Annotated in this window: 20 protein-coding genes (2 of these 20 running past the window's edge); 7 read left to right on the top strand and 13 right to left on the bottom strand. The window is 58.1% G+C overall.

What is annotated here, in order from left to right; genetic code table 11:
• A protein-coding gene (locus JK621_RS11215; RefSeq protein ID WP_212559856.1) for an MFS transporter crosses the window boundary here: on the top strand, positions 1 to 372 show its end. Its footprint begins 819 nt before the window's first position; 372 of the gene's 1,191 nt are visible here — the last part of the coding sequence; its start codon lies off the left edge, out of view; its stop codon occupies positions 370 to 372.
• A gap of 68 nt (positions 373 to 440) precedes the next feature.
• The gene (locus tag JK621_RS11210; protein ID WP_212559855.1) at positions 441 to 1,394 is read left to right on the top strand and encodes a bifunctional helix-turn-helix transcriptional regulator/GNAT family N-acetyltransferase; all 954 of its coding nucleotides are present in this window, start codon (positions 441 to 443) and stop codon (positions 1,392 to 1,394) included.
• Here JK621_RS11210 and JK621_RS11205 read toward each other — a convergent pair.
• Positions 1,375 to 1,743, bottom strand: coding sequence for a winged helix-turn-helix transcriptional regulator (locus tag JK621_RS11205; protein WP_212559854.1), 369 nt, complete (start codon positions 1,741 to 1,743; stop codon positions 1,375 to 1,377). The two genes, JK621_RS11210 and JK621_RS11205, sit on opposite strands and share 20 nt — an antisense overlap.
• A gap of 105 nt (positions 1,744 to 1,848) precedes the next feature.
• On the opposite strand from JK621_RS11205, the gene JK621_RS11200 reads away from it, so the two are divergent.
• Entirely contained in the window at positions 1,849 to 2,403 is a 555-nt protein-coding gene (locus JK621_RS11200; RefSeq protein WP_212559853.1) for an NAD(P)H-dependent oxidoreductase, read from the top strand.
• A gap of 43 nt (positions 2,404 to 2,446) precedes the next feature.
• Here the strand turns inward: JK621_RS11200 and JK621_RS11195 are convergent, their stop codons facing one another.
• Positions 2,447 to 3,232 (bottom strand): NAD(P)H-dependent oxidoreductase, encoded by a 786-nt coding sequence (locus tag JK621_RS11195; protein ID WP_212559852.1) that lies wholly within the window; start codon positions 3,230 to 3,232, stop codon positions 2,447 to 2,449.
• 84 nt (positions 3,233 to 3,316) lie between these two features.
• Here JK621_RS11195 and JK621_RS11190 point away from each other — a divergent pair, with 84 nt between their 5' ends.
• From JK621_RS11190 to JK621_RS11175, 4 genes are all read left to right on the top strand, one after another.
• The gene (locus JK621_RS11190) at positions 3,317 to 4,213 is read left to right on the top strand and encodes a LysR family transcriptional regulator (RefSeq protein WP_212559851.1); all 897 of its coding nucleotides are present in this window, start codon (positions 3,317 to 3,319) and stop codon (positions 4,211 to 4,213) included.
• A 134-nt stretch (positions 4,214 to 4,347) separates the two neighbouring features.
• Positions 4,348 to 5,298 carry a 2-hydroxyacid dehydrogenase gene (locus tag JK621_RS11185; RefSeq protein ID WP_212559850.1) on the top strand — a complete coding sequence of 317 codons (951 nt, stop codon included), beginning with the start codon at positions 4,348 to 4,350 and terminating at the stop codon, positions 5,296 to 5,298.
• A gap of 95 nt (positions 5,299 to 5,393) precedes the next feature.
• On the top strand, positions 5,394 to 6,101 hold the full coding sequence (locus tag JK621_RS11180; protein WP_212559849.1) for a GNAT family N-acetyltransferase: 708 nt from the start codon (positions 5,394 to 5,396) through the stop codon (positions 6,099 to 6,101).
• Positions 6,102 to 6,232: 131 nt separating this feature from the next.
• The gene (locus JK621_RS11175; protein ID WP_212559848.1) at positions 6,233 to 6,841 is read left to right on the top strand and encodes a class I SAM-dependent DNA methyltransferase; all 609 of its coding nucleotides are present in this window, start codon (positions 6,233 to 6,235) and stop codon (positions 6,839 to 6,841) included.
• A gap of 583 nt (positions 6,842 to 7,424) precedes the next feature.
• Here JK621_RS11175 and fabD (JK621_RS11170) read toward each other — a convergent pair.
• The 11 genes from fabD (JK621_RS11170) to JK621_RS11120 form a co-directional block, all read right to left on the bottom strand.
• Positions 7,425 to 8,561 carry an ACP S-malonyltransferase gene (gene fabD / locus JK621_RS11170; protein ID WP_212559847.1) on the bottom strand — a complete coding sequence of 379 codons (1,137 nt, stop codon included), beginning with the start codon at positions 8,559 to 8,561 and terminating at the stop codon, positions 7,425 to 7,427.
• A 44-nt stretch (positions 8,562 to 8,605) separates the two neighbouring features.
• Positions 8,606 to 10,480 carry an ACP S-malonyltransferase gene (gene fabD, locus JK621_RS11165; protein ID WP_212559846.1) on the bottom strand — a complete coding sequence of 625 codons (1,875 nt, stop codon included), beginning with the start codon at positions 10,478 to 10,480 and terminating at the stop codon, positions 8,606 to 8,608.
• Between the two features lie 18 nt (positions 10,481 to 10,498).
• Entirely contained in the window at positions 10,499 to 11,947 is a 1,449-nt protein-coding gene (locus tag JK621_RS11160) for a PfaD family polyunsaturated fatty acid/polyketide biosynthesis protein (RefSeq protein WP_212559845.1), read from the bottom strand.
• A 40-nt stretch (positions 11,948 to 11,987) separates the two neighbouring features.
• The gene (locus tag JK621_RS11155) at positions 11,988 to 12,818 is read right to left on the bottom strand and encodes a hypothetical protein (RefSeq protein ID WP_212559844.1); all 831 of its coding nucleotides are present in this window, start codon (positions 12,816 to 12,818) and stop codon (positions 11,988 to 11,990) included.
• 69 nt (positions 12,819 to 12,887) lie between these two features.
• Entirely contained in the window at positions 12,888 to 28,916 is a 16,029-nt protein-coding gene (locus JK621_RS11150) for an SDR family NAD(P)-dependent oxidoreductase (RefSeq protein WP_212559843.1), read from the bottom strand.
• A complete protein-coding gene (locus JK621_RS11145; RefSeq protein WP_212559842.1) occupies positions 28,909 to 35,691 on the bottom strand; it encodes a type I polyketide synthase in 6,783 nt (2,260 codons plus the stop codon). Before JK621_RS11145 ends, JK621_RS11150 begins: the two co-directional genes overlap by 8 nt.
• A 123-nt stretch (positions 35,692 to 35,814) precedes the next feature.
• Positions 35,815 to 36,174: a hypothetical protein gene (locus JK621_RS11140; RefSeq protein WP_004944605.1), complete on the bottom strand. Its 360-nt coding sequence runs from the start codon at positions 36,172 to 36,174 to the stop codon at positions 35,815 to 35,817.
• Positions 36,171 to 37,340: a cupin-like domain-containing protein gene (locus JK621_RS11135; RefSeq protein ID WP_212559841.1), complete on the bottom strand. Its 1,170-nt coding sequence runs from the start codon at positions 37,338 to 37,340 to the stop codon at positions 36,171 to 36,173. Before JK621_RS11135 ends, JK621_RS11140 begins: the two co-directional genes overlap by 4 nt.
• A 24-nt stretch (positions 37,341 to 37,364) precedes the next feature.
• A complete protein-coding gene (locus JK621_RS11130) occupies positions 37,365 to 37,634 on the bottom strand; it encodes an acyl carrier protein (protein ID WP_212559840.1) in 270 nt (89 codons plus the stop codon).
• 45 nt (positions 37,635 to 37,679) lie between these two features.
• The gene (locus JK621_RS11125; RefSeq protein WP_212559839.1) at positions 37,680 to 57,476 is read right to left on the bottom strand and encodes an SDR family NAD(P)-dependent oxidoreductase; all 19,797 of its coding nucleotides are present in this window, start codon (positions 57,474 to 57,476) and stop codon (positions 37,680 to 37,682) included.
• Positions 57,469 to 57,671: the final stretch of a MupA/Atu3671 family FMN-dependent luciferase-like monooxygenase gene (locus tag JK621_RS11120; protein ID WP_212559838.1), read on the bottom strand. Its footprint extends 931 nt past the window's final position; only the last 203 of its 1,134 coding nucleotides appear in the window; its start codon lies beyond the right edge, outside the window; the stop codon is at positions 57,469 to 57,471. The genes JK621_RS11125 and JK621_RS11120 overlap by 8 nt, the downstream gene beginning before the upstream one ends.

Below are 57,671 nucleotides of genomic sequence, written 5' to 3'. Positions count from 1 at the left end.
AATCATCTGTATCGGCTGCTGGTTTGGTTGCCGGTCGGCCTGGCGGTGATGACCTTAGGCATGGTCGGAGCAGGCCACGTGTTTGCCGCTGTTGCGGTCATGATGGCCGGATGGGGCATGCTGAATGCGGCCATTCCGGTGTGCTGGTCTACCTGGCTCGCCAGAGAGATTAATGACGAACCGGAAAGCGGCGGTGGCCTGATGGTGGCATCCATTCAGCTAGCCATAATGCTGGGCGGGGCTGTCGGCGGACATTTGTTGGATTCCATCGGCGTGGCCGCGCCGTTGATCGGCGGCGCAGTTTTACTGCTGCTGGCGGCCTGGGCGACAGGAAACGGACACCGCCTGCAACGGCCAGAGCAAGGTTTTTGATTCGTCCTCTTGAATTTGTGGCTTTCTCTGATATGGTTGTATTGCGCAACTATATTAAAGGAACCATTATGCCCAGCGCCGAAAACCATCCGTATTTGCAGCCTATCAGGGATGCCTCACGCCATCTGGTGCGCGAGCTGGGTTTTATGGGCAACACGTTGGCGGGGACCGATTTGCCACCGTCCGCCGTGCATGCGCTGATCGAAATAGGCGATCGGCAGGTTGATACCGCCGCGCAGCTGTGTACGGTGCTCAATCTGGAAAAATCCAGCGTCAGCCGCATGCTGAACAAGTTAATCAAAGCAGGGCAACTGGCTACGCAACCCAGCGAGCGTGACGCGCGGGAGAAAATTCTGCGGCTGACGGAACAAGGGCGGCAAACGTTGGCGGGGATTAATCGTTTTGCCGAACGGCAGGTGCTGAATGCGCTGGACATTCTGCCGACGGCGGCCGGCACCGGCATTGCCGCCGGTCTGCAAACCTATGCTGCCGCATTGCACGCTCACCGGGTTGGTGAGGCAGCGCCGCTACCGGAGACAGAGATTGCCAGTGGTTACCGCCCCGGTTTTGTCGCCAGAACGCTGGAAATGCATATGCAGTATTATTCGCGCACGGTTGGGTTCGGCGCGTTTTTCGAATCTACGGTAGGAGCGGCGCTGGCCGATCTCGCCGGGCGCCTGTCCCATCCGCTGAACGAGACCTGGTCCGCGCTCAGCGGCGGGCGCATTGTCGGTTCGGTTTCCATCGACGGCGAATCACTGGGCGATAACCGCGCTCATCTGCGTGCCTTTATCATCGATGACAGCCTGCGCGGCAGCGGTGTGGGCCGGAAATTGCTGAACCGGGCGGTGGCCTTTTGCGATGAACGCGGATTCCGTGAAACGCACCTGTGGACGTTCAAGGGGCTGGATGCGGCCCGACATCTGTATGAAAGCGTCGGCTTTGTCCTTGCAGAAGAGCAGCAGGGCGAGCAGTGGGGCCAACCTATGACCGAACAATTATTTATTCGTCCGCAGGGCTGAGCGTTTCAGCGCGGTGAGTTTCCCCCCAGGCACACATCATATCTATGACCGGGATCAGCGTGCGGCCTCGTTCCGAGAGGCTGTATTCGACCTTGGGCGGGATCTGCGGGTATTCCTTTCTGATGACGATACCGTCTCTTTCCAGCTCTTTTAACGTCGAGCTTAGCGTTTTATAAGAAATGGTGCCGATACAGCGCTGCAATTGGTTGAAGCGTAATACCGGCTTATATTGCGCCAGCCAGTACATAATGATCATTTTGTATTTCCCGCTGATCACCGACAGCGTATAGCCGTATCCGGTCTGTTCGAGGTCGATGCCCGTTGGGCTGCAGATATCTTCGAGGTTCATCTGATACTTTCCTAAAGGTTAGTATATGTAGTCAGTGTGCGTATTTTACATTAATAAAGCATAACATATGATGCCCCGGTGAACTCATTGAAAGGGGAAGTCTGAATGAAAACGCTGGTGGTAGTCGCTCATCCTGATATCGAAAACTCGATGATCAATAAAGCCTGGCTGACCGAGCTGAGGAGATATCCCGAACTTTATACCATTCATGAATTATATAAAGTCTATCCAGACTGGCGGTTCGATGTCGAAAAAGAGCAGCAACTGATTGAGCAACATGAAAAAATTGTTCTGCAATTTCCGGTATTCTGGTTCAGTTCGCCACCGCTCCTGAAGAAGTGGCTGGATGATGTGCTGACTTATGGCTGGGCCTATGGTTCGAGCAGCGGTTATAAAATGAAAGATCGTAAGATTGCACTGGCCGTCACGGCGGGGATCAGCGCTAAGGGTTACTCGCAGGAGGGCAGATATAAGTATTCACTGGATGAGATTTTGCGGCCTTTTGAAATCACGGTTAACTATGTGCGGGCAAAATACGGTTCATTCCATGCATTCTACGGCAAGGAAAATACCCCGGACGCCGAAGTTGAACCCTTAAATCATCATGATATTGAACGCAGCGCGTCGGAGTATCGAGCGTTTATCGCCAATCTGAACTAGCCCTGTAGCGCGCGCGCCGTATTAAATGGCGCGCGCGGTAGGGTTATGGATTATCGCTGCTATGCACAGTGAACCCTGAGCGGCCTGGCGCGATATGCTCTTTCAGGGACAGCTCGGGGATATGGTATTCCCCGGCATTTTGCCGCCGGAACGGAATAGGCGGGGTATCCCACAGGCTGTCCAAACGTTGCCCGAGTACCTCACAGGCCGCGGCAAACCGCGTTGGGTCTATCTTGTCGGTTCGGTAGAGCACGAACGGCGGCAGTACGTCAAAGCCGGGATAATGCAAAATCCCATGCTGGATCGGGAATAAAATATCATCCATAGGTCCGTTGATGCCGCGCGGGCCGTAATGCGTTTCCCAACCGCCGGCGGTGACCATCAGCATGGCGCGTTTGCCGGCCAGCGTGCCCTCACCATAACGATCGCCCCAGTGGGTGTCGGAGTGTTCCCCCACGCCATAGGCGAAACCGTAGGCGTAAACCCGTTCTACCCAGCCTTTGAGGATCGCCGGCATCGAGAACCACCACAGCGGGAATTGCAGGATCACCGTGTCGGCCCACAGCAGCTTTTGCTGTTCGAGTTCAATGTCTTTGCTTTGCAGCCCATCGGCAAATGCCCGTTGGGAATCGCGTGCAGGATCGAACCGCTCGCCCGTTTGTGTTGCCGTGCTGTCATCCGCGTCGAGCACGGCTTTCCACTGCATGGCGTAAAGGTCGGATACCTGGACGGTATGCCCGGCATCCTCCAACCGCTTGATTGAAAAATCTCTCATTGAACCGTTCAGTGACTGCGGTTCTGGGTGTGCGTAGACGAGAAGAACATTCATGGTAGACCTCCATTGCAAGATAAAAGCAGGGTAGGTTTTTGTCAGGTATAGTAGAAATGAATTTCTAATATTCCAGGTATTAACATGACTAATCTCAGACGACTGGATCTCAATCTGTTGGTGACGCTGGATGCCTTGCTCGCCGAACATAATGTGACACGAGCGGCGCAACGCCTTAATTTCTCGCAGCCTTCGGTTAGCGTGCACCTTGCCAAGTTGAGAGAGATTTTTGGCGACCCGCTGTTGCTGCCGGGGCCACGAGGCATGCGGCCTACCGCGCGTGCCGAGGCGTTACGCGAACCTTTGCGGCAGGCGCTCGAGGCGCTGGAGCAAGCAGTGGCGCCGGCGAGCCCTTTTGATCCTGCCGGTGCCTGCAATACCTGGCGGGTAGCCGCCTCCGACTACGGTGAATCGACCATCATCTTGCCGGCCTTGATTGGCCTGCGTTCAGTGGCTCCGGGCACCCGATTGGCGGTGTTCGAAGCCGTGCCCGCGCGTCTCGCCCGGCAGGCGGAGCAAGGGGAAATTGATCTCGCTTTCCATACTCATGAAGGAGCGCCAGAGAATCTGCGTCGGCGTACCTTGTTTAGCGAACGTTACGTCCTGGCAGGCCGTGCCGGTCATCCTCAACTGGCGGTTCCCCCTACGCTGGAACAATTCTGCCGGATGGAGCACGTGGTGGTGTCGCCGGACGGCGGGGGATTTTACGGCAATACGGACAGCGTATTGTCAGAGGCCGGCCTGCAGCGCCGGGTGGTGCTCTCGGTTCCCCATTTCTTGTTTATCATGTCTGTTCTTGCCAGTTCCGATCTGGTGGCCATGCTGCCTTGGCGGCTGGTGCGCAATAACCGGGCGCTACAGGTGGTTGAAGCGCCCATTGAGGTCCCCGGATTTGAAATGGCCATGTTGTGGCACGAACGATCCCACCGCGATCCGGCGCATCGATGGCTGCGTGAGCATATCGTCGCGGCAGTGGACTAACGGTTGATTTATTAATGGAAGTAATAGGGGAGTTAACGATCGCCTGGCAGCGGAATCAGCATTTTCCGACTTAATGTCCCGGGCACCATCGCGGTATTCTGGCGATAGCCTTTCTTGCCGCCGGGACCTTTTCTATGACACACCATCTTCTGATATTGGTTGAACTTGCGCACGAACATCATGCCCGCCTCGAATTGGCTGGTTTTACCGTCCATGCCGCTAGTTCGGTAGCGGCATGGACGGTAAAACCAAGGGTCGATATACAGGCGGTACTGACCAACGGTTCCATTGGACTCAGCGGAGACGACATATCCGCGCTGCCGGCGCTTGAAATCATCTGCGCACTCGGTGCGGGCTACGAAAATATCGATCTGACGGCCGCGCAGGCGCGGGGTATTGTCGTGACGCATGGCCCCGGCACCAATGATGCCTCGGTTTCCGACCATGCGATAGCGCTGCTGATGGCCATTGCCCGAGGGATCCCACAGGCCGATGCGGCCGTTCGCCGGGGGGAATGGAAGCAAGCACGGCAACCGCGTCCGATGGTTTTCGGCAAAAAAATGGGGATCCTCGGCCTCGGTAATATCGGCATGCAGATTGCCCAGCGCGGGGCTAAGGGTTTTGAGATGCCCGTGGCTTACCACAACCGCCAGCCGCGTAACGATACGCCTTATCGCTATTGTGCAAGCCCGGTTGCCTTGGCCGAATGGGCTGATTTTATGGTGATTGCAACCCCTGGCGGCAGGCAAACCAGCCACATTGTTAACACGGAGGTGCTTGATGCTCTGGGCCCAAACGGCTTTCTGATCAACATTGCGCGCGGTAGCGTGGTAGATACACCGGCGCTTATCAACGCCCTGCAACATCAACGCATCGCCGGCGCGGCGCTTGATGTGGTAGAGGGCGAACCTGCCGTACCACCGGAGCTTGCACGGTTAAACAATGTTATTTTAACGCCGCATATCGCCGGGCGGTCTCCCGAGGCCATTGCCGCAACGGTCCAGTTGGTTATCGATAATCTGTCGGCTCATTTCCTGGCAGAACCGCTGCTCACACAGGTGATATCAGGTGACAACGTCACTTAATAAGGGCAAGGCGTGTTAATTTGCAGCCTCTAAACGACGTATCTTGTTAAAAATCTGCAGGCCAAAAATCGCTGAAAAAACAAAGGGTGAACACGTTGAATACCAATATTTATGGTCAGCCGGTTGGCTTCTCCTTACCTGAGTGGCAACCGGTATCTCTCCCGGACCAGAGGCCGCTTAACGGTCAATACTGTAATCTCTTGCCCCTTGAAATAAGCCACTGCGAAGGCTTATTCCATGCATTTTCTCTGGCAGAGGATGACAGAGACTGGACCTGGCTTGCCGCAGAAAGGCCGGTCTGTTTACAAGACATGATGTTTTGGCTTAAGAATAAAATCGAAGACGGCAACCTGGTTTCATGGGCCGTGACGGACGTAAAAAGTGGCGCTCCGGTTGGGGTTGTCTGCTTTAGCAATATGGATGCGGTTAACGGTGCGCTGGAAATTGGGCATGTCACTTGGTCACCGCTTATGCAAAGAACCGCCATGGGAACTGAGGCCATTTACTTGTTGCTGCATAACGCCTTTTCTCTGGGTTATCGCCGCGTTGCATGGCGTTGTGATTCACTGAATAAGGCTTCAAGGAAAGCCGCCGAGAGAATGGGGTTCATATTTGAAGGGCGATTTCGTCAAGCCATGACCCGTAAACAACGTAACCGTGATACCGATTGGTTGTCTGTTATAGATATTGAATGGCCGGTCATTGAGAAGTCTCTTGCTGGCTGGCTTTCACCTGAAAACTTCACTGAAGATGGTGCGCAGAAGCTTAGGCTTGAGGCGTTTTTTCGCAGCAATAAGCTTTAACTACGCAAGAGAAAGTTGAAAAATGGGTTGCTGAGTATGATTTTCACCGGTAAATATTGGCGAATTCTGTAAGGCCAGAGGTGCCAATATTTCTCAGATTTCACGTAGCGCGATCAAAAAGAAGAGGGTAAATGACACATTCTGCGGCCGCGAGGATCATTACTTTATACGAACAACATGCCGAAGCCTGGAAAAGGTTGCGGACAACGGATCTGTTTGAGCGGCCTTGGCTGGACAGATTCCTGAATCTGGTGCCGACAAATGCAAGGCTCCTGGATATCGGTTGTGGTAATGGAACGCCGATCGCTGAATATTTCATTCGACAAGGTTTTAGCGTACTGGGGATTGATAGCTCAGGATCAATGATCGACGCATGCCTGAATAAATTCCCGCATCAACAGTGGCGAGTGACAGACATGCGAGAATTGGCACTGGATGAAACCTTTGGTGGGCTGATTGCCTGGGACAGCTTTTTTCATCTTACGCGTAATGACCAACGCCAAATGTTCAAAGTTTTCCGCAAGCATGCAGGCAGCAAAGCAGCATTGATGTTTACCAGTGGCACAAGTGACGGCGAAGCGATTGGCACATTTGAAGGCGAGCCATTGTATCATTCGAGCCTGGCGCCGGCAGAGTATCGACAGTTGCTGCATGAAAATGGCTTTCACGTAGTGAAGATGGTTTTCGAAGATCCTGAATGCCGAGGACGAACAGTGTGGCTAGCGCAAAGCACGATCTGAGGCAGAATGCGGATAAGGTCATGATAAAGGCCAAAACCTCAGAATCTACGTATCCTTACCTTGGTGCGCATAATGTATATTATGTTAAATTACATGCATGAGTTCATTCGTTCATGATTGTCCTTCCCATTATGGCGACCTGTTTGCCCCTTCTCTATATCTATTGCGTTTTGCGCTGATCATCTCATTATTAACCCAGGCAAGGCTATCAAGTTTTTCTATGAGTTCTGGGGGCAATAAGAGCGTACCGCCATCAACTGGGCAACTCATGACTGGACTCTACCTGCACGCAGTTTTTCGAAAATGAAACGGCTTGGTGATTGGCCTCTCGGGAGAGCTGGTATCGAACGTCCAAAGAGGCAGCCGGCACAGGTTTTATGTCATGCGGTTTGCCGGCCGCTTATCTTCGCCCACCGATTTTGGATTAAAACCCCCTGCTTTTTTGATCGCGCTACGTGAAATCTGAAAGCATTTGGCACCTTGTGTACTCACAGATTTGTTCAAAACACACCAAAAAAACGGCCTGTTTTGCGCGAGGTATGTTCACGGCGGCCCACTTTGCGTAAAGGTTGCCGCCGTGTCGTCAAACCGGCTTTAACTCATCGAGTTCAAAGTAACCGTTATAACCTTTCAGATAGATCGCCGCGCGATGTTGGAACAGCAACAAAGCCTCGGTTCGGGTTTCCGCTTCTGCGTTCAAAATAGTGGAATGCACCTTTTGCCCGATCGGGAACCGGCTATTCCATTGCGCAATTTTCTCGGCTGGCGCCAGTGTAGCGCCGTGTTTAACCCTGTCAATCACATCGGCCACTTCCTTGATGGCGTCATTTCCGTGACGTTGTAACCTTATTGCCTGCAACTCGTCTTCTGTCGTTTCTGCTTTGATTTTTTCGACCAAGCCACTGACCACTTCGCTGTGGCCCAGCTCGGTAAATTCAGGTGTGCCCAGGCTCATCAGATATTGAATGCTTGCGGTCCAGCGCACCGGGCTGGCGATTTGTTGCGCCAGGCAGGTTAACAGCGTGTCATCGTCATAGGGGCGTGCCGTTGTATTGGCAATGACAGGGATCTTCAATGCTGAGAACTGAAAGTTTTGCAGGTAACTTTCGAATTTGTCCATTGAGCCCCGCATCAACCTGGAGTGAAAAGCACCGCTGGTATTCAGAGGAACACAGCGCATTCCGCTCTGCTCAAATTCAGTTACCGCTTTTGTGACATCGTCACGCTGACCGGAAATTACAATCTGCGAGGGTGTATTAAAGTTTGCCAAATCAATGGTATCCAGTTTTTTTTCCGTCAAGAATGCCCGCAGATTCGCTTCACTTAGCCCCAGCACCGCAGCCATGCCGCCGCCCGCCGCCTGCGCCATTAATTCGCCGCGTTTCTTCACCAGCTTCAGGCCGGTGGCGAAATCAAAGCACTCTGCGGCCAGCAACGCATTGAACTCCCCCAGGCTATGCCCTAAAACAAAATCCGGTTGGATACCTGTCTCTTGCCGTTTCTTGTAATAAGACAATGCATTAACTACATAAATGGCAGGCTGAGTGTATTGGGTCTTATTAAGCTCGCCATCAGGGTCATCAAGACAGAGGCGCTCGATCGAATAGCCTAAGATATCGTCGGCAATACGGGTTAAATCAGGGAACTGGCTGAACAGTTCTCGCCCCATTCCTGGCTGCTGGGAGCCCTGTCCCGGGAACATATAAACTCGAATTGGCATAGTCGTACACTCCTTCTCATTGAATCTATTAGCCACCACCCCTGTCACGCTTTCACCTGCGATAACAGGGTTTCAAGCGACGTCATCCCGTCACTGAACGGGTTTAAGACATAACCGTGTCGACAGGTAAAATCCGGCGAATATTTTAAAAAGTTGGACAAGCTGCCAGTGGCGGAGGCATCAATAAAAAAGTGGTCGCTCATGGTGGAAAATACGGAATCGACCAGGGTGGAAAAATCGACCTTGTCTCGGATGACTTGCCATAAATAGCCTTGGGCATCAGCTTGTTGCATCGCACCGACGGCACGCCCCAGCACCGAGGAATAAACGGGCATCGTTGGCGCGAAACATGGCGTTTTATCCAGTAATTTTTGGTATGAAGGTTTGATCGCATCGATCGAGGCTGAATGGAATGCATACCTGACCGGCAGCGACAAGGACAAAATATCGCGCTCCGTCAGCTTCTGTATCGCACTGGCGACAGCGCTCTGTTCACCCGAGATAAAGAAATTATTGCCGAAATTAACACCGGCCAGCGTGCAGCGAGAAAAGACCTCTGTGGCGCGATGAAAAATGTCCGGCGCAGCCAACACGACGGCCAATCTTCCTGCCGGCGCATGTTGCTCCAGCAAATGCGCCTGTTCAACGACCAACCTAAGCGCGTCGTCCAGCCGGAGCATCCCGGCGACCACGGCGGCGATGTATTCCCCCAAACTGTGGCCGACCACGGCGGCGGGTTGGATGCCCCTGGCTATCAACATCTGAGCCAGGCTGTAGCCAAAACAAAACAGCGCCGGGTGGGTATAGCGGATATCGTCAAACTCAGCTGCGGTATCACGTTCGCTGTAGAGTTGTTCCAGCAGGTTCACCCCGCTGAGCATATAAACCTTGTGGCAAAGGCGATCCATCGTCTGGCGAAAATGGCCGTCGGAATGATAAAAAGCCCGTCCCATCTGATAGTACTGGCTCCCCTGGCCCGCGAACATAAAAACGAACTTGTGCGGCGTAGCCGGCGGCGAACCGCTGGGGTGCGCCTGTCGCGCTGCGGCCTCTTGAGGTTGGGCAATCGGCATTGGCGCTTCGGTAATGCGCTGGTGCAGTTTCGTTAACACATCGCCGGGGCCCACTTCGGCAAAGTCATCACAGCCTTGCGCCAGCAACCAGGAGATAGACTCATACCAGCGGACCGGGCTGGATATTTGCCGGGTCAGCAGCGTCTGATAATCCGTGCGGGGATAAGCGCGGGCCGTAACATTTGACAGAACGGGAGTCGATAAGGGCTGAAAAGTAAACTGCGTCAGATAATCGGCGAATTCCCTTTCGATATCCGACATCAATCGTGAATGGAACGCCGCACTGACATTTAATTGAACAAAGCGTGCGCCGGCCTCGAGAAAACGAGGCTCTAACGCCAGCACTTCATCATAAGCGCCGGAAATGATGCATTGCTGAAGGGAGTTGATATTGGCGATGTCGACGTGCTGAAAACCGCTTTCGGCCAGGATGCGTTCAATATCAGCGACATTGATTTCCAGCACGGCGGCCATGGCCCCTTTGGGGGCAAGGCTCATCAGCTGCCCGCGTTTTTGCACCAGCTTAAGTCCGGTAATAAAGTCAAAAGCGCCGGCGGCAAACAGCGCGTTATACTCTCCCAGGCTGTGCCCGGCCAGGATATCCGGCGGCGCCGCGCCGCGCGCTTTGCGCTCCAGGTAGCTGAGCGCATTCACGGTATAGAGCGCCGGTTGGGTGTACTGTGTCTGGTTTAAAACGCGCTGCGGATCCTTGATGCAAAGTTCGGCAATGTCATACCCGAGAGCCTGACTGGCTTGCGCTGCCAGCTCAGGGAATTGTTCGAAGAGGCCATAACCCATGGTGCGATACTGCGATCCCTGACCAGGAAAGGTATAGACTGTTTTCATAAATTCTGCGCCATCCGCTTAAGAATAGAAGTAAGAAGGTGAAACATCGCTTTTGAGCAAACCGATCTTTGTCGACAGCATCGAGGCGGCTTCCTGCATCAAGATTTCCCCGATTTCATCCACGTGGCGGTTACGCCAGTCTTCATAAGCGGAGCCTTTTACCCATTGATTGAAAGCACCCAACGCCGGCCCGCAATGCACCTGGTAGTCAACCTTGTTTTCCGGATCGCCGGCTAGCGCCAACCGCGAGCTGTAAGCAAAATACCAGCGGAAGACCGCCACCATTTTACGCCGCGGCTGCCCTTCTATCTTTTCCAGCATTTCTGGGCGGCGAGCTTGATAATATTGCTTCACGTCTTCCCAGACGGCGGATAGCGGCCGTTTAAAATACTTACCTTCAAGCTGGTTTTTTATCGCCTGCGGCAGCTCATCCAATGAATTATATTGCTGATAAAGCTGGTAAAGCTTATTGGCGCGAGCGGGGAAAAACACGCCACGCCTAAGCACTTGCACCTTGGCGCCCTGCTCAAACATATCGCCTGCCGGCGCATAGTCGGTATCCTGAATATTGATGTTTTGCAGCAGGTCTTTCACTTCGTCGCTGGTCGCCGCCTCTACCGAACACTGATTCACCGAACCGGTGATGATAAAATCAGCTCCCAGCATAAAGGCCGCCATCACGGCTTCCGGCGTGCCTATACCACCGGCGGCCCCGACCCTGAGCGGTTTCTGATAGCCTTGCCGGGCCGAAATATCCCGGCAAAGCCGGGCAATGGCCGGAAAAAGAACATACGCATTGCCTTGATCGGTATGGCCGGCAGAATCTGACTCGACGCAAATATCCTGGGCCATGGGAACCCGCGGCGCCAGCTCCGCCTCTTGCGGCGTCAGTAACCCTTGCGCGTAGAGCTGGGCAACGACATCAGGCGGCGCCGGATTGGCAAAAACCTCGGCGACTTCAGGGCGTGAAACCTTTGCCATCAGCGTATGGGGAATGACCAGCTGTTGGTCTTTCCCCAGGTGAATGCCGCGCAGCCGGTAAAGAACCAAGGCAGGCGTAATCGCAATATAAGCGGCGGCTTCAATAAAACGAATATCATGGGCCAGGAACAACTCGATCCGGCGCATTTCCTTTTCCGGAAACTCATAGTCAGCGAGCATGTTCATGCCGAATGACTCTCCGTTCAGATCAGACTGAATGCCTAAAATGGCTTCTCGCAACAGCGGCAGGCTCAGCCCACCCGAACCGAAGAAACTCATCATCCTGGCCCGGGCCATCGCCACGACCAGTTTGCGGGATGCAATTCCCTGATACATTGAGCCACTGGAGTAGGCGTATTTAACGCCATAGTCCTGGCGGAACGCCGCACTTCCCAACCGCTCAGCCTGAGCCAGCTGCCGTCCTTCGCCAGCCTCAGAATGAGGCGGGTGTTGGCGGCGTTCCGCCAGCGTTTTCACATAGGTCATTATTGCCTCTCATTCACTTACTCAGGCAGTCAGGAAAGCCTTAACGGTCGGCATCCCCTTTCATGGCAAAGGATGGATAGTCTGGAAAATCCCGTGTCGCCGGATATTTGGCAAACGTCATGACTTCCCGGCCATTGGTCAAAACCGTTTTGTCGGCATTCAATTTAAACTCGTAGCTCACGTAGCTCTGGCCTTCCCCCCAGCGCTCATTGTGCGTGCGGGTATTAAAGGTTGTACGCAGGCCATCCGGGGAGATCACCGCCATTTCGTTCGACTCATAACTGATCACGATTTCTTTCAGCTGGTGCGGGGGGCTGGTCGCCAGAATATTGTAGTTCCCGTAATACATCTGATTTTTCGGCGTGGCCTTTTCGCCGTTATGGCGGCCGCCCAGCGGAATACCGCCGTTATCGAGAACCGTAATGTAGAAACCGCCGTCACGCACAATCCACCCGGCGGCAGGCAACGCCATCCCGGCGACGGAGTACAAGCGATAATCGCCATCCGGATTGCCGGTATAAGGTTTCAATTCAATGCGTTTTTGTGCGACCAGCGTTTTTACGTCAATGCCGAATTCCCGGTCAAAATAAGCGATGGCGTCTTCTCTTTTTTGCGCCACCTGCTGCTCATTGAATCCCATGATATGCCTGTAGAAATAGTCACTGGTGCATAAGGTGCCCAGGCACCCGGTCACCCCGGGGAAAGGTTCACTCTTGGTGATATTAATCACGCCGGAGCCCATAAAGGTCAGCACCTGGTTAAATCCCATCGGTTTCGGCAAAGGGCTATCCGCATACGCATTGAATGCCATCAATGGCAGGGAAAAAGCCGCGACGGCGGCGAACTTTCTTTTAAATAGGTGCAATGACATCGATATCCTCATCAGTTGTTTTATAGCTAACCGGGTTAACCTTCCATTTCCTTGCGCCCTTCGTTGGCGCTAAACATCCAAAGCTGCCACCTCCTCAGGCGATAAACGTTCGATCAGCATTTCGGGAACGGGAATGTCCTCCACTTTCAATTCCGGTTGTTCCACCATCAGCGTCAATAAAAAGCCCAGGTGCTCAGCAAGCACCTGAATCAGATCCGGGGAGAAATATCTGCGGTCATAGACGAATGGCAGGCTCAGCACGCCGTTTGTCTTCAACAATCCCATTAACAAGGGGGCTGCGGGCTCCCTTTCTTCCAGCGACATCGGCAGCAATTTTCGGGCGAAAGCCGTGACCTCAACAAAGCTGTCCCGATCATTACTGTCGACCGCCAGGCTGCCCAACAGGGTGTGTTCGTGGGCGGCGCTCCCTGTGAGGGCGAGTTGCCGATGCAGGGCAACAAAATCAAAGTGCTTATATTTTTGCACCTGCAGGATGGCGTCTTCATAGGTGCGCCACACTTGTTGCAGGTCGAAATGAGGTTGAAGCGTTAATACCAGGGGAACCGATGATGAGAAGTCACCGCATACCAGCTCAAATTCATACCGGTCTCTGAGGTTGTACGCCATCTGGATCGGTATGTTCACGCCGGTGATGCGATACGCCAGCACCGCCAAGGCACAGGTCGCGAGCTGTGTGAGCGTGGTCTTATGGCGGCGATTCGATGCCTGCAATTGGCCAAGCAGCTCATCCGAGACGGGCAGATGATAAACCCCCGCCTTGCCAACGTTCCCGGCCTTGTTTGGCTGGTCTTGGCGTGCGATGCATTTGTCGCGCAGCGCAAAGGGCGCGCGTTTGTCGCGTAACTGACCCAACCAATATGCAGTCGCGCTATCCCGATGTTCGCCAAACTGGCTCAAGGCGAAATGCGCATATTCAGCCGTGGGTTTGTCGCAAACAAACTCGGTGTTGCTGAGCAGCGCGGTATAGCGGAGATAGAGCTCTTGCAGCAGCATGAACAAGGTAAAACCATCGGCATGGAAGTGATGCGTCACCAGGTAAATCGCGCCCAGATCTGCGCCGTTATGGACAAGATACACAGCGAACATCGGCATCCGATCCGCGTGGAACAGCGCCATGTTCACCGACTGCTGGAATCGCGCGAATGTCTGTTCGAACGTTGCCCGATCGTTGATATGAGGCCAACAGATTTCCCGGCATTCCAGCGTTAACGCCTCATGCACGACCTGCGCCCACTGTTGCGCGACCCGTTCGGCGCCGGTTCTCAAAATCGCGTGGCGGCGCGCCATGTCGTTCAACGCCTGATTCAACAGCGCCAGATCGATGGGCATATCCAGCCAAAAGCCCTGGCCGATATTAAAGGTTGCGCGTTTTTTCACCTCGGTTTCATGCAGAACGAATGCCTGGATGTGGCTGGTCGGGTAGTAACGCACGCCCTCTTCCAGATACATCCCCAAAACATCCGCCTGATTCCCGTGTTCCAGCGCCTGTCGGGCGCAGGGGGCATTGCGGTTAAACTCAACATGCAGATTGGCTGAGTCTTTCCAGACGCCAACGCCCTGCTGCAATAGCCGGCCCAACTCGGCGCGCGCCAGGCTCAACTCATCGGCCGTCAAGGCAGCCGACCGGCGTATCGCCAGCGAGGCCGATTGAATATAGGCTGGGTGCGACGCGCTTGCGGCGTCTTGCGGCCCCGGCGCGGAGAGCGGACTCGCGGCAATCTCCCCGGCAATCGCCCTAAGCGTGCCGCGAGTCAGCAGCTCGGCATCGAACGCCGTGCCAAACGCAGAGTTGATCCGGTTAAGCAAACGCAGCCCCAACAATGAATCGATGCCGTAGTGCGTTATCGGCTCATCCGGATCAATCTCTGTGCCGGCTAGGCCAGCCAGTTCCGCCAGGATGCCGAGCAAGTTTTGCACAATCGGCTGGGCGGCCGCCGGGGGCTGCGCGGGCGCAAGATCTGCCGATGATTTGCCTGCAGGCGCAGGTTCGGCGTTGCCGGCCCAGCATAAACGCGCCTCAAACGGATAGGTCGGCAACGACAACGGGAACTTCTCCGCCGAAGAGAACGCCTGCGCGATATCGGCCCCGGCGTGGAAATCCTTGGTCATGAAGTCTATGCCATCGACATACAGCCGGGCTAACCTCAACCAATTCCCGCTATCGCCCGGATCCTGAATGGCTTGCCGCACGCACGCGACGGCGGACGAAGCCGCATGCTCCTGGCCGCCGGCATTCGCTTTGCCCCGGTAGCCGGAGTCCGCCGGGGTTAAATCCGCACCCGCTATCACCTGAGCCAGGAAATGGCGTAATTCTTCGACGCCAGAAACCGCGCAGGCGCAGCGGTAGGCGAAATGCGTTCGGCGCAACAACAAGTTGGCCGCCAGCTGGTGCAGATCCAATTCAGGCCTGGCCTGCACAAACGCCAGCAACTCACGACAACGTTGCCGCAGCGCCTTTTCGCTCTTTCCCGACAGTGCGATATACACCGGCCTTGCGCGTTCAAAGCCCGAGGCAGCCGGCGAAAGGCGGCTATCCGCCCCCTCACGCGCTTCCCCGTTTGCATCAGGCTCGGCGACAACAAGGTGAACATTGATCCCCGTCGCTCCGAATGAACTGATTGCGGCCCGGCGCGCTTGCCCTGCTTCCGGCTGCCAGGGAACCGTTGCCGAATTGATATAAAACGGGCCGTCTTCCAGCGCAGGCAACGTCTCCCGGTCTTCGGTCTTCGGCGTGCCGGGAATCGCCCGGTGCTTGAGCGCCAGCAACACCTTGAACAGGTGATTCATTCCCGAACTGTGAAACGCATGGCCAATGTTGTTCTCGACGCTGCCCAGCGCGCAGGATTGACGCGCGCGCCCCTGGCCTCGAAACACCTGGTTCAGGGCGGCTATTTCCGCCGCATCTGCGGCGGGCATTCCCGTGGCATGGGCTTCCACCAACGTAATGCTCTCCGGGCGGATATCAAACCGTTGATAGGTATCGGACAGCAGCGCTTCCTGCGCCTTGGCGCTCGGGGCCATCATCCCGTGAGTTCGGCCATTGTGGTTGCTGCCCCAGCCTTCGATCACGCCGTGAATCCGGTCCCCCTCCGCTAATGCCAACGACAAGGGTTTCAAAATAATCACCCCCACCGATTCGCCGGGCACCATGCCGCTGGCGCGCGTCGAAAATGCGCCGCCGCGATCCGCCTGCGATAACAGCCCAAAGCGGGCAGCGCTGATCAACATATTCGGCGTGGAGTAAATCTGCGCCCCGCCGGCAATGGCCACGTCACATTGGCCCTGCGCTAAATGGTCGCAAGCCTGCGCGATAGACAGCAACGATGACGCACAGCCGGCCTCTACGGAGAGACAAGGCCCCGACAGGTCCAGGCTGTAAGAGACGCGCCCCGGGATCTGGGACAGCGTGATATTCGGCGCGAAGTGCTCGCCTGCGGCAAAGCGCAGCGTGTAGTCGCCCCCGCTGCCGCAGAAAACGCCCCAACGCCGGCCGGAGAGCGTATCAGGCCGCATTCCCGCATCCTCAATCGCTTTCCAGCTTTCCTGTAAGAACAGCCGTTCGCAAGGGTCCAGCATCGACGCCTCTTGCGGAGACAAGTTGAAAAACAGCGGATCGAAGGATTTTATCTCCGCGAGAAAAGCGCCGTAGCCTTCATACTGGCCGGCAGACCAACCGCGATCATCCGGCGGCGGCGTAAACGCGGATTGGCCCTGATCGAGCAGTTGCCAGAATTCATCCGCATTTCGGGCGCCGGGGAACTGCCCGGACATCCCGATAATCGCAATGCGCTCTCGCCCCGGTTGGCGCGGCTTCGCCACAGGCTCTTCCGCATCGGCCACTGTGTTTTTTTTCGCCGAGGCATTCTGATAAATCGTCCGGCAACGGTCGGAAATCATGGCTACGCTTTCGCGTTCAGACAACAGGTGAAAATGGTCTTTGGCCCGGGTGCGGAACACGTGAGCGCCAGGCAGATACTCTAGCCATCGCTGACAATGGCTCTCGTCATGGGTGAGCGCCTCACCCAGAACATGGCGATTGTTTTCAGCTAAAGCGGACGACGCACTCCCCCTGTCTGGCCGTTCATCGTTGAGTGATGGGCTCAGGGTCATGTAGTGCAAATCGATATCCTGGGCATTCGGCAACGCTTTCACCACGTAGGCCGCCATGGCTTCGCGGTTGTGCTTCAGGATCTGAGCCATATTCTCGATTTTTTCTTTCACCACCGACAATGGCTGCTCCACGCCTTTTCTGAGGCACCCCTCAGCCAGCCACGTCACCTGTTTATCGGCGTCAATGCCCATTAATTCCTGCTCCCTGTAGGCAAGGTTTTCAAACGCTGCCTGCTCCGACGCCAAAATTTCTTTCAAACTATAGTGCAAAAAGAAATTCGCGCTCATCAACAAGGCGTCGCGATAATCAAATGGCGACGACTGGCGCAGAGGTTCGGGTTGCGGGAACGGCGGCTCCAGCAGGATCAGGCTCGAAACCCGGTAGCCCGCCAGTTGCAGTTGCCGGGCCATTTCATAAGCGATAATCCCGCCCATGGAATAGCCTGCCAGTTCATAAGGCCCGGTGGCGTTGCCGGCCTGAAGAATTTCAATATAGTAATTCGCCATGTTTTCGATGCTTTTCAGCGGCGGGAACCGGGTCAGGAAACCGCGCGAATGAATACCCCATATGGCGTAGTCATCGCCCAGATTTTCGGCCACCTTCAGATATAAGCCGGTAGACCCCGTCAGCGGGTGGATCCAGAACCGAGAGCGGTCATGTTCCCGCTCATCGCCGGCGCGCAGTCGTCGGCTGAGAGGAATGCACTCCGGGTACTGTTTCAACCAGGCCTTGCCCACTTGCCGGCCGTGGGCGGCGGCGCCTTGTTCGGCGCTCAGCGCCGGCGCTGCTGCTTCTGCGCTTTCGGCCAGGCGACCACGCGGCAAGGCGTGCAAATAGGCTGACAAGGCATCAATGCTGGGATGCTCAAAAATTGCATTAATCGTCACCCCGGCCGCTAATGACCGGTTAAGGGCTTCAATAAAGCCAACCGCATTGATTGAATTTAACCCGAGATCGGTAAACGGCTGATGGTTGGCAACCTCATCCTCCTCAAAATACAGCGTCTGTATCAGTAACGAACGAACCTGACGCGCGATGGCGTCAAGCGACGACGTTTTGCTTTCGCTCATCGTTGCATCGTTTGCTGTCTTGGCCGGTTGCGCATGCGCAACCGCAGGCCCGCGCTGCGTTGTGGGCGAAAGCGTGGCCCAGTAGCGTTTACCCTGGAAAGGATAGACCGGCCCCGCGCTGCGCTGCGGTGGCCGTGCCTCTCGGTATAATTCAAACCAATCGACTTCAGCGCCGCGGCTCCAGGCGTCGGCCAATGCTTGCCATTGGCGTGCGGCGATCCAGGCCTGAATTTGTTCAGGCGGCACCACGTTTTCATCCCCCCAAGCCTGTGCATTTGTGACATTGTCACCACTTTGCGCACTCATGTGATAAACGCCCGGCGCTGCCTGGCCGGCAATAAACCGCGCTAACTGTTCGCGCAGTTCTGCGCCATCCGCTGCGACAAAGGCGACGCGTTGCGCCATGGCGTCTCGCCCGGTTTGCAGGCTATAGGCCAGCCGATCAAGCCGCGTTGCCGGCTGATCCCGGAGAAATTGCGCGCAGGCCTGGACATAGGCTTGCAGCGCTTCGGGGGTTTTTGCCGAAATGGGTACGATCGTGGCATGCGCGGCGGCCCTCGCCGGTAACGGCGTTTTTGACGCCGGCCCGGATTCGGGGTCGTCCGCAATATATTCTTCAATCACCGCATGCGCATTGGTGCCGCTGATCCCCGTCGCGCTGATGGCCCCCAGTCTGGGCTGCGTGCCCCGGCGCAGCCAGGGCTGATTCTGTCGTTCGATGGTAAAGGGGGTCCGCTCCAGATTGATGTAGCGGTTGCATGTTTCAAAGCTATGGGTCGCCGGCATCGTCTGATGCGTTATCGCTTTCAGCATGGCGATGAGACTGACCACGCCGGACGCAGCAAAAGTATGACCGATCAGCGGTTTAATCGAACCCAGCACGCAGCGATGGGGACCGCCGCCGCCACCGGCGAAGGCATCGGCCAGCGCTTGAACCTCAATCGGATCCCCCAGCTGCGAACCGGTGCTATGGGAGATGACGTATTGAATCGCGCGGGGATCAATCCGGTAGCGATCATAGATATTTTTCAGCAATTCAGCCTGGCGCAGCGGATTCGGCGCCGTGATGCCATTGGTTTTCCCGTCGTAATTCACGCCGCTGGCTTTAATGCAGCCATAGATCCGATCGCCGTCGGCTTTGGCCTTTGACAAAGGTTTCAGCAATACCGCCGCGACCGCCTCTCCCGGCACCAGCCCGTTGGCGCGCTGATCAAATACGCTGGCGTTGCCGTCGGGCGACAGCATCCCGCTCCGATGCATGCTCTGATACACCCACGGCGTCATTAACAGGTTAATCCCCCCTGCCAGCGCCATCTCGCAATCTCCCTGGCGCAACGCCAGGCAGGCCTGATGAACGGCGACCAGGCCCGATGCGCAAGCCGCGGTCAGGGCCAGGTTCGGCCCTTTCAGATCCAGAGCATATGAAATCCGCGCTGCCAGCGTGGCGTTCTGATTGCCATTTATCGACCCTTGATCGCCGACAAGCATGCCGTAATCGCTCTCTTCCGCACCGACATACACGCCGCAGGACATGCCGCGGATGCGCTGCCCCATGTAACCTGCATCTTCAAACGTGCGCCAGGCTTCTTGCAGAAAAATGCGCTGTCTGGGGTCCATGTCCATCGCCTCTTTCGGCGTGATATCAAAGAAAGCGGCATCAAACCGCATGATATCCGTCATGAACGCGCCCCATTGCGGAACAGCCGTTCCGTTGTCGGTGACTGCGCCCCAGTCCCAACGCGGCTCAGACATCTCGCCGATACCGCTTTTCCCCTGAATCAACGCATCCCAGAATTCGTCGATGCTGTCCGCCTGCGGAAAACGGCCACTCATGCCGATGATGGCGATCGGCTCTTCAGCGGCCCCGATCTCGCGGTTCGGCGTTGGCGCAGAGGCCACTTCGGGAGGCGGCGCCTGGGCAGGCGTCGGCTGAACCAAGGGGATGGCGGCAGCGCCGGTATCCTCGGCTATGTGGGGCGACAGCATGGCATGCAGCGCCGGCGCGTGTTCACGGCAAAAGTATTCCGTTAGCCGTTTAACCGAGGAATGGCCGAAGAGCACCGTTGGCGTAATGTCGAGATTGAAACGTTGGCTCAATTCCCGGGAAAATGACGCCAGCGTGATCGAATCAAAACCGAAATCGGCAAAACCGCTGTCCAACCCAATCCGATCAAGCGGAGTGCCGAGCAAGCGATTGATCAGCGTTTTCAGTATGTGGCTGACTTCGGCGCGAATATCGGCCGTTTTTCCGGCATGGAGAATCGGTTGTTGCAGATCGCGTGCGGTAACCTCCGTGGCCATGCCATCGTGCGACGGGCCGGACGAATCAGGACCGGCCACCCTGTGTTTATCCAATCCCAACAACTGGGCGGCGCGAGCGGGCTTTCCGGCAATAACCAGATATTGCCCCTCGCCTTGCTGCAACAACTGCTCGAAGACCTGCAGCCCTTCCGCACTGTTAAGCGCCCGCTGCCCGGTCGCGCTGAGATAGAAGCCGGCGCTTTCTTTGTCGTGCGCGCCCATTTTCCCTTCAGCCCAGAAAGGCCAGTTGATAACCAGGGTTTTGCCGCGCAGATGGCCTTGTTTCACCTGCTCCATGCGGTGCTTGCCATAGCTCATCAGGAAACGGTTTCCCATCGCGTAATCGCAAGAACCGAAATCGCCCAAGAATGCGGCGCTGGAGGAGAAATAACAGACAAAATCCAGCGGATCCTGCGTGAGCAATTCGTCTACTCTTTGCGGCCCATCAACTTTCGGCTGCAGGACCGCTTCGAATGCCTGACGAGATTTGGCAAAGACAGGTTCCCCGGCTTCAATACCGGCGGCGTGAATCACGCCAAGGATCGCCCCCATCGCTTGCCTGGCCTGCGCCAGATTAAAACGCATGGCGCCGGCATCGCACACATCCGCCTGGATGTAATGCACCTGTCCCCCCAACCGCACCAGCTCGTCAACCACCGCGGCCCGTTCCGCATTCATGGCGGTGCGGCCAGTCAGAATCAACCGGGCGGAATAACGCTGCGCCAGGTAGCGGGCGAAAATCAAGCCCAGGCCGCCGAACCCGCCGGTGATCAGGTAGGTGCCCCCCTGCTTGATCCCCGTTTCCTCCGGCCCCGTCAGAGACGCGGGGCCAGGCTGAACCTGCAGGACGTGCCGCTCTTCATTTTCATAGCAAACGCTTTCAAAATCTTGCGCCGTTATGTGCTGGTAAAGCCGCGAGAGGTAAGGCTCGGTGACGGCGTACGCAGCCAATACCGCGCGTTCATCGGCCGCTGCGGCCCCTGAAACAACGCTGGCGGCAATGGCGCATTGCGTGGACGGCAATGCGGCCGTCAGGGAACGCTCGATGCCAATCCACGACTCCAGATAGGCCCGGTCAAGCGAATGGTGGCTGGCGCCGGCCAACAACAGACGTTGTGGCGCCATGCCGGTTTTCACCATCGAAGACAGAAGATGATGCAGCGCGGCATAATCCGGCAAATGGCCGCGCTCTTCCAACGGCCATAGATACAGGATCGCGCTGCGCTGAGGGTCGATCTGCGCCGATTGCAACTGGGTGAAGCAGCGGTGATAGTTCTCCGTCAGTGCCTGTTCCTCGCCCGCATGCGGCAGCGAGAAAACGCGTTCTGCGCGGCGTTCCGGCTCGCGGGAAACAAACACCACTTCGGTTTGCGGTGCCAGCGTCTTCATGTGCGATCGCAGCAAACGCTGGCTTTCCGGCTGCGACAAGAAGCAGATCAGCGTGTTGAAGTCTCGCGGCGGCCGGGGCGCGGCCGGCGCAGGCATCTTATGCCACGCCTCCGTAAACAGCATCAGCCTCTCGGGCTCTTCCGGGCTGACAGGCGCTGAACCTGGCGCCGCCGTCACGTCCGAAGGGGCCGCCGATGCGGCGTGAGCGATCCGCCCCAGGTCGTCCGGGGCGGGAAGCCAATGCTTCTCTCGGGCAAACGGATAGCCTGGCAGGCTAATGCGGCAAGGTGTCGCCAGCGGGTATAACTGAGGCCAGTCCACCTTAAAACCTTCCACCCAAAAACGGGCGATTTTGTGAACGGCGTTTTGCGCTATCCAGCGCTGAAGCAGCGCGGCGCTATCCTCCGCCGAGAGAAAAACGCCGCTGCGGGCGCTGTCTTTGCCGTTGCTGACGGCACTTCCCCGCCAGCTCTGCTCAGGCAAACTGGCGTCGTTGGCAAAGGCCGCCAGTTTCTGCTCCAGCTCCCTGAGATCCCGTACGACAAACACAACGCGCTCTTCCAATGACCGGCGCCCCACCTGCAGTGTAAACGCCAGATCCTCAGGCGCCAGTCCGTCGAGATTCGGGTGGTTCGCCAGGAATTGCGCCAGATTGCCCGCCATAACCCGCAGCCTGTCTTCATTTTTCGCAGACAACGGCACGATCAGCGGCTGAGCACTCGCCGTTCTGCGGGAGACCGGCGGCAGAAATTCTTCGACGATCAGGTGCGCATTCGACCCGGTGGCGCCAAATGAACTGATCCCGGCGCGCCGGGGCACGGCGATCGCTTCACCGTTGCGTTCCACCCTTGGCTGCTCCCACGCCTTCGCCTCGCGTTGAATATAGAAAGGCGAATGCTCCAGTTCCAGATAAGGATTCACCCGTTCTGCATGCAACAGTGAGGGCACCAGCGTTTTATGATGCAGCTGAAGGATCACTTTACTGAGCCCGCTGATGCCCGCAGCGGACTCCGCATGACCGATGTTGGATTTCACCGAGCCGATCGCGCAGAACTGCTTGTCGGGGGTATGTTGCCTGAAGGCTTTGACCAACCCCTGAATCTCGATCGGATCGCCCAGCGCCGTTCCGGTGCCATGCGCCTCGATATAGCTGATGGTGCGCGGATCGATGCCGGTCTTTTCGTAACAGCGCAGCATCAAATCGGCCTGCGCCACCGGGCTGGGAACGGTAATGCCGCTCACTTGCCCCACATGGTTGATGGCGCTGCCCTTGATCAACGCATAAATATTGTCCCGGTCCTTGAGCGCCTGAGAAAGCGGCTTAAGCAACACCGCGCCGACCCCTTCTCCGGAGACGAAACCGTTCCCGCCGTCGCCGAACGTCCGGCAGCGGCCATCGCTGGAGTACATGTCCGCCAGCCCATAGGTCATGTACTTGTAAGGATGCAAGGACAGATTAACGCCGCCGGCTATCGCGACCTTGCTTTCCCCCCGATGCAAACTTTCCAGAGCCAAATGGAGCGCCGTCAGGGAAGAGGAACAAACCGTGTCGATGGCAAAAGAAGGCCCGTGGAAGCCGCAAAAATAAGAGACCCTGTTAGCGATGGGGGCATGGTTCATCGACAGCGGCATGACCTGCCCGCGATTGACGATTTCCGCCGCGATCAGGGCATAATCGTTATGCATTACCCCCACAAAGACGCCGACGTCGCGCCGTTTATTGGGTCCCTCTTCAGCCACCAGCGTCTCCGGCGTGTAACCTGCATCCTCGATCGCCGTCCAGCAGGTTTCCAGGAACAGCCTCTCTTGAGGGTTGAGCCATTGCGCCTCCCGCGGGGATACGCGGAAGAACTGGGCGTCGAAACAGTCCACATCGTCGATAAATCCACCCCAGCGTGAAATCGGGCGGCCCGAAGGGGAAGCGACGCCATCCAGGACCTCTTTCCGCCATCTCTCCGCGGGAATTTCCGTCACGGAATCCTTGCCGGCGTTGAGATTGGCCCAAAACTCCGCCATGTCCCGCGCTCCGGGGTATCGCCCCGCAATCCCGATCACCGCGATATCTTCGTCGCCGCTCGCCGCAGGTTGCCGAATGTCGGCAGACGAACGAGGCGCTTGCTGTTTCGCGTCGTTCGCTGCGACATCCGTTTGGCTCTCGCTCTGCGTCTGGGGAGAAACGCCCTCCTGTGCGGCGCTTGCCTTATCCGCCGCGAGGAACGACATCGGATACTGCTCAAGCAAATACGCGGCGAGTTCACCGACGTTGGCATATTCAAACAGCACCGTCGGGTTCAATTTCACCTTGAGCGACTGTTCCAGCAACTTCACCATATGCAACAGCCCGGCGGAGTCCAAACCCAACTCGTAATAACCGATATCGGTTTCAATCTCTTCAGGGCTTTTCGTCAGCGTATCCGCCAGGATCTTTTTCACGCGCTGCTCAGCGCATTCCAATGCTGAATCATGCGTATCCGCGGCTATGGCTGCGGTTACAGACAGGGTTTCATTTTTCATAGGCTCAATGTGCTCGGCGGACATGACGGCGGCAGCGGCCTGCGTCGTCACGGCGGCCTGAGGTTGTGATGCGTTGATCGCCGCGGCGTCGCGCACGCGCTTGCAGGTGAAATTTTTCAGCTCGCCAATCTTTTCTCCGTGGGGAGTAAAGAACTCCATGGTCAGGTAGGAGAGCTGCGGCGTTTGTTTCAGCGAGTCGCGGCCGATGCGGGTAATACACTGTGCCGATAATGGCGCCGTCGCCCGGAAAGATTCGTAATAAAGCGGCAAGAAGATATCCTGCTGCGCGTTCTGCTCCAGAAACAGGCTGCCGGAGCCGATGGCGCTCCCGTCGATCAACACCGGATGGAACAGATAGTCTTCGGCGCCGGGCAAGGGTTCTTCAGGCACGGCAATGTCGATCAGATTTGCCATGGGCAGGTGATAAATGACGCCGTCGCCGACCATCGGCCCGCTGTGGCGAATATCGGTGCCGCCAAAGGTCTCATAGGCTTCACGTAGCCCCAACCGCCCGGTAGCGCCCTGTTTCAACGGGGCTAAATCAAGCGTTTCATCAAACGGCGCCGCCTGAACCGAGTGCATTTCCGCACTCATATAGGTCTTCAGTTCTGACTGCCGATGATCATCAAACACTTCGCTGCCTTCAACGCGAAGCTGCCAGTACCCTTGCTCATGTTTTTGGCAACTGATGTGCGCCTCCACCGCGTAATCGTCGGCGATGGTCAGGGGGTGGTGGATCACCAGATTACGCATTTCCAACCGCCGATAATCCATGCCCTGGCGATGGAAAAATTGGAACAGCAGATCGATGTACGCCAGGCCGGGCATCAGCGATTGGCCGAATGCCTTGTGATGGCGTAAAACGGGATGATGGCGATTAAAAGGCCGGCTCCAGGGATGCCCGGCCCTAAATAATCCCACTTTCCCAATCGGATAATGGCCGTCGGCAATTGCGCTGCCCGCTTGCCGGTTTTTTTCGCTGGGGCCGGCGTCCGACGCACGGAAAATCTCTTTCGCAAAGCGATAGCCAGGCAAGTGAATTCTTTTGGGCGCCGACGAATAGAAGCTTTGCCAATTAACGGGGCGGCCCTGCAGCCAGGCGCTGCCGATAGTCTCCAGCTCGGCATGGGAAAGCCGCTGCAAACCGCGATCTTGATAAGCCTCAGCGCTTAACGGCGGCTGCTTCCTGGCGGCATTCGCGGCATGGCTTGTCGCGGTTTGCTTGCGGCAAAAGGCCTGTAGCTGCCGCAGGCAGTCACGATGATCGCGCACGATCATCAAGAAGCGTTCCGGCATCGCTTCTCGCCCGATTTGCAACGTGTACGCCATGGATTGCATAAAGGCTTCGCTCTCGCGGCCCTGTCGCCCCATCGTCTCCAGCCAGGCGCTCAGCGCCTCGGCCTGCGCGTACAGTCGGTCCGGTGTTTTGGCCGACAGGGGAATAATCCAACCGGCGTTGACCGGTTCGGCTGCCGCTTGCGTCGCGACATACTCTTCGATCACCAAATGGGCGTTGGTTCCGCTGTGGCCGAAAGAATTCAGGGCCGCCAGCCGGGGTTTATCGCCGTGGCCGTGCCAGGCGGAGGCCGAGCTCTGAAGATAAAATGCGGAGTCATCCAATTCGAATAACGGGTTGATTTGCCGATAATCTTTCAAACCCGGCAGTTGACGGTGGCGCATCGACAGCACGATTTTTATCAGCCCAATCACGCCTGACGCGGCAGAAGTATGGCCAATATGCGATTTCACGCTGCCCAGGGCGCAGAAATGCCGCTTTGCGGTCAGCGCTTTAAACGCGCGCACCAGCGCATTCACCTCAATGGTATCGCCCAATTTGCCGCCGGTGGCGTGAGCTTCAAGGTAGCTGAGCTCTTCGGGATTAATGCGATACTTATGATAGACCTGTTCCAGCAATTGTTGCTGCGCGGTTCCGCTCGGCGCCGTGATGCCGTTGCTGGCACCATCCTGATTGATCCCCGAGGCGCGGATGACGGCGTGGATGGGATCGCCGTCCGCAATGGCCTGATCCAGCCTTTTCAGCACCACCAGCCCAATCCCTTCCGACAGCAGCATGCCGTCAGCGTCCTGGTCAAAAATGGGGCATGCCGCCTGGTGGGACAACAGCCCAATACCGGACAGACTCGCCAGCGCGTCGGCATCCAGCGCCGTAAAGACGCCGCCTGCCAGTGCAAGCTCCGTCTCCTGGCGACGCAGGCTTTCACACGCCAGGTGTATCGCCACGGCTGAAGATGAACAGCCGGTATTTACCACCAGTGCCGGGCCTTTCATATCCAGAAAATAAGAGACGCGCGACGCGATGATCGCCTCGGACGAGCCAACAAAAGAGCCCTGATGGTAATTGGCGGGCTCCGCGCCAATAAACACCCCCGCGTTGGCGCCGGACAGCGCTTTGGGGTTATAGCCGGCATCTTCCAGCGCCTTCCAGCTTTCCTGCAGCACCAGGCGCTGATGAGGGCTCATCGACAGGGCGTCCTGCGCGGAAATGCGGAAAAACCCGGCATCGAAACAGTCCCGGTCTTTAACGATACCGCCCCACTTGCAATAGGTTTTCCCGTCCCGGACGGCCGCGTCCTTGTCCGTATCGGCGGAATATCTCGCGGGATCCAAATAATGGTCAGGCAAGGCTTCAATCCCGGCATTATCTGCCGCAAGATTGTCCCAGAAACCCTGGATATCTTCGGCGCCGGGGAACTGCCCCGCCATGCCGATCACCGCGATGGCATCCGTTTCAACGTTCCGCTGCCCGGAGGCTTTCGCTTCTGGTGCGGCTTTCGGCGGCGCAGGCTCTCGGCGCCGGTCTGCAGGGGGTTGCGGCGCGGCGAGAGGTTCAGCAATGACGCGCAGCTCGGGATAAGCCCGGCAGATATGCGCGCTTAAGGCTTCTATCGTCGCATAGTCATAGAGCACCGCCGGGTTTAGCGCGATCCCCAGTGATTGATTGATCTGATTGATAAAGTTGACGCTGAGAATCGAATCAATACCAAAATCCGACAATGCCGTCTGCTCATCGATACGCTCGGGCTGCAGGTTGACCGTCTTTGCCAGCCCGTCAATCACGCTGTCCGTAATATATTTCAGCCTGTTTGCATCGTGCGCGCTTGCGGCGGCCGGCCCTTGCTTATCCGTATGCGCCGCAACCGCCTCGCCGCCCTCGCGGGCGTTGGAAGCGGCCAGCGAGGCGCGCACGGCCTCACTGGCGCTGCGCTGGATATGGCCGCTCAACGAGGCGACGGAACGGTAATCGTAAAGCGCGGCCGGGTTCAGGCGGACGCCAATCAATTCGTTAATTTTATTGGTGAAATTAACCGTCAGAATGGAGTCAATGCCGTATTCGGAGAAGGCGGTTTCGGCATCGATCTGCTCAGGAGAAAGGTTCACCGCTTGCGCCAGAGCAGACAGGATCGCCTCGCTGATGTGCGCCGCCATGCGCTCTTCGGTGAGGCCGGCCTCGGGCGCCGAAGCCGGTGCGGCGGGACGAGGGGTCGCCTGTTGTTTTGCAGGCTGATGGCTTTTCTTCGATAGCGTCGCTTGCTGGCGAATGACGCCGTTGCTGAGGGCAACAATAATGGTTTGCCCTAATGCATGGGCTTTCTGCGCCGGAAACTCAACCGAATGAAACCCCTCTTCTTCCAGAATTTCTCGCCAGGTGTCAGGCGCTATCGCCGGGCTGCCTTCAATGCGCAACGCGGTGTCCTGATGCAACCACCAGCCTTTGAGCAGCCCGAACGTCAAATGCGTAAACACGGACTTATCGCTCAGTTCATTGATGATCACCATGCCGCCATTGCGCAAGGCGGCTTTGCAATGGCGCAGCGTGCTCCGGATATCCTTGGTGGCGTGGAGAACATTGGTCGCGATCGCCACATCAAAAGACGCGGGAGGGATCGGCTGCGTCGCCAGGGGTTGCTCAATATCCCACAATGCATAATCGAGAAACGGGCAGGTTGGCCCATAACAACGCCGGGCATGCATCAAAAAGGCTTGCGAGAGATCCGTATACAAATATTGTCGAATATTGCGTTGGTGCGTCATCAGCGCCGGTAAGACCATGGCCGTCGTGCCACCGGTGCCGGCGCCGATCTCGACCAGACTCAATTGCGCTTCGCGATCCTGGCGCAGCACGCCGCTCACATAGTCGCTGACGGTTTCCGTCAATACCCGATTAAACAAATCTGAAACCGGATTATCCTTATAAATCCCTTCGACTTTTTCCATCGACGCATTGGGGAATAGCACTTCCGTCGCCGGCAGCTCGCCGGTCAGGATCTGCGGCAGATGGCGCAAACAGGCATCAACCAGGTTCATTTGGGTCATGCGCGCAGGGTCATGACGGTGGCCGTCGCGAAAATCATCCCATGCCCGCCATACCGCTTCCGCTTGTTCCGCACTCGGTCCGCGGCAAACCAGGACGCCGTCTCGCCAGGCGATCAATTCGGCTGCAAGCAACAGCCTGATCGACTCGCGCCACCAGGGCTGGAACTGAGGGTCAAGGCCCCAACGATCGGCGTGTTCAGTAAAATCCTCCCGATGCGCCGAGGCTGAGAAAACGCCAAGCCGATCGAGCTGTAGATACAGAAGTTGAGCCAGCCAGGCGTTAATGGCGTGAGGATGATGGGACTGCAACAACACGTCGGTCTCTGTGTCCCATTGATTGTCAGCGATCTTAGGCATTGATCATCCCCTGATTAAAGGTGTCGGGTGAAGGTTGTCGTTGATGGCTGACCAGCACGGACTCATGCGGATGCAGATTCATCAGTTGCTGTACCGGCGCAGAGGCATTCAGGCAGACGAACTGCCCCTGGCGCTTCTGCTGCAGCAGCGTGACAAAACGCTCAAAACAGGTGAAACCCTCCGCATCACTTAATGCGAAAATGCTTTGGCTGGCCGGCAAACCGGCCAGTGAGGCTTGCCAGAAGCCCCAATTGATGATTCCCACCGGATACCCGGCCTGAGCCTGCAGGGTGCGCACCAGCGTGTCAGAGAACGTAATCCCGGCGGCATAGGCCGACAGCGTCGCGGCGCCGGAAAACGAGAAGGCCTGACAGGAAGAGAAATAGACCAGGAAATCCAACGATTCCTGCTGGAGCGCCCGGTAGAAATTGAGGCTGCCTGACGCTTTGACCTGCAGTATTTGCCAGAAAGCCGGTTCCGTCGTCTGGCTGATGGTATTTTCGGCGTCAAAAACCAGTCCGGCGAATATCGCGCCGTCGATGCGGGGATATTTCAGCTTGATTTGCGCCAGGGCCGCCTGCAAAGAGGCCAGGTCCGTCGCATCGGCCTGGAAATAATCAGGCCGCTCGCCCACGCTTGCCAATGCATCCAACCGGCTTTGCACCGCAGGGCTGGAATCAGGCTGGCGGCCCAACCAAATCACTTTCGCCCGGTAATGTTGTAAGAGCTGACGGGTGATGACGCCGCCCACTGTCCCGCTGCCGCCCAGAATCAGATAGACGCCGCCATGTTTGATGGCGTTCTCGTCGCTGTAACTGCGCGGATCGAGACGGAAGAAGGTTTGCCGGTAGCGCCGGCCGGAAAACAGGCGAATTTGTTCGCCGCGCTCACTGGGCGCTTCGTTGATGATCTGCCGCAGCAATGTTTCTCGCCGCGCGGGCGATTGCACGTCTCGCAGGGAAACGTCCAAATTCCTGACCCTGAAACGGTGATCGCCCTGAGCGATGGAATAAGCCAGGCCGGTAATCCCGGCGCCGTGGCAACGAATCTCATCGGCTGACAACGCGTGGTTGTCTTGGGTAATCACGGTAAAATCCAGCGCATCCTCTTTCGCCAGCCGCTGTTGCAGCGATTTTGCCAAACGCAGCAGTTGCAACTCGTTGCGCTGCAAACTGGCCGTGAGCGTTGCCGCATCCGCCCATGGTTGGCTATCCGCGCCGTCGGCAATGAAAAAGACATGCTGTATGCCGCCGACGTTATCCAGGCACTGGCCGAGCGCGTTTTCATTCCGGATGTCGCACGTCCAGCTGTCGGGGCCGGTCTGCCGCGTTTCCCCCGTCGCCGCGTCGCTCAGGGAGAAACGCACCAGGCGTGCGGTTTGGCCGCTCAGTTTGGCGATCAGCGCAGTTTCCAGCGCCATATCCCGCTCCCCCGCGACAATCAGCACCTTTCCCGTCATTGGCGAGGCCGTGATGCTCTCCAGGGAGGCGTCATCCGTTTCCCAGAGCGCGACATGGCTGAAGTCATCGTCTGGAGCCAGATTCTGCGCGGCGCTCGTGGCGAGATCCTCGGGCACGGCGTCTGGCGTTTGCGCGGCGCAGAGGCTCAACGCCGCGTGGCGGACATCTTTGATCCAGTATTGATCGGTCGCGAACGGGTATGTCGGCAGGCTGATGCGTTTTGGCCGCTGCTGCGGGTATAACCGATACCAATCAACGTCCATCCCCTTCACCCATAACGCCAGGATTTTTGCGTGCTTACGCTTATGGAACCAAAGATCGAGGGTAGCGGTCATGTCTTCGTCCGTGACGAACATGGCCAGCATCTCTTTATTCTGTCGGACATTACCGCGATACAGGCCATCGATAGCCTCTTCCCCCGCCAGGAACTGGTTGAGTTTCTCAGCCAGTTCGTCAAGGGATGAAACCAGGATCCCCAACCGTTGCTCCATCGCATCTCGCCCGACCTGCAAGGTATAAGCGAGCTCATCCAACGGCGGCCGCGCCTTGTTTTCGGCCGTGATGCGGGAGAGCAGATTCTGCGCCGCCGCCATCAGGCGCTCGGCGTTCTTTGCCGAGAGGATCACCATGGCGAGTTCCGCAGGCTCTTTGCCCCGCTCGTCCGTGGCCGTCGTTCCGCCGGTGTATTCCTCCAGCACGATATGCGCATTGGCGCCGCCAAAGCCGAAAGAGCTGACGCCGGCCCGGCGAGGTTGCGCCTGCCCCTGCGCATCCTGAGGGGCAAGCCAGGGCTGATTCTCCCGCACGACATAAAAGGGCGAGTTATCCAGCTGGATATAAGGATTGAGTTGTTCGGAATGTAAACTCTTCACCAGCGTCTTGTGCTGCAGCTGCAATAACACTTTGATCACGCCGGCAATGCCGGCCGCCATTTCCAAGTGGCCGATATTGGTCTTTACCGAGCCCAAACCGCAGTGTTGAGGCCGGTCGTGCAGATCGGTTGCCGCCGGCGTCTTGCGATATAAGTCTTGAAACGCGCTTTTCAGCCCATCGATCTCGATCGGATCGCCCAACGGCGTTCCTGTGCCGTGAGCCTCGATGTACCCGATACTGCGCGGATCGATCCCGGCTTTGGCGTAAGCCCGCTTCAACAAGGCCGTTTGCGCTTTCGGATTGGGCGCCGTTAATGAATTGGCCCGGCCGCCGTGATTTTCCGCGCTGGAACGAATCAAGCCATAGATATGATCGCCCGACGCTTCCGCCACGCTGAGTTTGCGCAGGAAAAGCATGCCGACGCCTTCTCCCCGCACATAACCGTTAGCCGCGCTGGAGAAGGTTTTGCAGCGGCCGTCCTGGCACAGCATGCCGGCCTTGCTGAAACTGATATACCCGTCCGGGGTTACCAGCGTATTCACGCCGCCGACAATAGCCTGTTCACATTCGCCGGCGTTGATAGCCTGAACGGCGCGGTGAATGGCGATCAACGAAGAAGAGCACGCGGTTTCCACCGGCTCACTGGGGCCGTGAACATTCAGGAAGAAACTCATTCGGTTAGGTCCGACGGAGGGGACAATGCCGGTCAGCGAATACCCTTCGATGGGGAGCCTGGCCTCTGAGATGAGGCTGCCGTATCCGCTCATGCCGGTTCCCACGAAAATGCCGGTGTCGGTACCGGAGATTTCGCCGGCGCTGTAGCCCGCATCTTCAATGACGTTCCATATGTAAGTCATCAATAAGCGTTGTTGAGGGTCCATCAGCTCGGCTTCTTTCGGCGAAATGCCAAAGAACAGCGGATCAAATTCATCGATACCATCAATGAATCCGCCCCATTTCACCTGGCATTTATTCACTTCACGCAAGGGGTCGCCATACAGTGCCCGCCAGTCCCAGCGTTGCTCAGGAATTTCGCTGATGCAATCTTTGCCGTTCACCAGGTTGTCCCAAAAGGCGTCCAGATCCTGCGCCATCGGGAAACGACCCGTCATGCCGACAATGGCTATCGGCTCGTTTGCCGGCGCGGTGGGCGCCGGGGGATAGACCGCCCCTTGTCGAGGCAACGTCCGGGGCGCGCGCGCCGTCTCGTCATGGCGCTTAGGTTCGCGTGATTGCCCCCCGTTTTCTTGCTCAGTGTCTGCGGCGGGCTGCGCGAGCGGCTCATGTGCGGCAAGCAGCGTCGAGAATGCGGCCGGATGGGTTTGCGCCAGATAAGCCACAAACGCCCCCAGGGTGGAATATTCGAAGAATACCGTTGGCGTCAATGTCAGCGAGTATTGGCGATTCAACAGGTTGGTAAACTCCGTAAGCTGAATGGAATCCAGACCAAACTGAGACAGTTCGGCATGGGGATCGATTCGCCCCGCTTCCAGCTTCCGCAACCTGGCCAGTGACTGCTGCATCAAAGGGAGCAGCTTGTCTTGCAATCCTTTGTTTTCGGCGCTTTCCGCCGCGACGCGCGGGTCAGCGGGCCGTGTCTCGGTTGTTGTCGCCGTGCGGTCGGTGGCCGGCGGCGCATTGTCCACCCCTCGGGAAGAAAAGCCGCCGAGCCTGACCCAAACACGGCCGGCTTCGTCGCACAGGTCGTAATCCATTTTTTTGACTTTGTCGGTTTTAGCGGACCCGGTTTTATACCGCGCCCAGACCCACAGGCGTTCGGGCAGCGCGCTGGCGCCCTCTCGCGGGAAGATGTCCAAATGTTCCAATGCAAACGGCAATGCGAATTCAGGGCGTTCAGCGTCGACCAGCAAACCGGCGGCCATTTGCAAGGCCGAATCCATCAGGCTGGGGTGCAAAAAGAGTTGACTGTGGCTCCTGGCCACGCAGGCGGGCAATTCGATACGGGCAATAGCCTGGGTAGCGCCCTCATCTATCGAGATCACGCCCTGATAGGCCGGGCCGTGAAGAATGCCCATTGCGCTGTAAGCGGCATAACATGCCTGGCTGTCCAGATGCCTGACGGCGCATTGGCGCTGCAGAGCGCGAATATCGATTGCAGGTGGCGCCGACGCCCCGGCAGGCGCTATCCCGGCCTGTCCGCGGCAATGCGTGACTCTTTCGCTCCCCGCGGCGGAAGCGCCGGTGCTGTATATCTCAAAGCCGAAACGCGCATCGCCTTCGGGATGCAGTTCGACCACGACGTGCAACCCTGGCGCCGCTACGCGCATTGGCCGTATCCAACTGATATTTTCCAGCCTGATCGCCGCCGGCTGGCCCAAGGCATCGGCCAGCGCCGCGCGCGCCAACTCCAGATAGGCAACCCCGGGCAGCACTTTCTGGCCTTTAACCAGATGATCGGCCAGAAAAAACTCATCGCCGGTATAGAAACTGCTGTAGCGCTGAGTATAAAAATCCGACGTATTTTGCTGCACTAACGGATGTAGGTGCCGATGCGTCTGCGCATCGGGCGGCGCTGACGGCGACACCGCCGCGCTCCAGTAATGTTCAAGGTTAAAAGGGTAACGCGGCAGCGACAGCTTGTTAAACGTCGGTATGCCAAGGGTCTGATGCAGCGGGAAGTCGACGCCCTGAACCCACAGATCGATAAGAAAGCGTTTGTCATTTTCCCAATCCAGCGTCGTCAACAAGTCCGACAGCCGGTGGTGGCGGTTAAATATGTCGAGCGCCTTATGCTCATCGCGCGCCCCGCTTTTCAGGTAGTAAGCTTTCTGCCCTTTGGCGGCGATAAACTGGGTCAGCTTCTCTTGCAAATTTTCGGTGTCGGTATAACGAAAGACCACCCGGTGCTCAAACTTATTGCGCGCGGTCAGATAGAAATATTCCAGCGCGCCCGGCGGGACGTCGGGGGACTGCTGCAAAAAGGCCAGGAGAGATTCCGCATAGCGGATCCACTGCCATTCATGCAGCGCCGACAGCGCCAGAAAGTACCCCTTCTCCTGCGAATGCGCCTCATCACCGGCGCTCTCGCGGCGATCCTCGTAACCGGAGAACGCCTCCAGCAGCAAATGGGCGTTAACTCCGCCCGCGCCAAAGTTGTTAATCGCGGCCCGGCGTGCGATCTCCCGGCCATTGGCATCCACCAACGGCGGCCACTCTTCCGTCTCCTCATTGAGGTAAAAACGTGAACCTTCAAGCTTGATTTTTTCACTGCAGCCGGTGAAATCCTTGATGCCCGGCTTTTTCCGCGTTTTAAACGCGTGCAGCACGCGGATCAGCGACACCAGGCCGGACGCCGAATTGGCATGCCCCATATTCGGTTTAAGCGTGCTGATTTTGCAGGGCGTGCCCGTCGAGGGCGCCAGGCGCGTTGCCAATTGCGCATCCGCACGCTTGAATCCCTTGATTTCTTCGGCATCGGCCAGCAGCGATGAGGCGCCATGAGCTTCAATATAGCCCAGGGTATCCACATCGATACCGGCTTGACGATAGGCGCCGACAATGACCTTCGCCTGTGATTCGGCCGACGGCATCGTGAGGCTGCCGTAGCCGCCGGTATGGTTGACGGCGGAGCCTAAAATAACCCCGTGGATGTTATCCCGATCGTCGATAGCCTGGGATAACCGCTTGAGCAACACGGTGACCGTCGCCTCGGCGGGCAGAAAGCCTTTGGCATCGGCCTGAAAAGGCGAACAGCTCGCCTCGCCCCCGAGAATGCCCAGCGATTCCTGCCCCAAATACGATCCGGCCAGCGCATCGCCGAATAACAGGTTAGCGGCGCCGACCAGCGCATAATCCGTCTCTCCGCGCAACAGCGCTTCCTTGGCCTGATGCAAAGCCACGCTGGCGCCGGAACAGGCCGTATCGATATACAGGCTTTTGCCGTTGAAACGAAAAGCGTGCGAGAGGTAATTCGGTAAAGACCAGGACATCATGCCCAATATGGAATAACTCGTCAGCTCAGCCTTGGCGAGAAACGGCGTATAAGCGGCGCCTTCCGAGGCGATATAGACATCGACATTGGCGTCGCGTAGCTGCTGCGGCAAATAACAGGCGTCCTCCAGGGTATGCCACACCGACATCAAGAGTAAACGCGTCCTGGGATCCATGTACTCGGCCTCCATCGGGCCGATATTGAATACGTCAGGATCAAAGCCGGCTATATCGTGCAAAAATGCGCCATATCTGTTGCGCATTTCCGGCCCGGGAAAGTGATTGTCAGGCACCGGTGAAAACAGCGACGCTTGCTTATCCAACTTGAGGCAAAATTCTTCGATAGAATCGGCGCCTGGGAAGAACCCGCCTATACCGATAATCGCGACAGCGTCTTTTTTCTCATCCGGGCTCAGACTTTCCGCTATTTCCTTATCATGTATATTATTTAATATTGAGGCGTTTTCACTGTCGTTATTTTGCTTCGTCACTTGTTTCTCCAATCACTTTCCCTGGCGCAGTTAACAGCGCTGCCGCACGCCCCCCATGAGTCTAGTACAACCGGGCGAAATCAATAGAAGGCGTGCATCAATTTTATTCAGGCGAATCGGTTACTAACGGACGGACATTTTTAACTTGTCCCGTTTAAATATCTTGACGGCGCCCGTTTGGCTGTCACGAACGGCGACCAAACTGCCAAAGTTAAATGCCTTCAAGACAAAACGGTCAATCAGTTCCGCCTCGGAAAGCTCTTTACCCAGTCGGTATTCTTTTTTATTGAGATCCTGCCAGGATTCATCGGCGCGATACTTAAACCACAAGGGCTTAAGCCGGTGGTACTGCACCTTCTCACCGTCCAGAAATTCCTGCAGCGTCTCCGTCGAAGCCCGATCGTCATTAAGGATGTAATAGGCTTTGTCTGCCGGACAAACAATCATGTTGAACTCGCCAGAATTTATCAGATACTCGCTCATTGTTTATCCCCATTGGTCAGAACATCGCCGGTCGACGTATAGGCAGAGAAATAATTCTCATCGCCGATAGTTTTGGATTTTTTCCCCAGATTATTAAAGATATCGAACTTGAATTTGATGAAGGAGGGATCTGAGTTCAGAATGTTGTCGTACACCGGCATCAGCGTCGGGACATCTTTGCCCTTGGTCATGGTATCCAGATTCACTTCCGTCATTCGCATATTGGCCATGATCTGCAGCGGTGTGGTGTTGATAACCGCATGCGGCCAGTATTTCGTGAAGAAGATGACGTCGCCGGGTTCCAGATCGACATAGAATTTGGGCGCGTACGCATAAAGTGGACTATGGATTTTATGGAAGTTCATATCCAGACGAGCATCCATCTTGGCTGACATGCCGTTGGCGCCGTCAAAGAAGGGACGCAAGATATACCCTAGCCGCGGATCGACGAAATACCACCGTTTTACCCCGCTGATCATCAGTGCGCAGGAAATATCATTTCCCTGATGCCAGTTGGTTCCCCAGGTGCGAAGATTGCCGACAAATAACTGACTGAAACTATTCGCCGAATGACCATAAAACAGATCAAGTATTTTTTCAGCACCCACTTCGTCAATTAAATCCGGATAGTCGTTAAATATTTCCGCAGAGTTGTTGATGTAGTAGCTGACCTTTGAATCTTTGTCCAATTGAGAGCGCAGTATTTTTTCCAGCTTCAGTTTTTTCAGGCTGGTTTCTTTTTCATCATAACCCACCGCGATAATTTCAGTGTCTTTGTAATGCTCAATCAGGTATTCATGGGTCCATTGTTGAACGGCTTTCGTGTCGTTGAGAAAACCCTTGGCAATAATCGGCGGATTGCTTGCATCATTGATCATGTGCTGGAATGTATGCCGATCCATATTTGAGAAATCGTAAGACTTCATTTTTATGAAGGTATCGGCGCAATCTATGTTGGCCAGATCCGGGCATTTCGCCTGGAGGTCGGCCAATTTCTTCTCAAACAGGTCGCGTTCGAAGGTGGCCATAAACTCAGGCGCGTTCAACAGCAACCGCATATGCATCATAAAGTGGAAATTCGCCTGCTCCTCCTGATCGAGAAAGAAGTGTGGCATCAGGTCGAAGGCTTTGCGTTGCGTTTCACTTTGAATGTCATACTTTTCCATAAAAGTTTCCTCTGAGAGTCATGTTCATAAAAAGGTCATTTCAAGACGATTGAAGTGATGTTTTTTCAGATACTCACTCAGCCCTTGCAACGAATTGACTTCCAGGAATACAACCGGCGTCAATTTGATAGAGAAAAATTTATTCAGATCGACGCAATATTGGTTGACCTCCATTGACTCAAACCCATATTCATCAATATCGCTTTCCCACTCGATATCGTCCGGGCTGCACTTCAATACTTTCGCAGCCTGCGTAACAAGGTAGCCCGACAGGGCTTCGTCTAATTCATTCATTGCACACCCCTATTTGAATAAAAAAACAACGGTGCAATTGCACCCTTACTCCACGACAGAACGCTGTTCCGCGTTTGTCGGCACTGCATGATCTCCGTCGGCGACGTCGCTATCGTGGAACCCCTCATGCCAGCAGAACAGCTTCCGCAATGGGTTGACGGGCAAATGAAGCTTGCGCAGCCCGTCTCGCCACCCTTCGTCCTGCCGCAGTTTGGCCCATTCCACGGCATCCCCCGCCAGCCATTTCAACAAGGCTTGTCGCACGCCGTCGCTCAAGGAAGACAACGCCTCCTCTTTTAGGGATGACGTCGCGCGGCTGTCGTAAATGCCATCCTGATGGCCGGTATGCGACAGCCGGCGCTGCAACTTCTCTTGCAGTTGCGCAATGCTGGCGGCGCTGACCGCCAGTCTCACGTCTCGATGCTCTCTGCCCTGTTGCAGGGTATATTCGAGCCGTTCCAAATAGAGCGACTCGCGCGCCCGCAGCTCCTCTGGCGTGGGCTCCTGTGCCGCGTCGTGTGCAGAGAGGTTTGCCGACGCACGCGGCAGAAAGTCCAGGTAATCGCTCACCAGCAGATCCAATCCCGCCTCATCCGCCTCAGAAAACAGGAAAATGAATGGCCGCTCGGCCGGGGACCACTCGGCGTGGTGTTCCGTTTCATAGTCTTCAAGCAGCAAATGGGCGTTCACGCCGCCAATGCTCATGGAATGGATGGCGCCGCGCCGTGGGTGAGGCCCCCGCTTCTGCCAGGGGCGATCTTCATCGAGCAGTTCAAAACCGTCGGTCAGAGCGATCCCTTCGTTCAACGGGCCGAGCCCCGCAATTTTCGCCAGTTGGCGGTGCTGCATGGACAGCACCATTTTCACCAGGACAGGGAACGTCGATGCCGTTTCGGCGTGCCCGGTCAAGGGTTTGAGTGAACCAATGGCGATAGGCGCCGACTGGGTGCCCTGCAGGTGGGGGCCATAGGCCGCCTGAATGGCGACCAGCTCCGCCGCGTCGCCCAACTGGGAACCGTTGGCCTCGGGTTCGATATAGGAGATGGTCGCCGGATCGAGCCCGGTTTCCGCGAAGGCGGCGGCGATGGCCGCTTTTTGCCCCTCAATATTGGGGCTGTACCATTTCAACGGGGCTTTGCCGCCGTGGCTGACGCCGACGCCTTTGACATTGACGTAAATGGCATCGCCCTGCGCCAAGGCATCCTCCTCCGCTTTCAGGATAATGGCGCCGACCACTTCGCTTTTCACATAACCGTCGGAATCACTGGCAAAGCTTTTGGTGACCGGATGAGAGCTGTACAGCGCTTGATCGTCGGTGCGGTTCTGCACGAAGGGCGAAAGCCCCAGTTCCGCGGTGGCGACAATCGCCTGCTGGCAACGCCCCTCTCTGATGGCGCTCATGGCGTGCCTGATCGCAACCAAAAAGCTGGCGCATCCGGTTTCCACGATCTCGCTGAGCCCCGACAGGTTCAGAATGTTTGAAATGCGGTTGGCGTAAGCGGAGATCTGCTCCGCCTGGAAACGCCACTGAGCCGCCTGCTGCGGATCCACTTTGGCCTGAATATCCTGATAGCCTGAATGCCCGCGGGTGGCGACAAAAAGCCCGGTCCGTTTCTCACGGAACTGGCTCAGGGTATAACCGGCGTCCGTGATGGATTGCCAAATGACTTCAAGCAATTTTCGGATCTGGGGATCCAGTTTTTGCGCGTCCTTGTGAGAGACCTTGAACAGTTTGCGATCGAAATACTCGACCCCCTCCAGATAGGCGCCGATTCTGCTGCTGCCGACCTCTTCTTCATCCAGGGCCATCAGGCGTCTGCGCTTGTCACTCAGCGTGGAATGCGCCGCTCGGCCAGCGCGCAGATTATCCCAAAATGCAGCGATATCCTCTGCCTGCGGGAAGATCCCCGCCATGCCGATGATGCTGATATTTTGCCCCTGCGCCTCCTCCGCGCGCATTTTGCTTGCCTCCGCCTGCCGCTCCGGCTCCGCTTCTGCCAACGGCCCTGGGTTGCCCAGCATGGCCAGCCGTTCGCTGAAATGGCTGCGCAGATACAGCTGAATTTCACCGACGGTGTGGTATTCCATAAACAGCGAGCGGGAGACGTGCGGGAAGGTTTCGCGGATGTCATTTAACAGCGCGATGGACACGACCGAATCCATGCCCAACTCCTCCAGAGCGGTATCCGGGCCAATCGCCGCTTCGGCCACTTTGAGCTGCCGGCCGATCAGCGCGGTCAGGTAAGCCTCAAGATCAAAGCGCGCCTCGGCCTTCTGCGGCGTGCCGTCCGCCAGGGATGATGGCGCGGGTATGCCGTCTGTTTTCTCCGGCTGGCGGTGAACGTCATGCGCCAAGACGCGGGGGGCGGCGTGTTCCTGCCCCTGAGCGGCGGGAAGCCAGAACGCCTGGCGCTCAAAGGGATAGGTCGGCAGGCTCAGGCGAAGCGGCTGCTGCCCTTGATATAAGCCCGACCAATCAAACTCCAGCCCCTGGCACCAAAGGCTCAGCAGCCTGGCGTATTTACCGCGCGCCGCCCATTTCGCGATGGCTTCGCGCAGTTCTTCATCGGCCGAGAATTGCGCCACCAGAGCATTGTGGCTGCTGCGCCGGCCACGGTAGACCTCGCCGGGTTCTTCGTTACCCTGTAAAAAGTCGTCCAGCTTTACCCTCAGCTCGTCGAGGGACTGCACGATCCAGCCCAGTCGCGCCGTCATGGCGTCCCGCCCGACTTGCAGCGTATAGGCCAGATTCATTAGCGTCAGCTCAGGGTTTTCCCGTTGCTGATCCAGATATCGCCTGAGGTTCAGGGCTACGTCACGCAAGCGAACATCATCCCTGGCTGACAACGGGATCACATAGCGCGATTGCGGCGCCGGCAGCACCGACCTATTGTCGCGATATTCCTCGATCACGATATGCGCGTTGGCGCCGCCGAAACCAAAAGAACTGACGCCGGCCCGGCGCGGCAACGCGTCACCCTGCGCGTTTCGCAATGCGCGCCAGGGGCGATTCTCCCGCACCACATAGAATGGCGTGTTCGTGAAATCGATATAGGGATTCAGTTCTTCACAGTGCAGGCTCTTCACCAACGTCTGGTGTTTCAGCTGCAACAACACTTTGATGACGCCGGCAATGCCTGCCGCCATCTCCAAATGCCCGATGTTGGTTTTCACCGACCCGACGCCGCACTCCGCCTCAGGGTATTCCTCGCCCGGATAGCGTGCCTGCAGATCGTGAAACGCGGCTTTCAGGCTATTGATCTCAATCGGATCGCCGAGTTTGGTGCCCGTCCCGTGCGCCTCAATGTAGCCGACCGTCCTGGGGTCGATGCCGGCATCGCGGTAGGCGCTGGCCAACAGGGCCGCCTGCGCTTTTGGATTCGGCGCGGTCAGGGAACTGGCGCGCCCGCCGTGATTTTGCGCGCTGCCACGGATAACGCCATAGATATGATCGCCGTCCGCTTCGGCCGCCGATAAACGCTTCAGCAACAGCATGCCCGCGCCCTCGCCGCGCACATAGCCGTCAGCCTGGCTGGAGAATGTTTTACAACGGCCGTCGGCGGCGAGCATGCCCGCTTTGCAAAAGCTGACGAACGTATCCGGCGTGACCAATGTATTGATGCCGCCTACGATGACCATATCGCAGCCTTCATGGCGCAAGGCTGAAACACCGCGATGAATGGCGATGAGCGAAGAGGAACACGCCGTTTCAATCGGCTCGCTCGGCCCATGCACATTGAGGAAGTAGCTCATACGATTCGGGCCGACCGAAGGCACAATCCCCGTTGCGGTGAAACCTTCCGCCGGAAGTTTCGCATCGACGATCAGCCCCGCATAACCGGTGTTTCCCGTACCGACATAAATGCCCAGCGTACTGCCGGCCAAAGAAGCGGCCGAGTAACCTGCCTCTTCAATCACTTTCCAGGCATGGGTCATCAACAGCCGCTGTTGCGGATCCATCAGTTCGGCCTCTCGGGGGGAGATACCGAAAAAGAGCGGATCGAATTCCGCCATATCCTGAATGAATCCTCCCCAGCGAATACTGTCGCGGTTTTCAGCACTGTGTACCGCCTGCAGGGAGTCCCGCCAATTCCAACGCTCTGGCGGCACCTCGCTGATGCAATCTTTCCCCTGCAATAGATTTTCCCAGTAGGCGTCCAGATCCGGCGCCATGGGGAAACTGCCGCTCATCCCCACAATGGCGATCGCTTCCTGCGCGTCGTTCCGGTGGTGAACGGCGGGCGAAGCGGACGGTTTCGGCTGGGGCGCGCGTTCGGCTGAGACATCTTGCGCCGGCGCCTCATCGCTTTGCGGTGCTTGCGCCATCACTTGCGCGGCAAACAGCCGGCTAAAGCCTTCCCGATAGCGTTCGGCCAGATAATGCGTCAATCCCGCAACGGTCGGGTACTCGAAAAACACGGTCGGCAGCAGTTCCAGCGCGTATTGCCGGTTCAGCTTATTGGCAAAACTGGTCGTCAGTATGGAGTCGAAGCCCAGCTCGCTTAGCTCAATATCGTTATCGATGTCAGCGGCGTCCACGTGCAACAACGCTGAAATTTCCTGCATCAGAAGCGACTGAACCGCGTCATGCAACGCCGGTAAATCCACCGCCTGGGCGGACACCTGTTCGGCTATCCGAGGCGCAGCCTGTTCAGCCAGGTGTTGCTCCCCGCTTTCCGGCTGGGCGAACGCGGTAAACCTTGCTGCGAATGCGGTCCGATAGGTTGCCGTTAGATAACCGCTCAGCGCCGCAATCGTTGGATACTCGAAGAACAGGGTTGGCAGCAGGTCGAGCTGATAGCGCTGGTTCAGCCTGTTGGCGAACCCGGTTGTCAAAATGGAATCGAAGCCCAGTTCCGTCAATTCGAGATCCAGATCGATCTCGGCCGCCGCCACGTCAAGCAATGCGGAGACTTCGCGGATCAACAGCTGCTGCACCGCCTCTTCCAGCCCCCTGTTGTCAATCTGCGCCGCCTCATGCGGCACACTGCCTGCCGCCGGCTCAGCGCGGTGCTGTTCATTACCCTTGGCCAATGTCAGGCGCAACTTGTCAATGTCGCCGGCGATCACCAGCACCTGGTTTTCTTCCCGCTCAAGCGCCTGATAGAAAGCCTGCAGACCGGCAGCCGCAGACATCGCGATCATGCCCGTGTTCTGGTACATCAGGGTTTCAGATGCGTCATCAACCGCCATGCCGCCGTCTTTCCACAGCGGCCAGTTGATCGTCAGAGTTCTGCCCATCCGCGCCTTAGCCGCCACCTGCCGCTGGCGGTAGTGAGCGTAAACATCCATGAAACCGTTCGCCGTAACATAATCAGCCTGCCCCGGATTGCCCAAGGCGGCCGCAGTCGAGGAAAAGAGAATAAAGAAATCCAGCGGATGCCGCGCCAGGGCCAGATCCAGGTTCACCGTCCCTTGCACTTTAGGTGCGAGTACGGCCAGAAAATCCTCCGGCGACTTTTTCAGGATGTAGCTATCGCGCAGCACGCCGGCGCAATGCAACACGCCGTTGATGGCGCCGTGCTTCGCCACGACGCTGGCGGCCAGCGCCTCGACCCCTGGGCGATCGCAGACGTCAAGCCGGCAATAGTCAACCTGAGCGCCCAGCGTGGTCAACGGGCTGACGGCGGCCTGGATCCGATCGTTCATCGGCGTTCGTCCGGTGAGGATCAGCCTGGCGCCGCGGGTTTGACGGGCAATCTCTGTGGCAAAAATAAGCCCCAGCCCACCCGCGCCGCCGGTAATCAGATAAACGCCCCGCTCTTTCCACGGCATGCGGACCGCCCCTGACGCGGAAGGCGCGGCGGAGGTTTCGGTGAGCGAGCGCACTTCCCGCCAGGATAAAACCTGCCGACCCTCCCGGCCGTAGCGTATGTGAATGTCTTCCGGCGCCAGGCTGCTTTCCCGCAGCCTGGCGTTAATCTCGTCGGCGCGCGCCGTCGCCTCCAGCTCAATCAGCTGGCCAATAAACCGGCCATTCTCTAAACGCGCCGTTTTTAACACCCCGCAGAGCGCGGCGGAAAACGGCGCGGACAGCGCCCCGGCAACCGCCACTTGCAACAGCATCGGCTGCCTGGGCCGCCCATCCAACAGGGATTTTACCCGGCCAAACAAGGCCAGCGCCTGCTGCTGAAAGTCCTGGGCGATATGTTCTTCAGGGCCCATCGCCGGGAAAATCAGATCATCCGTCAGGCCCATGGCTTTCGCGACGGAAGCTTCGCCGCAGAAGAGTGTTTGACGGTGGGAGTACGCCGGCGGAGCAACGACATCGCCCCGAACCTGTTTGCGCGACCATGTCGGCACCAGCAACAGCGTGCCGTTGCCGGGCGGCGTGGCGGGTTCAGGCGCGCGGGCGCTGAATCCCCGCAAATGAACGCAGAGCCGCCCGGCATCGTCATATAGCTCAACGGTCAGTTTTTGCACTTTTGCCCGCAGCGCAGGCTCGGCGCCATGTTCATACGCAATGCGGGCCCACATTCTGGATGTGCAGCGGCGCAGGATCTCCAGTGATTCCAGTTCAAACGGCAAACCCAGCCGATGATCCTGGGACAACCCCAGCGTCGCCTGTAATGCAGAATCCATCAGGCTGGGATGCAGAACATACTCGCCCAGCGTCTCTTTGAGGGCTTCAGGCAGCGCCAGCTGCGCAAGCACGCGCCCCCTGGCGACATGCAGCCGTTCAATGCCCTGATGTCCGGCGCCGTATTCGATCCCCAACTGATGGAAAGCCCGGTAACATTCGGCTTTCTCCAGCGTGCCTTCCTGGTGCTCGGCCATCGCCGCCGACAGATCGAGCCGCGTTTCGCTCGCCGCAAACGAGTCCGCCACGATCGCTTTTCCCTGGCAATGCGTCTGGGTTTGGCCATCCGCCATCCGAGAACAAATTTCGAACCGAATCACCGTCGGCGATTGCGGCAGCAATTTTACCGTCACCGGGGAAAGGCCGTTTTCGCCGGCGGCGATGTAAGGACGAATCCAGACGATCTGAGTCAACTGCAGATGCCGTTCACGCCCCACCATCTGTTCAACGGCGGCGCGCGCCATTTCCAAATAGGCGACGCCGGGCAAAAGGCGTTTTCCCATCACCACATGGTCTGACAGGAAGAATTCGCTGCCGTCAAACCAGGAGGTAAAGCTGAGCGCGGTCAGATCTGAGGTATTGCGGTGTACCAGCGGGTGCAAACGATCGGGCCGGGATGGCATAGCCTCGCCGGTTTTCTCTTTCAACCAGAAACGATCCCGTGCGAACGGATAAGTCGGCAAGCCGATCTTGCGGGGTGGCGTTGCCGCAGAGTACAGCGTTTTCCAGTCAACGACGGCACCCTGCACCCAGGCCGCCAGCAGCTTGTGGTACTCGCCTTGTCGGCACCAGGCCTGAAGGTCTTCATCAGCCGCGGCCAATAAGGCGCCATTGCCCGCTTTCGCATTGCCGCGATAGATGCCCGGCGCCGGTTTGGGGTCGGCCAGATAGCGGGACAATCTGTCCTGCAGGGCCGGCACGGAGTCGGCGACGAAGGCCAGGCGTTCATCCATGGCTTCGCGCCCCACTTGCAGGGTATAAGCGATATCCGCCAGGCTCGGCTGCTGCTCGGCAAAAGCCGCAGAATCCAGGTAGGTGGCCAAACCTTGTGCGACCGCCTCCAGGCGAGCGGCTTTTTTTGCCGACAAGACAATCGCCACCGGCGCCACAGAAGGGGCAGTAACGCCGCCGGCCGGTTCCGCAACGTACTCTTCCAGAACGATGTGCGCGTTCGCCCCGCCGATGCCAAAACTGCTGACGCCGGCTATTCTCGGCAGCGGCCGGCCACCGGCGTCTTGCATCGCCGGCCATGGCTGCGTTTCTCGCACCAGGTAGAACGGGCTATCGGCAAGATCCAAATACGGATTCGCCGTCTGCAAATGAACGTTGCCAGGCATTTTCTGGTGACGGAACATCAATAACACTTTCAGGACGCCAGAAATGCCGGCGGCGGCTTCCAGGTGGCCGATATTGGTTTTCACCGATCCGAGCCCACAACCCGCTTCGCCCGGCATGGATTGCCCCCGCTCTTGATACAAGGCGGCGAACGCTTTTTTCAACCCATTGATCTCAATCGGATCGCCCAGCCGGGTGCCCGTGCCATGGGTCTCGATATAACCCACCCTCGCCGGATCGATGCCGCTGCGGCGATAGGCCTGGGTCAGCAGCGCCTGCTGCGCAACCGGGTTCGGCGCGGTGGGCGACGTGGCTTTACCGCCGTGATTCTCGGCGCTGCCGCGGATCAGACCCTGAATGCGATCGCCATCGGCAATCGCCTGGCGCAGGGGTTTGAGCAGAATGGCGCCGACGCCTTCGCCGCGGCCGTAGCCGTCTGCGCTGATATCAAAGGTTTTGCAACGGCCGTCTTCGCTGAGGATCCCCGCTTCTCCGGCGGTGATGGTGATCCCCGGATTGACGATAATGTTGGCGCCGCCGACCAGCGCCATATCGCAGCTGCCGGCGCGCATCGCTTCTATCGCCCGGTGAATGGCGACCAGAGAACTGGAACAGGCGGTGTCAATGGGTTCGCTCGGGCCATGGAGGTTCAGTATGTAAGACACGCGGTTGGCCAGCGCGAAGTGAGAAAGCCAAGGAGGATCGCCGATGCCGAACTTATCGTGGGAATACTTCAGCCAGGCGTCCTTGTATTCGGAGGTCGATACCCCGACAAACACCCCGGTGTTGCTGCCCGATAAATCACTCGCGCGATAGCCGGCATCCTCAATCGTCGCCCAGACCGTTTCCAGGAAAATCCTGAACTGCGGGTCCAATGACTGGGCTTCCCGTGGAGAAATGCCAAAGAACAGCGGGTCGAAACAATCGACATCCTGCATGAACCCGCCGCAAGTCACGTTGGTTTTTCCGGGCGTTTCATGCGGGTTCCCATAATATTCCCGCCAGTTCCAGCGGTCGGCCGGAACCCTGCCGATCAAGTCCTGATTCGCTTCCAGGTTTCGCCAGAATTCATCCAGATTGCGCGACTGCGGGAAGCGGCCGCTCATGCCGATAACCGCTATCGCTTCCGGCTCTTGCGGCCCGTCCGTCGCCGCTGAGGCGGTGGCCGGGGCTTCTTGCTGTGGCGCTGACGCAGAAGCCGCCGCCCGCCAGCCAACCGTTTTTTCACCGTCATCCCGCGTTGCCAGGCTGGTGGCGGTGATGAGTGGCGCCGGCGCTTTGGCGGCCGCCATTTCCACCGCGCCTGCGATTTGCGCGACGGCGTCGGGATAAGTGTCGGCCAGATGATGGCCCATCGCCCGCAGGGTGGAATGTTCAAAGAACACCGTCGGCATCAGCGTCAAGCCATAGGCCTTATTGAGACGACCGGCAAACTCGGTGAAATCGATAGAATTAAAGCCATATTTGGACAGTTCCATATCCAGCTCAACCTTGCTTTCATCGAGCTTTTGCAACTGAGCCACCATGCCGACCAGCATGGCGTGGACGCGTGCAACCCGAACCGGGCCGTTCTCGCCTGCCCGCTGACGGGGCGCCTCTTCGCGGCTTGATGAACCCGCAGGCAGCGGATCGCGTGTCTCCGAGAGCCGGCGCCCGATCTGCCCGGCTTCGCCATACATAACCGCCAGCTGCGGCTCCGGGCCGTGCAGCCCCAGCAGCAATGCCTCTATCCCCACGGCGGCGGGCATCGGCACCAAACCCGACTGGCGCCTGAGCTGTTCAGCCGCCTGCCCGGAAATCCCCATGCCGCCATCGCGCCACAGCGGCCAGTTCAACGACAGGGTTTTGCCGCGTCGCAACCCCTCGGCAACCTGCTGGTTACGCTGGAAGGCGAAACCGTCCATAAAGCCATTGGCGCAGGCATAGTCAGCCTGGCCGGTATTGCCAAACGCGCTGCTCAACGAGGAGAACAGCACCATAAAGTCCAGCTCGCAATCCCGGGTTGCCTGATCCAAAGCCAGAGTGCCCGCGACTTTCGGCCCTAACACCTCAAGCACTTCAGGGTCGGTTTTATTGACAATGAATGCGTCACGCGTGACGCCCGCACTGTGGATGACGCCATTCAATTGGCCCTCATCCTGCAGGATTTGCCCCACCAGGCGGCGAACCTGCTCGGGGTCGGTCATATCCCCCTGGTAGTAAGTCACCTGGGCGCCCTGCTGCCGCAGCGCCGCAAGGCGTTGCTCATTGAGGCCCTGCAAAGCGGAACGGCCACTCAGGACGAAACGAGCCTGATAGCGCGCCCCCAGTTCACGGACCAGCTGATAGCCAATACCGCCCAGCCCGCCGGTGATCCAGATAACGGAGCCGGCAGCCATCGGCGGCACACCGGCGGCGTCCGTCAGCGCGGTTTGGTGCCACTCCCGCACGCTTCTGCCGCCCGCCGCGTCGTAACGAATCTCGACGGCGCCCTCTGTCTCCTGCATTTCGGCACGCAGCCGGGCCGGCAGTTGCATGGCCGCGTCAGCGGTATTCGGGTAGCGGATCACTTTTCCATTGAGGCCAGGCTGTTCCTGGCGGGCCGTTTTGAGCAGCCCTGCCGCCGCGGACAGCCAGGACGGGTTAACCGGTTCCGCCGCCAGTATAAACAGCGCCTGCCGCTGGGCCTGTTCCGTGCAGGCAAGCACGCTTTCTTTAATTTGGGCAAACAGCTGCTGCAGACAAAGCGTCAATTGCGCCGGCGTCTGATCTGCATCGGACGACAGGCGCATGACCCGGCAAGCGGGCCAGGCGCTTTGCAACGCGGTTTGCCACCCATCATTCCCCTGCGCCAGGATAAAACAAGGCGGCGCGTCTGGAGCGCGTTCAGCGTGCGAAAGAACGGCAAGCTGCTGCCGGGCCCACTGAGGCCGGGCGAAGACCAGCGACGCCGCCGGCGCTGCGATCATTTTCAGCCCCTTCATTTCGACCAGGATATGGCCGTGACGATCGGTAAACCAGATATCGCAACTGACGATCGGCTGCTGCGAGCCGCTCTCTGAAGGGTGTTGGCGAATATAGGCCAGCAGGCTCCCCGGCAATGGCCGGTGGACCCGCAGTTCATCCAGGCTAAACGGCATCAGCGGGCGATCGCTTTGCCGCTCGCCGCCGGTGGCCAACATGATCGCGGCCAAAACGGCCCCGTTCATCAGGGTTGGGTGCAGCGCCGCCGTCTCGCCGTCAACATCGCTTGGCGTTTCCAGCGCGATCAACGCTTCTTGATGCCCCTGGTCATAACGGGTGATGCCGAGCAACCTTGGTCCGATCGCCGCCGCGAAAAACTCGGCGCAGGCACTCTGTTCTCTGCGCTGCCGACAGCGCTGCGCGATCGCCTCAAGCGGCAGCGGCTGAAGCGCCGGTTCGCCGGCTGAGCCGATCATCACTCGGGCCTGCGCGTGCATCGCGCCCTGCGCACTGACCGTGCAGCGATAACCCTGTTGATCCCGGCTCAGGTGCAGATCAATATCGGCTCCGCGCGCGTCCACCGCCACGGGTTGCCGCCAGACCACCTGTTTGAGCCCAATGACGGCCGGGGGATCTTCCGGCTGGAGATGCGCCGCCGCCAATTCGCTCATCCACGCCAGCGACAGCATGCCCGGCAACAACCCGCCGTGATCTTGCAAAAAGTACTCCGTCCCGCTCAACGTTTTGCGCTGTGAGCTAACGGCCATCTCGGCCGCAGGCTCGTCTTGCTCAGACGGGTGAGCTACCGACAGCATGCGGGTCGAGAAGCCGCGCAAGCTCACGCAGATAAGCCCCCGTTCATCGCAGAGATCGACATCCATTTTCTGCACTTGCGGATCCGCCGCATTATCGGTTGCGACCAGCCGCAACCAGACCCAGAGCCGGGTGTCGATGTTGCCGAAGATCTCTAACTGCTCCAGCGCAAACGGCACATAGACGGCGTCGGGGCGCGGCTCAGAGCCATGCAGCCCCAGGCTGGTTTGCAATGCGGCGTCGATCAAACTCGGGTGCAAACCGAACCCCTGCCGGGTTGCCGCATTCGGCAGCGCAATTTTGGCCAACACCTGGCGCTCTCCCGTCAGCAGTTGCTCAATGCATTGGAATGACTCGCCATACTCGAGCCCCATGCTGCTGAACCTTTGGTAGCACTGTGCCGGCAGATAGCCGGGGCCGGTCATCTGGCTTTTCAGCTGCTCCACGTCCAGAGAACCGCGCGCCGGAATGGCGTCATTCAGATGCGGCACAATCACGCCCTGGCTGTGGATCCTGCGCTGCTGCCCTTCGTTTTCCGAATACACCCGATAGTCAACAAGCCCTTCGTTCTGCTCGCAAAGCCCGACGTAAAGCGTCATGGTCTGTTGTGCGGCGATCGCCGGCTGAAGCCAAAGAACCTGTTTCATGCTGAAGCGCAGCGGCTGAGGCGTTGCAACCGACGGCGAGGCCGCGCAGGCATAAGCCGCACGCGCCATCTCCAGATAGCAGACGCCCGGCAAAACTTTCTGCCCGTAAACCCGGTGATCCTTGAGGAAAAACTCTTCGCCGCTGAACTCGGCGCGAAAACGCAGCTCCCCCAGCGTTGAGGCATTATCCTGCAGCATCGGATGCAGCGCGCCCTGTGCGGCGGCGACGCTTCGCGCCGGCAATGACGCGCTGCCCTCCGCCCAATAACGTTCACGGGCGAACGGGTAAGCCGGCAAGACAACGCAGCGGGACACGTCCGGCAACAGCTCGTCGCCTTTCAGCACGTACCCCTGGCAGTAATAATCCGCCAGCGCGCACAAATTCTCCTGATATTCCTGCCCTGCACTGTGTTGCGATTGGCGCAGCAACGCATCGACGTGTTTTTGAATAGCCGGCTGCCCGATGAAGCCCGGAGGGATGCCGTTACCGCGAAACAGATTGGGGCGCTGCCCATGTTCGGCCTGTTGCAGGCTGACGATGGCGCCCTCGCGATCTTCGACCACGATAGCCAGGCGGTAGCGGAAATGGCTGCGGCCGCGGAGCAACGTATAGCCGATCGCCGCCAAGCTCTGGCTCTCGGTTTCCGAGCTTTGCAAATGCGACACCAGATCGCCGGCCTTGAGATAGAGCGCCTCCTCGGTCTTGGCGGACAAGCACAGCAGATAATGGCTGCGTTGCTGCTCTGGCGCCGCAGGCGCCTGCGCATATTCCTCGATGAGAAGATGCGCATTGGTGCCGCTCATGCCGAAGGCGCTCACCGCCCCCATTCTTTGTTTATTCGCCACCCTCGGCCAGGCGCGGGCTGTTTTATTGACGTAGAAAGGACTCTCCGCCCAGGTGATGTAGTCATTTTCCTGTTGGCAGTTGAGGCTTGCGGGAATGATTTGCCGCTGCAAAGCCTCAATCAGGCTCACTGCGCTCAGAAGGCCCGAAGCGGCGAAAGTATGACCGAAATTCGTTTTGGTCGATGTCAGGGCGCAAAAAGCCTGTTTATCGGTGTGCGCCTTGAATGCCTCATTCAGCGCATTGATCTCGACCGGGTCGCCAAGGCGGGTGCCCGTGCCGTGCGTGACGATATACTCAATTTGCGCCGGGCTAATGCCGGCGCGTCGATACACGGATTTGAGCAAGTCGGCCTGCGCCACGCCGTTCGGCGCGGTGATCCCGTTAGTCTTGCCATCATAGTTGATGCCGCTGGCGCGGATCAGCCCATGGATCCGGTCGCCATCGGCCTCTGCCTGCGATAACCGTTTCAACACCAGCACCACGACGGCTTCCCCCGGCACCATGCCGTTGGCGCGCTGATCGAAGGTATAACAAGTGCCGTCCTCCGACAGCATGCCCGAGCGCGCCATGATGTCGAAACCTTCCGTCGAGAGTTGCAGGCTGACGCCGGCGGCCAATGCGGTGTCACATTCCCGGTTGCGCAGGCTGGCGCATGCCAGATGCGCGGCGACCAGGCCGGATGAACAGGCCGTATTGATCGCCAGCACCGGGCCATGCAGATCGAGGAAATAGGCCAGTCGCGAAGCCAGAATGCCGTTATGATTGGCGGTGATTTCAACCTGTTCGCCGGCGGTGAAACGGCCGTAGGCCCCCTCTTCGACACCGACAAACGTACCTATACTGTGCTCTCGCAACGCCTGTTCGCCATAACCGGCATGCTCCAGCGCTTTCCAGGTCTCCTGCAACAGCTGGCGCTGGCCCGGATCCATGTTCTGCGCTTCCCGTGGCGAAATTTCAAAAAACAGCGGGTCAAACTCCGCAACGCCAGGCATGACGCCGCACCACAGTCGGCGCGCCGACGCGCTGCTATGCTCTCGGCAAGATTCGTCGCGGCCGCGCAGATACGCCTCGCTCACCTGGCTGACGGACGATTTGCCCTCCGCCAGATAGCGCCACATTTCCTCCACGTCGCGGGCGCCGGGGAACCGGCCGCTCATGCCGATCACCGCGATCGGCTCTTCCTGCGCAGACGGCACCGACGCCGGGGTATGCATGCCCGGGTTGCGGGCTGCTGGAGGAAGCATAGGGGCGATCGGGTCTGCCGACTCACGCTCGTCTGGCGAACCGCCGTAACAGCTGTGCATTAGCGCCCCGTGAGTCGCCATAAAGTACTGGCTGAGCCGCGACAGCGTGGCATGCCCGAAAAACAGGGCCGGCGACACAGCGATTTTCCAGCGCCGGCTGAGCGCGGCGGCAAACTCCGCCAGGCTGATTGAGTCAAAACCGAAATCCGCCAGATTCAGGTCATGCTGCAAACGATGCCGCTCAATGCTTAAAATATCGCTCACCCTCTGCTGCAATTCCCAAAGCACGCACTGTTCAACCGTCAGACCTTTCATTTCAGGATGGGTAACGGTGGTGGCTGCCGGTCGATTTTGCGCGCCCTGTTGGCGCTGCCCTCCCGCCAGCAGGCGTTGCAGCGCATCGGGCCGGCCGGCCATGACCAGCGCCGCGCCCTCTTCGCCGGCGAGCAGCTGTTCGAACACCCTCAACCCTTCTTCACTGCGCAATGCGCGCTGGCCGCTGGTTTTCAGGTAAAAGGACGTCGCCTGCTCCCGTTCGGCCGAACCCTGCGTCATGCCGCCGTCCGCCCACACCGGCCAGCCGATAGCGACCGTCTTGCGGGCGGAGCGCACGCCATGATGGCGGCGGTTGGCGTAAGCCATTTGGAAACGATTCGCCACGGCATAATCACCGGCGCCAAAATCGCCGAAAACAGCGGCGCTGGACGAGAAGTAAACGATAAAGTCCAGCGCCTGTTCTGCGCCGAACACGCTTTGCCAGGCGTTATCAATCGCCTGAACGCCCAGAACTTTCGGCGCCAGCACCTGATGCACCCCGGCGAGATCTTTCTCCGCCAGCGTTTGCTGCGTTTGCGCCCCTGCGGCATGCAAGATGCCGTCGATCCTGATCCCTTGACGCCGACAGTCTGCAAACAGAGACTCCATCTGCGACAACGCGCTCACATCGGCCTGGAGGTAGGAAATCTGACCGCCACGTTGTTCGATGGCGCGCAAATCCGCCTGTTTACCCGGCTCAAGCGGAGAACGGCCAATCAAGATCACCTTCGCCATAAAGTTTTCGCACAAATAGCGCGCAAATATCCTCCCCAACCCACCGAGCCCTCCGGTAATCAGGTAACATCCGCCCACCTTCAAACAACTTTCCGCTTTCGCGTTTTCATCGTTGTTTACGGCATGAGCGCCGCTTGCCATCTGGACCTGTTCGTACGTCGGCACATGGCGTTTGCCCTGAAGATACAGCGCGTTTTGGCCCGGTTCGCTTTGCAATTCAGCCCAGACGGCGGGAAGCGATGCGGCGACACCCTGCCAGCGCTCAACGCCCGGCGCCATGTCGAACCCGACAAACGAGACGCTCGTTTCCGGCAGAACCAGTCGCAAAGAGGCGCCGAAAGCGACCAACGCATCGGCGTAACAACGTTCCAGAGCGTCGGTAAAGGCGCTGACGATCAAGATACGGCCGACCGCGAGCCCGCTGGATAACAGCCCCTGGAACAGAGGCACCAATTGGTCCATCGCGGATTCAGGTTCGACAACGCACAACAGCGCGTTTGCCGACTCGGGTTCATTTGCCGTTTGCGCGGTCATCTTCAACTGCGCTAAGAAACGGCTGCAGGCGTCGGCGTCTGTCTGCGCCGCGTGCAGGAACAGCGCCGGTGAACCCTCTCCGGCAATCTGCATAATGCCGGCCCCCAGCGTCGTTTGAACGGCGGCGGGCAGGACGCAAATCACGCGCCGGTTGCAATGCCCGGCGCCGAGATTCACGGCGTCCGGCAGCGGCTGCTCCCTCCATCTTTCGCGAGCGATCCAAACGGCGTCACTCTGCTCTGCCTCCGCCGCACGGCGCGGCGCGAGAGCCTTTACCTCATCCGTCGAGGCGAACCAATAACGTTCCTCCTCGAAGGGGTACGTCGGCAGGTGCATCCTGCGCGGCGCGGCATCGCGATATAACGCCGCCCAATCCACCGTCTCGCCGCGCAGCCAGGCGGCCAGTTGCAGGCGCGCAAGAGGCGGCGTCTGGCCGGGTTGAAGCCCGTGAGCTCCCCCCTCGTCACGCAGCAACGCCTGCGCGGCGGCGGAACGGGCCGTTCCCGATACGTCGGCATAATACACATCGAGCGAAGCGCTTATCTTCGTTTCGCCGGCTAGATATTGCCCCAACGCTTCCTGCAGGCCATGCCAGTCGTCGCTAAACCACGCCAGACGATGCGGCATCGGCGTTCGCCCGACTTGCAGGGTATAAGCGAGATCGCCCATGCTGTGCGGTTCATCCGCGGCGAGCAGGTTGGCCGCCATCTGTTTCAACCGGGCTTCGCTTTTAGCGGATAACACCATCAGATACGGCTCATGCCGACCTGATTGCTCCTCCTGGCGCTTCACCGGCGTCTCTGCGTTCTGCAACACCAGGTGGGCATTGGTGCCCGTGTGGCCGAAAGAACTGACCGCCGCGAAACGCCGCTCGCGGTCCCAGCGCTTGAGTTCGGTATTCACATAGAAAGGACTGTCGGCAAAATCAATATCCGCATTGGGCTGGGCATAGTTCAGCGACGGCGGGATTTCGCGCTGTTTCAACGCCAACGCCGCCGTGATGACGTTCACGATCCCGGACGCAGCCTGCGTATGGCCAATATTGGTTTTCGGCGAGGTTAACGCGCAATACTGCTTGTTCTGTGCCCCTTCGCGCTGGAAGGCATCGATCAGCGCATTGCACTCAACGGGATCCCCTAACAGGGTGCCGGTGCCATGGCTGACAACATAGTCGATCTGATCGGGAGAAACGCCGCTTTGCCGATAAACCTGTGCGTAAAGCTCACTCTGGCGAGCGCCGCTGGGCGCCGTCAGGCCATTGGTTTTGCCGTCATAGTTGATTGCGCTGCCTTTGATAATGGCATAAACATCATCGCCATCTCGCAATGCGTCCTCATGGCGTTTTAACACCACCGTCGCGCACCCTTCGCCGACCACCATGCCGTTGGCGCGGTGATCAAACGCATAGCAGGCGCCGTCTGGCGAGAGCATATCCCCCATCCGCGACAAACCGTGCAACAGACGCTCCGGCTGGCAGATCAGATTGCACCCGCCGGCCAGCGACAATTCGCTTTCTCCGTTCAAAATACTCTGGCAGGCATAATGCAGGGCAACCAGCGAAGAGGAACAGGCGGTGCCGATGGCCAACAGAGGGCCTTTGGTATCAAGGAAGTAACCGATACGTGCCGGCGCCGTTCCCGTATGCACCGAGGTAATCGCAGAGTGTTCGGTCAATGGATAATCTGATTCTTCCATGCCGACAAAAATGCCGTGCTGTTGCCCGCACCATGCCTGCGGGTCATAACCGGCATCTTCAATCGCTCGCCATGCGGACTGCAACAGCAAGCGATGATGGGGATCCATATGATGGGCTTCACGGGGCGAAATCTTAAAAAACAGCGGGTCAAAGCGATCGATATGCGCCATGAAACCGCCCCGGGAGGTTTTCATTTGCAGGTCTTCGCGCTGCCGCCGCCATTGCGGCACCGGCCCAATACTGCTGCGGCCTTCTCGCAGCACTTGCCAGAATTCTGCCGCATTATCTGCCCCGGCGACCTTGATATCGATGCCGATAATGGCGATGTCGTCATTGCCGCCCTGCGCCGCACGCGGCGCGACGGTGGTTTGGCGCGGTGCTTTCGCCGCCGCGCCGCTCTGCATGCGTTCGGCAACCACGCGCGCCAACGCCGCCGGCGTGGTGTAACTGAACAAATCCGAACGCCGCACTTTAACCGGGTACGCCGCCGTCAGTCGGCTGACGAAGGCGGCAACAGAGACGGAGTCGAGGCCGAGATCGGTAAATGCCTGCCGGCAGGCTTCGTCGTCCGCGCCATTTATGCCCAGCAGGCGCGCGATTGTCGCGCGCACGTCGGCTTCGGTCTCAGTCAGGCGGCGGGCGTCAGGAGCGCGCGCGGTTTGACTTGGCCGCTCGCTGGGCTGGAACCAGCAATATTCCCGGGCGAAGGCATAATGGGGCGACGCCGCCGGAAACTCGGCGCCCGCAGGGTGAGCGCCGCGATATTCTTCAATCAGGATATGGGCATTATTGCCGCCGGAGCCGTAGCTATGAATCGCTGCGATCCTGGGCTGTTCACCTGCCGGCCAGGCCTGCGTTTCTTTCGCAAAAACACAGGGGGTGTCTTGCGTATCGCAATAGTCATTCGGCTGTTCAAAACCCGGTATTTTATGAATTTTATCGGTTTGCAGACTGCGGATGACTTTGAACAAGGCGCCCAGTGACGAGGCGGAATGCATGTGCCCCAGCAGGGGTTTCAAGCTGCTGACCCGGCAATAACCCGGCTCGAACGCCAGCCCCTGTTCATCGCAAAGCTGGCTCAGCGCCCGGTTGATCGCCGTCCATTCGGCAATGTCCGCTACCGGCAGCCCCATGCCCTGGGCCTCAATGTAAGACACGCTGCGTGGGTCGATAGCGGCTTCACGGTAGCAGTCTTTGATCAGTTCACAATGCGCATCCGTATTCGGCGACGCCATCGACACGCCGCCCTGCCCATTGAAGTTAACCCGGGTATGCCTGACGACGGCATAGACCCGCCGCCCGGCCTTCTCGACGTCCGCCAGGCGCTCCAAAAGCAAGGTGCCGACCCCTTCGGATCGGATGAATCCATCGCCATTTTCGCCGAAAGAGCGCACCTGCCCACGGTGAGTGAGCTGGCTGGCGTCATTCAATCGGTTGGTCACGTCCGGAACCAGCATGATATTGGCTGCGCCGACAATGGCCCGGTCAATGATGCCGGCTCTGAGCGCCAAAGTGGCGCGGTGAAGCGCGACGGCGAACCCGGCGCAGGTCGCATTGATTAACTCACTGGGCCCGGCCAAATCAAACTGGTAAGAAATCCGGTTGGCTATCATGCTGTCGGCCTGCGTCAGGCCGAACTCGGGCCGATAACCGTGGCGCGCCATCAGCGCGGCATACTCGTTGGATTCGCAGCCGATAAATACCCCGGTCTGCGTTTTGCTCAGCGCGGCGGGAACAAGGCCGGCGTCCTCCAGCGTGTGATAGGTTGACATCAGCAGCAGACGTTGCCGCGGGTCCATCTCTTCGGCTTCGATCGGTAAGATGCCGAACTTTGCCGCATCAAAAGAGGCGATATCGGGAATAAACCCGCCTGCCAGCACCGACCACGGCGTGTCTCCCTCGGCCTCGCCTTGCCGATACCATGCTTCGCGTTGCGCCGGCAATGTGGTGATCAACGGCTCGTCGGCATCGAGATGCCGCCATAACTCGGCAATGCTCATACACTGCGGGAAATATCCCGCCAGGCCGGTAATCGCCAAAGGCTCGATATTGCCGTTGGCAGCCAGCAGCGTTGATGCCGAATCTGAAGAAGCAGTTTTATGATTATTAATCCACTGCGCAATGAAAGATAATTGTGCTGCTTGCTTACTCATAAAAAGACTTCTCCCGCTTGAGATTAAGGTCAACCAATTGCTGCAAATAACCCAGGGCGTTTTTTACGGCGGCGTAGTCCATGCCGAAGTCCTGAAGAAAGGCAATTTCATTGACGCCGCACGCTACCGCCAAATCAATTTGTTTCTGGCATTCATCAAGCGGGCCGAATATGCCTCCGGTTTTGAAAAAGCGCG

Origin of the sequence: Serratia plymuthica (genome assembly GCF_018336935.1) — a bacterium.
GTDB lineage: Bacteria > Pseudomonadota > Gammaproteobacteria > Enterobacterales > Enterobacteriaceae > Serratia > Serratia plymuthica_B.
This window is presented reverse-complemented; position numbering and strand designations above follow the sequence as displayed.

What these genes read in the sequence shown, in the direction of transcription:
- JK621_RS11150 (WP_212559843.1), bottom strand. Translation starts at nt 28,916, where the DNA reads ATGCCTAAGATCGCTGACAATCAATGGGACACAGAGACCGACGTGTTG.
- JK621_RS11160 (WP_212559845.1), bottom strand. Translation starts at nt 11,947, where the DNA reads ATGACCTATGTGAAAACGCTGGCGGAACGCCGCCAACACCCGCCTCAT.
- JK621_RS11200 (WP_212559853.1), top strand. Translation starts at nt 1,849, where the DNA reads ATGAAAACGCTGGTGGTAGTCGCTCATCCTGATATCGAAAACTCGATG.
- JK621_RS11205 (WP_212559854.1), bottom strand. Translation starts at nt 1,743, where the DNA reads ATGAACCTCGAAGATATCTGCAGCCCAACGGGCATCGACCTCGAACAG.
- JK621_RS11130 (WP_212559840.1), bottom strand. Translation starts at nt 37,634, where the DNA reads ATGAATGAATTAGACGAAGCCCTGTCGGGCTACCTTGTTACGCAGGCT.
- JK621_RS11210 (WP_212559855.1), top strand. Translation starts at nt 441, where the DNA reads ATGCCCAGCGCCGAAAACCATCCGTATTTGCAGCCTATCAGGGATGCC.
- JK621_RS11185 (WP_212559850.1), top strand. Translation starts at nt 4,348, where the DNA reads ATGACACACCATCTTCTGATATTGGTTGAACTTGCGCACGAACATCAT.
- JK621_RS11135 (WP_212559841.1), bottom strand. Translation starts at nt 37,340, where the DNA reads ATGGAAAAGTATGACATTCAAAGTGAAACGCAACGCAAAGCCTTCGAC.
- fabD (WP_212559847.1), bottom strand. Translation starts at nt 8,561, where the DNA reads ATGCCAATTCGAGTTTATATGTTCCCGGGACAGGGCTCCCAGCAGCCA.
- JK621_RS11190 (WP_212559851.1), top strand. Translation starts at nt 3,317, where the DNA reads ATGACTAATCTCAGACGACTGGATCTCAATCTGTTGGTGACGCTGGAT.
- JK621_RS11175 (WP_212559848.1), top strand. Translation starts at nt 6,233, where the DNA reads ATGACACATTCTGCGGCCGCGAGGATCATTACTTTATACGAACAACAT.
- JK621_RS11155 (WP_212559844.1), bottom strand. Translation starts at nt 12,818, where the DNA reads ATGTCATTGCACCTATTTAAAAGAAAGTTCGCCGCCGTCGCGGCTTTT.
- fabD (WP_212559846.1), bottom strand. Translation starts at nt 10,480, where the DNA reads ATGAAAACAGTCTATACCTTTCCTGGTCAGGGATCGCAGTATCGCACC.
- JK621_RS11140 (WP_004944605.1), bottom strand. Translation starts at nt 36,174, where the DNA reads ATGAGCGAGTATCTGATAAATTCTGGCGAGTTCAACATGATTGTTTGT.
- JK621_RS11125 (WP_212559839.1), bottom strand. Translation starts at nt 57,476, where the DNA reads ATGAGTAAGCAAGCAGCACAATTATCTTTCATTGCGCAGTGGATTAAT.
- JK621_RS11195 (WP_212559852.1), bottom strand. Translation starts at nt 3,232, where the DNA reads ATGAATGTTCTTCTCGTCTACGCACACCCAGAACCGCAGTCACTGAAC.